The sequence below is a fragment of the Paenibacillus sp. P4_A7 genome (assembly GCF_056402455.1).
The window spans coordinates 1-57671 of the sequence record NZ_JBFUHJ010000011.1 but is presented as its reverse complement, the minus strand read 5'-3'; the positions used below and the strand labels follow the sequence as shown (position 1 = coordinate 57671).

Sequence of the window (57671 nt, the reverse complement as noted above, 5' to 3'; positions counted from 1 at the left end):
CGAGGATTTAATATTCCGTACGAAGGAATTGAATGATTTCTTGGACAATGCTGCAGAGGAATACGAATTTGACCGCAGTAATATCGTTGCAATCGGCTATTCCAACGGTGCAAATATCGCAGCGAGTCTCTTATTCCACTACAAGGATACTCTTCGTGGAGCGATTCTCCATCATCCGATGGTGCCTATCCGTGGGGTGGAGCTTCCTGATCTGACTGGCGTGCCTTGCTTTATTGGTGCCGGATCGAATGATCCGCTATGTACACCTCAAGAGACGGAGGATTTAAAGAAATTGTTAGAAGCAGTGGGTTCGCCCGTTACGGTACATTGGGAGAAATCGGGTCACCAGCTTACAAGCTCAGAGGTTGATGAGGCATCTGCTTGGTTCGCAGAAACTTTTTAAAATTATAAGTTCAACTATCGCAGCTTAAAATAGGCAGGTAACCCTTGATGTAGCTGGGCAAACAGGCGATCCATTGCTGGAGTTGTGTTTGAATGAGTATTGTGATCTTCTTATTAGCTGACTTCATCACAAAGTAAATGATTATCTCCGTTTGACTGTATTTTATCCAATCAAAACTTCATTCTAAGCGCTGGGTTGGAGTTAGACTGTATTTCATCCAGTCAAATCGACGGTTTGGTCCTGAAAAGGTGGCTAACGTCGTATTAGAGTGGATATTTTCCATTCAAACACAAAGGAAATGGATTAAAAGACGTTTAGACTGTACAAATTCCATTCAAACAGTCCGTTTTTTAATGATAAGAATGTTTAAGTTCACTCTTATAATAGACTTAACATTCAGCGCGAAACGAGCTTTGCCGTCAAGGACGGCGACAGCCGTTTACGCTTGAAATTAGGAAAGTATAAGTTTCACGCTTATACTCATGCCTATATTTTTACGAGAAACCGCTCGTCCTTAGACAAGGACAACGAAGTCGTTTCTTCTTAAAATATAGGAAAGTATAAGTTTCACACTTATACCAATGCCTATATTTCACCGCGAAACGAGCTATTACCGCCAGAGGACGGCCACAGCCGTTTACGCTTGTCGTAACATGAGTTGATGATCTGAAAGGGGCGAGTCCAGTGATAACGATTGATCCTACGAGCCAGACTGTGCAGGAGAACTATAAGCTGCTGATCGGCAGCATTATCCCTAGACCCATCGCATTTGTATCGACTTTGTCGAAGGATGACGTACTGAATGCGGCGCCTTTCAGCTTTTTCAATATCGTGACGGCTAATCCGCCGATGGTCTCGATCTCTGTGCAGCGTAAGCAAGGGGATTTGAAGGATACAGCGAGGAATGCCATCGAGCGAGGCGAGTTCGTCGTTCATATATCCGATGACACCTACATTGAGGCGATCAATCAGACAGCTGCGATGCTGCCTCCGGATGAGAGCGAGGTTGAGTTGGCTCAATTAACGCCAATTGCTAGCGATATCATAAGTGTGCCGGGAATAGCTGAAGCGAGAATTCGAATGGAATGTGTGCTGGAGCAAGCGCTGCAGCTTGGTGGTACAGATGGATCACCAGCATGTGATTTTCTTATTGGCAGAGTTGTACGTTTCCATCTGCATGAATCCTTGTACGAGAATGGACGTATCAATCCGAAGACGCTGGGCCCGGTTAGCCGCCTTGCGGGTAATGATTATGCTAAGCTTGGCGAAATGTTTACGATAGAGCGTCCTCTTTAGGGACGTATATATGAAAGAGGGCTTTCGCTTATAAATAAGTGAAAGCCCTCTTTGGTTTGAGCCTAGCATACAAGCTGGCATCTACTTTTATATTTGCACGAGCAGTAAAATGATGGACGATAAGCACAGACACGTACTCACTAAGCAAAGCACCATCACAACTTGCTTCGTGTTAAGTCCAGCCCGCAGTAAACGATAATGCGCTTGGCTAGCATCTGCTTGATAGATCGCCTGGCCCTTCATCATACGCTTAATTACGACAAAGATGTTATCGAAAATCGGTACGCCGAGCGCCAAAATCGGGATAAACAACGAAAGGACCGTTGCTTGCTTGAAAGCACCATCCAGAGCAATTACGGCTAAAATAAAGCCGAGAAACGTCGCTCCCGCATCACCCATAAATATTTTGGCTGGCGGCTTGTTATAACGCAAGTACGCGAGTGTGACACCAACCAAAATGATGGCCATGATAGCAGAGTTGGATTGTCCTTTGGCTATCGCTACAACACATAGCGTAACGGCGGAAATCGCGGAAAGCCCGCCTGCAAGTCCATCCATACCATCGGAAAAGTTAATAACAGTCGTAACGCCGAATATCCATAAAATCGTAAGAATAAATTGCAATACAGCAGGAAGAACCACATATTCATCAGAAAGCGGATTATAAAATCCAGTAAAGGAAATGCCTGATGCGTAAACGATAACAGCAGCGGATATTTGTACAACAAATTTCGGCAGGGAAGGGAAGTCCTTGCCCTTCGTCTTATACCAATCATCGACCGTTCCAATGATCAATAGAAGTACTCCGCCAACAAATATTGCTCCTGTCTGCATAGAGAAATCTCTTGTAACAGCTAAATAGGTAACAAAAAAACCAATAAAAATAACATAGCTCGCAGTAAGCGGAATAGGCTCTCGATGCAATTTTCGTTCAACATCTTTTCTAGGCTTGTCCACAAAATCAAGTTTGAATGCCAGCTTGGCAAACGGAGGTATTAATAAATAAACGATTGTAAAAGACAGAATTAAGGATAAAGCGAATAAAATAATAGTCACCACCGTTTTTATGATAATGAAACGAGTTCTACAAAATTATACAACTTAGAACGGGAATTTGTCGATTCAAGGATTAAAAGTGAATAAATATTAATTTACAGGAGCGATGAATATGTGGCTGGATTGTGCGATTATTGGTGGCGGGCCCGCTGGTTTGAATGCTGCGCTGGTGCTCGGGAGATCGAGGAGAGTCGTAATTTTGTTCGATCATAACAAGCCTAGAAATGCGGTTACACATGAGTCTCATGGGTTTATTACAAGAGATGGTATTCATCCGAATGAATTTCGCAGCTTGGCCCATCAGGATATTTCCAAATATCCATCTGTTACGATTAAGCCGGATARGGTGACTGAAATTAAGCCGAATGCGGTGGGTTTTCAAATTATGACGAGCAATGGCGTGCAGTTTCAGGCACGATCCATTATTTTAGCCGCAGGACTTAAGGAAATATTGCCTAGGCTGCCTAGCGTTCATGATTTTTATGGGAGAAGCTTGTTCAGCTGTCCGTACTGTGATGGCTGGGAGCTGCGCGATAAGCCGCTGGTCATTATTTCGGAGAACGCGAATGCGGATCATGTGGCCAAAATCGTCTATAATTGGAGCAAGGATATCCTTCTTTGCACGAATGGAGCGAATAGCTTGAGAGCTGAGCAAATCGGCCTTCTGAGCCGGATGGGAGTGCAGGTGAATCAGCAGCGAATAAAGAAGCTTGTTGGAGAGAATGGCGTATTGAACAGTATTGTGTTTGAAAACAATAGTCAGGTGCGGCGGGAAGGCGGCTTTGTATCCCCACAATGGGATCACGCGGCTCCTTTTGGCGAAGCCTTGGGCTGTGCAATGACTGATGCTGGCGGTATTGTCACTGACGATATGGGACGCACAAGCATTAGAGGAATATACGCAGCCGGCGATGCCTCCATTATTGCGCCTTCACAGGTTGTGATCGCTGCAGGTGAAGGCAGTAAAGCTGCTATTGGCGTGAATACAGATCTAACGAATCAGGATTTCGGAAGGTAGGATAGCTTTGAAAATCGATCGTTTACTGGCAATGACCATTCTGCTGTTAAATTGCGGGCGAATCARTGCGAAGGAATTAGCGGACCGGTTTGAAGTATCAACGAAAACCATTTACCGCGACATGGATACATTAAGCCAATCCGGTATTCCTATATTTGCTCAACAAGGTACTTCGGGCGGCTTCGAAATTATGGAGCATTACACCATTTCACGTCAGTATTTGACGTTTGCAGAAATATCGTCGATTATCGCCGCAGTAAAAGGTCTAAATACCGCTCTGGACGATAAAACGTTTGCGAGTCTGCACGATAAGGTTAATGCTTTATTAAATAAGTCGGATAAACAGCAAACGGCGCAGCAAGGGGAAGGGATTGTGTTTGATCTGAATCCTTGGGCACAGGGTCCCGCTGCGCGTCATAAAGTTCATAAAGTGAATCTCTTTAAGCAGGCTATTGAACAAACGCAAAAAGTGACGATGAGCTATATCAATATGAACGGCACGGAAACAGAGCGTGTGATCGAGCCATATCAGCTGATTTTAAAAGGAAATGTATGGTACATACAAGGGTATTGTACGCTAAGGGAAGAGTTTCGTATTTTTCGAATATCGCGTGTGCAGCAGCTTGTTTTACTTATGGATACTTTCGAGCGCCGCCAAACACCCTCATTAGAGGGATACTCTTGGGAGTCAGGATGGATTGGAAAAGCGGAGGCCGATGTTGTTATGATTTTCCGGCCACAGGTGCGTTACCGAGTTGGCGATTCGTTTCATCCGGACCAAGTAACCATTTTGGAGGGCGGATCTATGCGTGTGGAAGGGCCCTTTGCGCTAGACGATTGGTTCTATGGGATGCTTCTCAGCTATGGGGATAACGTAAAGGTGGAACAACCGGCAGAAGTCGTCCAACAGATTATGCTGCGTGCACAAAATATTATAAGAAGATACCAAGTGTAAATGGCAATGGTTGATGCCGCCTGAATTTTATATTTTCCTATTTATAAACTCAGACAGACAGATGTCCACTTTCCAATCGTACAATGAAGTAAACGATGGTGAAGGGGACGATAACATGAATACAAACGTAATGGTAAAGCCAGCAATTGAAATAGCAGGTGTAAGCGTACGGACAACAAATGAGCAGGAGACAGGCACGGATGGACAGCTGTCGATGCTATGGAATACATACTTTCAAAGCGGTATTGCAGAGCGCATACAAGCGAGTAATCCTCATCTGATCTATGCGTTGTATACCCATTATGAATCTGACGCTTCGGGCGCGTATACGGTTATTCTGGGGCATGAGATGGGTGATCAGCACAACCCGCAGGCTCTGGAAGGTCTAGAGCATACAATTATTCCTGAAGCAAAATATATGATATTTAGAACGAAGCGAGGCCCAGTATTTGAAGTGGTCGCGAATGAATGGAAGCAGATATGGTCTTTTTTTGAAGACTCGCCGATTGAGAGAACGTATTCTGGTGATTTTGAGCTTTATGATGCTCGCGAGTTTGACCCGAATGACGCAGAGATCGATATTTATATTGCGGTAAAATAAGGAAATGATATCAGATCGGGGTAGTTGCTAGTACTGAAAACGATGAACAACAAAAGGGCAGTCCCGGAGTCATTCGACAATGGGGCTGCCCTTCTTTTATTAGGAGAAAATTATTCTTCTCTATAATCCTGGACCAAAATTTCCAACTCGCCTGTTTCTGAGTCGATGACAAAGCCATGAACTGGAATATCTTTTGGGAAAAGGGGATGCTTACGAATCATTTTAACGCTATGCATGACGCCTTCTTCGGCGCTGCTGAAGCCGCGTAGAAACTTCTCCATACGAATGCCTGAGTTCTCAAGCGTCTGAATGGTTTGTGGATCGATGCCATGCTCGGCGAATTTGCCGACCATCGCTTCCGCATTCAGATTGGTCATACCGCAGCCGTGATGCCCGATGACGAGCACTTCTCGTGCTTCAAGCTCGTACACCGCAACTAAAATACTGCGCATCGCGCTTCCGAATGGCTGAGTCAGAATGGCTCCTGCATTTTTAATAAACTTAGCGTCACCATTTTTTAAATCTAGTGCTTTAGGGAGCATCTCAGAGAGTCTTGTATCCATGCATGTAAGAATGGCTATTTTCTTATCAGGGTATTTATCGGTTAAGTAGGCTTCATATTGCTTTTCTTCGACAAATTGTTTGTTAAACTCTATTATACGCGGAACGATGGACATATGAATTCCTCCAACTCACTGCAGACTATCTATCTATATATTTATATTATTCATAGATTTGAGGTCGGAGTCAATTAAAAGGTCGGCTGGAAATTGCTCACTTTTATGCAGGTTTTCCAGCTAACCTATTATTTTATTCTGAAGGCTCGGAAGCAGTTTTTGCTGATCCGCGGCTTTCACTTACAATCTCCGCTAGCAATTCATAAGAGTGCAGGCGAGCGTTGTGATCATATATTTGACCGGTTACGATCAGCTCATCGGCACCAGTTTGTTCAATAAGGAAATTGAGAGATCAAATAAAGAAAACCCCAGCACAAGGTAAGTGAAGGGGCAATACATGCTAATTATTACTGCGGATTTGTCGTCCAAATACCCGCTGATTTTAGAAAGACGCGATTAGGTAGTTTTAGTGTGGCTAGTACGAGATCAGCTACATCCTCGGCTTGCATCATCCGATCCTCGTCTCCAATTTTCAACCCAGCATTTTGAGCTAGCTCCGTGTTTACTGTACTTGGCATGAGTGATGTAACTCGAATGTTTGATTTACGCACTTCTTGCATGAGGGACTCCGTTAAGCCTTGAATAGCAAACTTAGAGGMGCAATAAGCCGATCCTGTTGCAAATCCCTTCTCGCCAGCAGTTGAAGAGATGTTGATGATATTGCCACCGCTTTGTGCAAGCATAGTTGGCAAGATGGCGCGCGTCACATAGTACGTACCCATTACATTGGTTTGAATAATGCTCTCCCATTGCTCAGGGTCCATTTCAAGAACAGTTCCGAAAGCAGCGATTCCCGCATTGTTAATTAGAATGTCGACTGTACCAAGGCTCTTGGAAAGTGCAGCTACTGCTTGATCGACTTCAGCTTTACTGGACACATCCGCCGTTGCGATACTTACATTGACTCCATACATAGTTGTAAGATCACCTTGAAGGGCTTCCAAATCTGCACTTGTTCTTGCGATTAATCCTAGGTTTACGCCTTCAGCTGCTAAGGCAGTGGCAACAGCTCTGCCGATCCCTTTACCCGCACCAGTGATGATAGCTGATTTGTTTTTTAAATCCATATGTTTCTCTCTCCTTTAAGTGTGTGATGTTACTGACATTTGTATGTAGACTTGATCCATGGGATCATGTAGAGCAAATGTAAGTGGTATAATTATTATTAGTCTATATAAAACGAAAAGCAAGTCGCGCTACGAAGTAATGTAGTAGATCATTATATACTTAAGGAGTTGTTCATCATGGGAAACCAGCATTTTAAAGAGACTGTAGAGTTAACGCTAAAGGTAATAGGTGGAAAATGGAAGCCGGTTATTTTATGCCATTTGACGGATGGAACCCATCGATTCGGGGAGCTGAAACGTGAAATGCCAGAAATAACGCAAAAAATGCTTACTCAGCAGCTTCGTGAATTAGAACAGGATGCGATCATTGATCGCAAGGTGTTTACGCAAGTGCCTCCAAAGGTAGAGTATTCCTTAACGGAGTACGGTTTATCCGTCAAAGGACTGCTTAATGTCATGTCGGAGTGGGGAGAAAAGCACCAGGAGCGTTGCAAGCAGGAGACATAAGAAAGTTAAACATTCACTCTTCATAGTTACCAAATGGGTACTACGTTACATGAAAGTGCGTACTATCTTTTTGTACTGCCAGTGTCTAATATTAGGCGTGTCAGTTAAACCCAAACTATAGGAGTGAACGTTATATTATGAAATTACAACTAGCGTTAGACCTTGTTAATATTCCAGAAGGTATACAATTAGTGAAAGAGATCGAATCGTTTATCGATGTCGTAGAAATTGGCACACCTATCGTAATTAACGAAGGCTTGCATGCAGTTAAAGCAATGAAAGAAGCATTCCCTAACCTTACCGTGCTTGCTGATCTTAAAATTATGGATGCAGGCGCCTATGAGGTGATGAAGGCCTCGGAAGCTGGTGCAGACATTATTACGATATTAGGTGTTGCAGAGGATATGTCCATTAAGGGCGCAGTCGAAGAAGCTAGAAAGCAAGGTAAGCAAGTGCTGGTCGATATGATCGCTGTCAAAAATTTAGCAGAACGCGCTGCTGAGCTCGATGCTCTAGGCGTTGATTATATTTGTGTCCATACGGGCTATGATCTTCAAGCTGTTGGACAAAATTCCTTTGAGGATTTGCGTACCATCAAAAGCGTTGTGAAAAACGCTAAAACGGCAGTAGCTGGCGGTATTAAGCTCAGCACACTTCCTGAGGTAATTAAAGCAAATCCTGATCTTGTTATTGTGGGCGGCGGCATTACTGGACAAGCCGATATAAAAGCGACAGCGGCGGAAATGCAGCAATTAATTCGTCAAGGATAGTGGCTGGTATGAAAACGAGATTTTATATAACCGCTATTATAAATGAGCTAAGTCAGATTCAAGATAATCTTAGTGATGAGCAGACGGAGAAACTAGTCGATAGCGTTGCGAGCGCGCGACGTATATTCGTTGCCGGAGCAGGGCGATCTGGGCTTATGATGCGAGCCTTCGCTATGCGGATGATGCACCTGGGGCTGGATGTCTATGTGGTGGGTGAGACGGTAACTCGAACGTTAGAGCAAGGTGATCTGCTTATTATTGGGTCAGGCTCAGGAGAAACCAAGTCGCTTATTTCTATGGCAGACAAAGCGAGAAGCCTAGGGGCAGACGTTGTCGCCTTGACGATTTTTCCGAAATCGACGATTGGACAATTAGCGAGCGCTATCGTGYAATTGCCTGGTACGCCGAAGGACAAGGCAGAGGATGATGAAAGATCCATCCAACCGATGGGATCACTATTCGAACAAACGCTGCTGCTTGTATGTGACGCAGTTATTTTACGGCTGATGGAGAAGCAGGACTTAACCGGAGCAAACATGTATGGCAACCATGCCAATCTCGAGTAATAAAAAGTAGAATGACTATTAAATAATAAAAGCAGACAATCCTCGTCGGGTTGTCTGCTTTCTTCATTTTAGCGCAGCAAGGACAGATCGAAGCTAGGTACGAGGCCTTCCTCAGCCGCTCTACTAAGCAGCGCGGTTACTGCGGCATAGCCGTCATCTCCAAGACTGGCAGTGAATTCATTAACATAGAGATCGATGTGTGACTGCGCGACATCCGGTGAGAGCTCTTGCGCATGGTCCATTACATACGATTGTGACTGCTCAGGATGTGCCCAGGCGTATTCGACGGACGAACGGATCCAGCTGGCAATGGCTTCACTATCCAGCGTGCGGCGAGCGATAATGGCGCCGAGCGGAATCGGCAGGCCGGTATCGGACTCCCACCAGCTGCCAAGGTCAACGAGCATGCTTAAGCCGTAAGTCGGATAAGTGAAACGAGCCTCATGAATGACTAAACCTGCATCTATTTTGCCATCTCGCACAGCAGGCATAATTTCATGGAACGGCATAATAACGATTTCACCTACGCCTCCCGGAATATGCTTGGCAGCCCATAGACGAAATAATAAATAAGCGGTTGACCGCTCGCTTGGAACGGCTATTCTTTGGCCTGTAAGTATAGAGGGATCACTCAGATCCTTAGAGCCGCCTTTGGTGAGAACCAAAGGACCACAGCCTCGGCCAAGAGCGCCGCCGCAGGGCAGCAGCTTATAATCATTTAAGACCCAAGGTAGAGCAGCGTATGAAATTTTCATTACTTCTGGGCCCTCTGCATTAGCGGCCCAATTATTCGTAATATCGATATCCGCATAGGTGACTTCAAGCTCGGGTGCTCCCGGCACAAGTCCATGCGTCCAAGCATGAAAGACAAAGGTATCATTAGGACATGGGGAAAAAGCTATTTTCATTGTAGAACCTCCCGTATGGCATGACTTGCTGCTTCTAATGCTTGCAATGCTTCACCGATCCGCCAAGCTGCGCGATCACGTGGTCCGACTGCATTGGAGATCGCTCGAATTTCTACCACAGCTAAACCCCGCTGCTGTGCAGCGACAGCAACGCCATGGCCTTCCATGCCTTCCGCGGCAGCGCCAGGCACGCGTTTGACAAGAGCTTCGGCTGTCTCGGCAGTGCCAGTGGCAGTCGAGACAGTCACAACGGAGCCGATATGTACCGTTAGTCCGGCAGAATGAATAGCGTCGTATATGCGATTGGAAAAAACAGAGCTCGCAGTAACTTGAGCTGAGCCGAAGCCCAGCTCGTCCAGACTAATGAAGCCTGCTTCAGGTGATTCTGCGCCGAGGTCTGCGGCTATAATCTTATCAGCAACGACGAGCGAACCGATATCCGCTCGACCGGCAAAGCCGCCCCCAATACCGGCGCTTATTACTAATCGGTAAGCAGCAGTTGATAATGCAGTTGCAGTACTTGCAGCAGCAGCTGCTGGACCTACACCAGCTGCTATGACATCAATATGCTCGGCGCCCTGTAATCCGCGAAGTACAGCATCTCGTTCCGCAGCGACAGCGGTCACAATGAGTATGCGTTCTTTGCTGTTTGATTGCTCGATGTTCGAGTCAACAGGGTTGTTAGAATTTATTTGTGATTTCATCGCTCGTAGATCTCCTTCGACTTGCCTAGAGTAATCATACTGTTGTTATCCAATTGTTATTTTTCCTTCAGGGAAACGGTACAGCTCTTTCTTTGAACGTGTGTTTAATGCAAACGCCAGCGTTACAGGTCCTAGTCGTCCAAGGAACATAAGCAAAATAAGAATGATTTTACCCACAGTTGATAAATGCGCAGTTAATCCCGAAGACATCCCAACCGTACAATAGGCGGATGTAGCCTCGAATAGAATGGCTAGGAACGAACCGGTTTCTGTGATGGTGAGAATCATAGTTGCCCCGCAAATAATAGAGAAGGCAATCATCGTAAACATGATGGCCTGATGAATTTGTTTTTTGGCAATACGGAACCGAAATAGTACGACATCTTCTCTCCCCCGTACCATTGCAATCATTGCACCAATGAGAATCGCAAAGGTTGTAACGCGGATACCGCCGCCCGTAGAGCCAGGTCCAGCTCCGATAAACATTAGAAGGATAAGGAAGAACTGTGTGACCTCGAGAAGCATACTTGGATCGACCGTGCTTAGACCAGCCGAACGCGCTGTGATCGACTGGAAAGTAGCACCCAGAATTTTGCCGGATGCAGATAGAGGCTGGAGCGTATTGGGGTTGGAAAACTCAAGCAATAGAATAACCAATGTTCCCACTACGATCAAAATGGCTGAAACGGATAAAACAACCTTACTATGTAGGCTGAACTTTCTATTTTTTGGATAAGTGACAAGCTCGGATATGACAATAAAGCCAATTCCTCCTAAGAAGATCAGCAGCATCGAGACGATGTTAACGAACGGATCCTCTACATAATGAATGAGGCTAGCTGCGCGATCCGGGAATTGTGAAAATAAATCAAAGCCTGCATTGTTAAAGAATGAAATACTATGGAAGATACCAAAGTAGATAGCTTGTCCAACTGGCATTTCTAGCATGAAGTAGCTGCTGAGCAAAATAGCGCCGGTCAATTCAATGGTCAGGGCATAGATGAGAATCTTCCGAATCATTCGTACAATGCCTTCTCCAGAGCCATGATTCATCGATTCTTGAAGCACAAGCCGTTCGCGGAATGAGATGCGTTTGCGGAAAAGCAGGGCGAATAACGTCGCCATCGTCATAAATCCTAATCCGCCAATTTGAGCAAGAATAATGATGACTACCTGTCCATATGTAGAAAAATGACTGCCTGTATCTAGTACGGTTAGCCCCGTCACGCAAACAGCTGAGGCCGACATGAATAAAGCATCGATGTATGAAATAGAGATATCGTTGGTGTAGGCGATAGGACGTGATAATAGCTGTGCCCCAACAAAGATAAGAAAAATGAAGCCAAACGTCATGACCTGCGGCGGACTCGGTCTGTAACGCAATTTTTTTCGAATTGAGGCAACGGAAAGCATAGTGTAAGCTCCACCTATCTGTTCATGTAGTATTTACATCTGAGAATTGCCCTCAGAGAGTCTGATGGCTATTGAGACATCGTACCATAGAAGCCCTATCAAAAAAACAGCAAGGAGGTTTTTAGCTGTAAACTTGAAAATTGAGCTTACAGCACGCAAACTAACCAAAAAATAAGCTGTAAGCTCCAAAATCAAGCTTACAGCATAAGTGTTCATTATTGAATGATTGGCAGTGAGATCTTGACACAGGTGCCTTCACCAAGCTTGCTGCTGAATAGGATTGTTCCTTTGTGGGCTTCTATGATTTGTTGGCTGACCATAATTCCAAGACCGTTGCCGCTCGGCTTCTTCGTGAAGAAAGGCTCTCCAAGACGGAGTAGGTCCTCTTTCGCAATACCGCAGCCTTGATCACAGAATTCCAACACCAGATTACGGTCCGGTGGATTGCAATTCAATTTAATTGTAAGCATGCCACCGCTAGGCATTGATTCCATTCCGTTCTTTATGACATTTACAAAAACCTGCTTTAATTGGTTAGCTTCGCCTATCACCTGAGGAATGTTGTTCTCTGACTTCAAGATAAGCTGGACGTTGCTCAATTTGGCTTCCAATTCTAGAAGCAGCATAACGTCACGGAAAGTATGCTGGATGTTTACTGGTTGGAACCGATTTGCTTGCGGCTTAGCAAATACGAGAAACTCACTCACAATCATATTAATTTGATCGAGTTCCTGAAGCATAATATCGAGATGGGTGGGTGACAAAGGACCGGACTGCTTCTGCAGCTGAACAAAACCGCGAAGTGTAGTTAATGGATTCCGAACCTCATGCGCAACGCCTGCCGCAATTTGTCCTACAACGGATAGCTTCTCTGAGCGGCGAATCATTTCTTCTGTCTGCTTCCTTGAGGTTATGTTCCGTGAAATGGAGGCAATGGCTACTATTGCACCAAGCTCATCATGAATGGAAGATATGGTAATGCTTAAATCAATGAGTTCACCTGATTTCGTATACCGTTGCGTTTCAAAGTCAGTAACAGAACCACCTAGCAGGACATTAGCTTCCTGCTCCTCATGAGCTGTTTTTTGATTATCGGGGATATGGCATAGCACTTGGCCGATTATCTCCTCCGTGCGCCAGCCATACATGACCTCAAAGGCTTTATTTACTTGAATTATTTTTCCTGTAAGGTCTGCGACATGAATGGCATCCGTCGTATGATTAACAAAAGATTCTAAATATTGCTTGGTGCTTTGCAGTTCCTCAGCCGCATCCTTTAGCTCCGTGGTGTATCTATTCAGATTATTGCCCATAGTATCCACGCGAGAGGCCAGCAAACCAAATTCATCGTTGCTCCGTATCGTAATCTTCTCATCAAAATTGCCTACTGCTATCGCATTTACTTTATTTAAAATTTGGTTAAAGGAGCGCATCATAAAGCCTGCGATAAAGTAGCTGGCGATCAACGTTACAAGCACTAAACCGATTGACACGAGTGCTTGAATTAGAATTTGACGGCTCAGCGGCCTCTGGATAGCCGGATAATCAAAGGTGATGCCGACAACATATGTTTTGTCGTTTGTAATCGGTATAAAGCTTTTGAGCACCTCTTTACCATTAAAGGTACTCCAAGCAGTCGATATTTTTCCGCTATGAAGCGCTTTTTGGATATTTTTCGTGTCAATAGCATTGTTTTTGTAGCGGTATTGACCAAATGCGATGGCTCGAACGTCCAGATTATAAACGGGAACACCCTGCTTAAATTTAATGATTTGTGGCTTATTAAAGAACTCAGGGTCGAAGCCGGTAATTTCTAAAATAGTGGGCTGGTCAGAAATGATTTTTTTTATGTTCGCATCCGTCCCAATAGTATCATCGAAATCCACAAGCACCTGTGCATTAACATAAGGATTAATCATATAGTTTGTTGTTCCGTCGTAATAATTGCCCCATTTTATAATTTTTTTAGGGTCGGAGGTTGCAAAGTTAAAGGGAGCGGACCAGAAATGCTCTAGCTTTTGTCCTTGCGGGACCGTTACTTTCTCGCCATTGAATAGCTGGTTGAATGCGGTATAGTGATAATCCMATGTTTTCGAGCTCATATTGATTTCATTAGGCTGAGAGGAACGGAGTACTATAATGTCATTTTCAAATTTTTTCCACAGTGTTATATGGTCGACACCAAGCTTCCGGCTTAGCGCAACTAATTGCTCATTTTTTATCTTATTAATATCGGGACCAAGCTCTTCCTTAGCTGCAATAGCAGCTATTCGCAGCTTCTCACCCATCGTATTTTCCATGAATTGTTTAGCTTTCTCGGATGATTCAATCGTCATGCTAATTTGCTTTGCGATATTGTCGACCTGCTCCTCGAGTCCTTTCTGTAACGCGGCTTTTGATGTGAAGTAATGGATGGACAGGCTTAGCAGCAAAATAATGGCGACGATGAGGGATATAGAGAAAGAAAGCTTCGCTTTTATGGACAACTGATATTCCTCCAAGTTTCTAAGTTGTTCTACTACAATTAGACGCTGTGCGCTCAAAATCCTGTTTTCATAATTAATAAAAATTTAACAATCTGAAATACGTTGTTTCCAAAATAGAAAAAGGAGAAACAGAATGCTGTTTCTCCTTCATACTTGCCTATATCCGCAGTAAAACAGTATAGGCTTCTATTCAGTTATGCGTGTGAATTCCTCTTCTTCCAAATACTCCAAAGCCTCTTCGTACGTCTCAAAAGCTGACTCTAAATTGAGGTCCGCATATAAGTACCATAGGTCCTCTTCGAAAAGCAGCGTAAGCTTCGCGTCGTCTGGCCCAATCCAGTACTGCTCATGAGGTTGTTTGTCACGTTTTGCAGCTTTGATCTGCTTAGCTGACAGCGGCTTCTCAGGCGGCGCGATTGCTAGAGAGCTTACAGACTTCTCGATTAATGAGCGAAGCTCATCGGCTTCGAAGTCACGAATGTTAACTAGACCCTTATCATCGGTCTCAACACCACGTACCAAACCTGCGAATACAAAGCCGTTACCGTTCGGATGCAGATGGTAAACGACTGTTTTTTTCTCATGGGCGCTTTCCTCGTAATGGAAATTAATACGCCTCAGAGAAACATCCTTCCGCTGCAATTCAGGAAAGGACTCCACTATAGAAAGCTTTTGTTCAAAAGATAGCATTGTTTCTTATTTCCTCCTAAAGGTTTTGCGAATGCAAAACCAACATCGTAAGCATGCTCTTAGGTTTTGCGAATGCAAAACCATCTACGTAAGCATAAGCTTAGGTTTTGTGCTTGTGATTATACCATAGAGTGAGGGGCTCATACCATGTATGTAAGGAGCGAGGACCTTCATGTTAAAGGTTGTTACATATCCTTCTTCTTCATTAGCAGCATTGCAGCTCCTGCTAGAACGAACATGATGGCAATGATAGGCTGACTGAGCACAAACTTGTTGTAGATGGAGCCAATCGAGAATACGGCGAAGAAAAGCAAGGAGAGTACAGTTAGAATGTTAATTGGGATAAGCAGCCACTTATTGCGGTTGCCAAACCAGTAGAACTCAAACAATCCGATCGCAACTGCTAAAATAAAGCCCGGCCACATGTAACCCCAGCTATTAAACAGCATAGCAATCTGGCAGACGACACCGGCTGTGAACAATATACCTCCGGGTATTAGCAGACCAACTCCTTTACGGCCGATCATACCAAAGTAAAGCCAGTGGAAGAACAGTCCGAGAGGGATAACAAATAGTGAAGGCCAGAAGTAACCAAATATTTGGCCAGGACCAAACGTTCCTCCTTGATTCAAAAATAGAAAAGCTCCAAGCAGCAGCAGGACGGCCCCGCTAATTGTTCTAATGTTCATGTTCATTGATAACTTGCACTCCTTACATCATTTAGTAGTTGCTCTCAGCATAGCATAGAACAAAAAAAGTTGTCGTCCTGCTGCAGGTAAAGAAATGAACTAGACTAAAGTCTAGTTTTATAGTTGAAGAAGCTAAGCTGGATGCGGATTTCGTCGAACCCGCTCGAACGTTACAAATAGCGGAAATAGTTCTTATGAAACGACATTTTACACCTCTTGTTAACTTCTATGAAAGCGCTACAATTAAGGTAATAAGAAGTAGGAGGTGAATTGTATGAGCCAAGAAGAAGTAGTTCAAGAAGGTGCGGAAGAAACCGCAGAGCTGATCTCAGAAGAAGCTCCAGCTGAAGAAGTAGTAGAGGCTGTCGAGGCTGAATTGGAAGAAGAAGCAGAGGTTGAGGAAGCTGCTGCATCTGTGGAAGAGGAAGAAGAAGCAGAAGAAGAAGCTGAGGAAGCGTCTGAAGAAGAAACGGAATAATGATATTAATCATTTTTTTATAAAAAAGATAAGAAGACTGTTCCGAGGTCGTACAGACGACACTGGCACAGTCTTTTTGGTTTGAAATGCTATTCTCCTAATATTTGTTTATTGTAAATAATCCCCTTTTACGTGCAATAACAGCCCTAATATGCTAGGATATCTTGTGCTTTATTTTTATAGAAGAAGGTGACATCTTGGGAGCGGCGCATACGGAACAAGGGCAAGGAGAGAAGAATAAAAAAGGATTTAATCYATTTTTCTTAACCTGGCCCATATTTTTAGAAATCTTTCTTTTCATGCTAATGGGGATTGCCGACACGCTTATGTTAAGCGCCATTTCGGATAATGCGGTCTCGGGTGTTGGGGCGGCGAATCAATATTTGCATATTGCTATTCTATTATTAGAAGTTATCGGCAATGGTGCTTCGATTGTCGTTGCGCAATATATCGGCTCTCGCAAATTTGTTGAAGCCGCAAAAATATCAGCATTAGCGATTACGTTAAATTTAGCGGTAGGACTGCTGATTAGTTTATCTTTTGTTTTATTTGGCGGACATTTGCTGCAGACACTTAACTTGCAAGGCGATATTTTGGAGCATGCGAAAAGCTATTTGGCCATTGTGGGTGGGATGATCTTCCTGCAGGCGATTATTAACTCGGTATCTGCTATTATTCGTGTTCATGGCTTCACTAAGGAAGCTATGCTTGTATCGTTAGGGATGAACGTTATTCATATTATAGGAAACTATGCGCTTATATTCGGTAATTTCGGTTTTTCAGAGATGGGTGTACAGGGGGCGGCGATCTCATCGGTCGTTAGCCGCGGACTTGCATTGAGCGTATTTTTCTGGATGCTTTACCGTGTCATGTCTGTTAAGTTAGAGCTTCGTTTCTATATCATGCTATCGAAAGAGTACATCAGCAAAATATTGAAGATCGGCATACCGTCAGCGCTTGAGCAGGTCATGTATCAGGCTTGCCAAATCGTCTTCTTATATTATGCGACGTTTCTTGGGGCAGCTTCACTAGCAGCGAAAAACTATGCAAATAATATATCGATGTTTACGTATTTGTTTGCATTCGCAATAGGTATGGGTACGGCAATCATAGTTGGAAGACTGGTTGGTGCTAATGAACAAACAGAGGCCTATCATCGTGTATGGAAAAGCGTACGCTGGGCTAGCGGAGTAACCTTGTTTGCTGTTCTACTCGTCATCGCGTTCCGTGAGCCCTTGATGGGAATCTTCACAGATGACGAGGAAATTATTCGTTTAGGAGTTAGTGTTCTCCTGCTCAGCATTGTGCTGGAGACCGGGCGGACGATTAACATTGTACTCATCAATTCGTTACGTGCTGCGGGGGATGCGAAGTATCCACTGTGGATCGGGATGGGCTCGATGGTTGCAATGAGCCTTCCGCTTGGCTATTTCTTTATTTTCACGTTAGATCTAGGTCTAGCTGGTATTTGGCTCGCGATTGCGGCGGATGAATGGCTTCGTGCGGTAATTATGTATTTTAGATGGAAGAGTCGAGCTTGGGAGAAGCATGCCTTAGTTAAGCACGACCATAAGAAGCAAGAGACAGCAGCCGTATAGTTAGCCTGTAAAAAGATCACCTGGACCATGCATAAATTGCATAGGGCTCGAGTGGTCTTTTTTTTTCTGAGTATAATCACCCATCTAAAATTTGTTAAAAATCTAATTGACAAAATTAAGGTCATACCATAAAATAGATACATACACTACTTAAGTTAGTACATTATAAATAGTTAGTAACTAATAAATCGAAAATAAACATTAATTTGGAGGAATTTAAAATGGCTAAATCACAATGGATGGTTGATACAGCACACAGCAGCCTAGACTTTACGGTTAAGCATATGATGATCGCAAAGGTAAAAGGTACGTTTGAGAAATTTGAGGCTAATATTATTGCTGATGCACATGATATGACCTCCGCTGAAATTGCTATCAGTATGGATCTAGACAGCGTAAACACTCGTAATAGTGACCGTGATGCGCATTTGCGCTCCGCAGACTTTTTTGACATTGAGAAGTTTCCTACTCTTGCTTTCAAAGCGACAGCAATAACTAAAACAGATGATGGTGAATATTCCATTGTCGGCGACGTGACCCTACATGGCGTAACACGCTCCGAGAAGTTTGCGGCAACGTTCGAAGGTTCGGGTAAAGATCCTTGGGGCAATGAAAAAATCGGATTTAGCGCAATTGGCAGCCTCAAACGCAGTGACTACGGCTTAACTTATAACGCAGCACTTGAAACAGGCGGCGTATTGGTAGGCGACGAAGTGAAAATTTCGATTGAAATCGAAGCGACGCAGCAAGCTTAATTGATAAATAGCAGGTTAAATAAACGGTTTACTGGGCAAACGCCTGGTGGACCGTTTTTTTTATTTTCGGGTTCTAACAAGTAGACGCTTCGTATGATAGCGCTTGCCGTAATAAGTAAATGAGAGGTAGGATTAAGGGACGAACAGCAAGCAGGGGAGAAGTGAAGCATGGTAATGAAGGAACCACTACATATACGGAATATTGGCATCTTTGCGCATGTCGATGCGGGAAAGACGACAACGACGGAGCAGATATTGTTTCACAGCGGCCGGATTCGCTCACTTGGCAGTGTGGATGCCGGAACAGCGCAGACGGACTGGTTAGAAGTGGAACGAGCACGCGGTATTTCGGTGCGGGCGGCAGCTACTAGGTTCACGTGGCAGGGGGTTACGGTTAATCTTGTGGATACACCTGGGCATGTCGATTTTCTATCGGAGGTTGAGCGTTCACTACGTGTGATGGATGGTGCAGTGTTGATTATATCCGCGGTTGAGGGTGTTCAGGCTCAGACGGAAGTTATCTGGCATGCACTGCGTGAGCGGAAGATTCCTACATTAATCTATGTGAACAAAATGGATCGAATAGGTGCGGACCCCGAGCAAACGTTGAAGCAAATTCAGCATTTACTATCACGGCAAGCAGCGCCGGTGCAGGTGCCAATTGGCATAGAGGACAGCTTCGGAGGAGCGCTAAGTTTGTTGGATGATAAAAACGGCACGCTTCAGTCACTCCATGGCGAAGCTCAGAATCTCGGAATGGAACGAGCAGGAGCTGCTTCAGCCGCTGCAGCGGGATATGTGCAGCAGCTTGAGGAGGTAGTTGCAGAGTTGGATGAGACATTAATGCTGCACTATCTAGACAATGGCACACTGCCAAAAGCGGAATTGAAGCGAATGCTGCCAGTGTTAACGAGAAGTGCAGATTTATTTCCCATATTGTTCGGGGCATCAAACAAAGGAATGGGCATCGAGCCTTTAATGGAGGCGATGATTGCACTTTTGCCAGCGCCGGCTGTGGTGCAAGTCGACCAAGTATCGGGGGTCGTCTTTCGTATTGAACGTGATCCGGCTATGGGACGAATCGCGTATGTGCGCTTGTACAGCGGGGTTATCCGCAATCGGGATTCGGTTTATAATGCAACGCAGCAGATCGATGAGAAAGTCACGCAAATTCGCAAGATCGATGGACAGAAGTCCGAAGATGTAGGCGTGCTGACAGCCGGCGATATCGCCGCCGTATGCGGTTGGAATCAGGCGCGTATAGGAGATATTGTTGGATGCGCTGATTTTGTACCCGGAGAGACGCGGATGGCCGTTCCGCTGCTGACGGTGCAGGTGCGCTGGAGCAACGAGGCAGAGTATCCGGCAGTCGTGGCGGCGCTTCATGAGCTGGCGGATGAAGACCCGCTGCTCGGCTTGCAGTGGCTCCAAGACCAGCGGGAGCTGCATGTGAAGGTGATGGGTCCTATTCAGATCGAAGTGCTGACACATGTACTGCTCAGCCGCTTTGGCTTGAAGGCCGTCTTCGGCTCTCCTTCTGTTATTTATAAGGAAACGCCGGCGCAAGCCGGGGAAGGCTTTATTGCTTACACCATGCCGAAGCCCTGCTGGGCCATATTACGGTTTAAGATTGAACCGGCTGAGCGTGGTAGTGGCATCAGCTATGAGTCACTGGTTCGTTCAGAACGGCTGCTCGACAGCTACCAGAATGAAGTGGCGAGACGCGTCCCAGAAGCACTACAGCAAGGCTTGCTAGGCTGGGAAGTGACGGATTTGAAGGTGACGCTTGTTGAAGGAGAACATCATGTGTGGCATACGCATCCGCTGGATTTCGCGGTGGCTACCCCGATGGGCATTATGGATGGGTTGTCGCGGATAGGCGTTCAGCTGCTTGAGCCGATGCTCACCTTCCGACTGTCGGTGCCTGAAGAGACCGGCGGTAAGCTGATGAATGAGCTTGTTATGATGCGAGGGGAGTTTGATACACCGATTGTTCGTAATGAGCGCATGGAAATCGAAGGGACGATGCCCGTAGCAACGTCGCTTGAATTCCCTGCTCGATTCGGTTCATTGACGAAAGGGCGAGGCGCATTAGCCACCTTCTTCGCCGGTTATCGTGAATGCCCGCCTGATGTGCAGGTGGAGAGAGTACGAACAGGGGTTAATCCGCTCGATCAATCCAAATATATTTTATCTGTACGCAAGGCACTTACAGGCTTGTAGCACTAGGTTTGCGTTGTGCGATCCATGAGATGATTGATATACCTATCTATTAAATAGGCACACAACACGCCCAAGCTATATCGAATTAAATCCACGTATAAAAAGCCATAGCCTAACACCAAGCCGCCTATTGCAGTATTTCGAATGGCGTTAATCCAATCTGCTTGATACAGCTGGCTGCATTCAATGGTAAAGCAGAATAGAAGGCTAAATCCAACTGACCAATATAGTTTTTTATGGGCGAGCAGCATGCGAGTGCCAAAATAAATCATACTCGCCCATAACGCATCCCCGAAGTTGTCGACAACAAAAACTGGCAACGCCTCAGTAAATATTCTTGTACTCATTCCTAATAGGATAACGACAATGACTGCGATCAGATAAATAAGTCTGGCTCTCAAATGAATCCTCCTTTAGGGCAACCTCTTACCTTCTAAAAATATAGGAAAGTATATCATTTTGCGATACTTTCTCTATATTTCTCCGGAATGAAACGCGCCGCCGCCATAAGGACGGTGACAGCCGTTTCACCTTGGTTCAACCTTTTCCGGAGTATTCCTGCGTTGTTTGGCTCGAGAGACCGAAATCTGCAATAACATGCAAGTCCATATGCCTTGCTAATCGAAGAAGCCTTCTCACGAGAGAGCTCCTGCATACATTTTTCCAGAACGAATACTTCGTCTGTCCGATTATGATTTGGGTCGTTTTATATTCATTGGCCTTCCTTATTAAGACTTCAGGAATCTGTTTCCTGCGGTCGGTTTTCAGTACTTCGAATGATCCGCCGAGACGGTCTGTCAATTTGCGAATGACTTCTAGGCGCTGTGTTGTTTCTTCTGTCTCCGTCGTACCGAGCTGTACGGATACTACATACCACGGAGCCTTTAGCCTATAGGCTGTTCGGAAACCTCTGCGAATCAATCTTTCCGCATGCTGCGAGCTGTCCACGCAAACATAAATGACTTCTTTTCTGCGCCATGGACCACGAAGCGAGTTTTTGTTCGCCCATGCTTCTAGCCTTTCATCTACATCGTCAGCGATTTCTCGTAACGCCAGTTCCCGAAGTGCAATCAAATTTCCCGTTTTAAAAAAGTTTCCTAGTGATTGATCGATTTTATCTGCGGCGTAAATTTTTCCCGAACGCATACGCTGCTGGAGTGATTGCGGGGTAACGTCGATCAATTGCACTTCGTCCGCTAACCGTAAAATATAATCAGGCACAGTCTCCCGAACCCGCACACCTGTAATTTGTTCGACCGCATCATTTAAGCTTTCCACATGCTGCACATTCATGGTGGAAATGACGGATATGCCCGCAGCCAAAATTTCTAGAACATCCTCGTACCGCTTTTTGTTTTTGCTCTCTGGAATGTTGGTATGCGCCAGCTCGTCGACAAGGACGACATCGGGACAAAGCCTTATAATTTCCTCGGTGTCCATTTCTTCTAAGCGCGTGCCGCGATAATCGATTACTTTTCTCGGAATAGTGTCCAGCGCTCCGACCTGAGCCAACGTCTCTAGTCGGCCATGCGTCTCAAGCAGGYCGATTGCGACGTTCATTCCTTTCTTCTGCAAATCGTTTCCATCACGCAGCATGGTATATGTTTTTCCAACGCCGGGAGCTGCACCGACATATATTTTGAATTGGCCGCGTTTGATTTGTTGGATTTTCCGCTCTAATTGCTGTGGACTTAAACGCCGGAATGGCTCAGTTTTGTCATCCGGCTTCGATAGTCTGGCAGGTAGAATGCGTTCCCCTTCATGATCAGCGCGGTCGGCAACGACGAAGATATCGATATTTCTCGTTTTGTTTAAAATGTCCTGCACAATAGAACCCTGCCAGAACTCTTGCCAACGTGTTTGTTTAGAATGCCCAATTACGATGCGCGTTACGTTATTTTCCAAGGCGAATTGCACAAGAACATCCGGAAGAGTTTTGCGAGACGGTAATGGAAGTTCTGTAAACTCGCCCCCAACCTTTTCAACCAGCTTAATAATCGAGTGCTTTAAGGTGGCTGCTTCCCGAGTTAATTCCGTTTTTGGATTAATAAAAGTGGTCACAAGCAAATCGCCGTTCAGACGTTTCGCCATTTGTTGTCCTCTTCGTACGTAGATGGAGCCGTTCCAATGATATTGGGCAGAGACTAGAATCCGCTCAGATGCGCCGGACGGTCCAATCAGTCCTAATTGCTCTCTGTATTTTGCTAACGAATCATTTACGCCCTCTGCAACCAAACGGAGTGAAAGCTCGCGGAGTACGGCGAGATTGCCTCGTTTGAAAAAATTACCGTCTCGCACATTTCCTTCAGCCGCCCGATTTAACAGCGTTTCAGGTGTAGCATCAATGAGAACGACCTCGTCAGCTCCTTCTAAAGTATCCGAAGGGACGGTATTCTCCGCCTCAATGCCCACTAGCTTTTTCACTAATTCCTTCGCGCCATCCAGCTCGTATACATTAACGGTTGTAATGATACTGATTCCGTAGCTGATCAGATGACGAATATCCTCCAGCCGCGTAGCGAACAGGGCACCTTCACGGTTGCAATGGGCTAGATCATCTACAAGCACAACTTCAGGATTCCGCGCAATGAGAGCATCCAAATTCAAATCTTTTTTTTCCTTGCCGTTCTTATACCAATGAATACTTGGAACCCGCTCTAGGCTGCCCACCTGTTCCAAAGTTTCAGGACGCTGCATCGTGGATACCGCACAGATCACGACATCGATTCCCTGCGTGTGAAGGATACAACCTTCCCGAAGCATGTGATAGGTTTTACCAGAGCCGCTAATTGCTCCGATATAGACCTTCAGCCGACCGCTGTGAAGCTTCGATATAGACAATAATATTTCTTCAGGTGACTTTCGTTTAAAGCTCTCCATTGAAGCTCCTCCTATCATGAGCGAAAGAAAAAGTCTGAAGAGGACACGCCTCTCCGGACTTTACGGCCTTACTTTATTTTGTCCATTCTTTCAAAGCCAAGTTCAGCAGTAACACATTCACACGCGGTTCGCCAAACACTCCGAGATCGCGGCCTTCCGTATATGTTTCGACCAGTTTATTCAACTCGCCTTCGGAAATGCCGATCAGCTTGCTAATGCGGGGCACCTGTACGTATGCCGATTCGGGAGTGATATGAGGATCAAGCCCCGAGCCCGAGTTGGTAATAAGAGCGATAGGAAGCTTGCTTACCGGAACATCTGGATTATTCGTCTTCCATTCTGCGATGGAATCCTGCGTACGCTTCAACATATCTGGATTAGAAGGTCCATAGTTATTCGTGCCGGAGGCTTCTGCTTTATAATCGATGCTGGAAACCCTGCCTTGGAAAAAGCTCGGATCTGTAAACTTCTGTCCGATCAGCTCAGATCCAACAATAAAACCATCGCTGTTCTTGATTAAACTGCCGTTTGCATTGGCAGGCATCAACACCTGGGCGACACCCGTACTAACGAGCGGATAAACAATGCCGCATAGGACGAAAAATACGAGACTGATTCGAATCACAACGCCAAAGGACAAGCGGGCCGTTTCCGACCCGTTATTAACTGCTTTACTCATTTTATTTCATCCCTCTCCTTATTTCTTACTAAATCCAAATTTGAACGATAAGGTCAATAAGCTTAATGCCAACGAACGGAACAACGACACCGCCAAGTCCATAAAGGAGCAGATTGCGCTGCAATAGCTTTGTGGAACTCATCGGCTTGTATTTAACGCCTCTCATCGCAAGCGGGATAAGAAGAGGAATAATAATTGCGTTAAAAATCAGCGCAGACAGGATAGCCGAATACGGTGAACCGAGCTTCATGATGTTGAGAGCTTCCATCTGCGGGATAGCTAGCATAAACATGGCCGGTATGATGGCAAAATACTTCGCCACGTCATTCGCGATACTGAATGTTGTCAAAGCGCCACGTGTCATGAGCAGCTGCTTGCCGATGGCTACAACTTCAATGATTTTTGATGGATCTGAGTCCAAATCAATCATGTTGGCAGCTTCCTTAGCCGCCACAGTACCGCTGTTCATTGCAATACCTACATCAGCTTGAGCGAGCGCTGGAGCGTCGTTTGTGCCGTCGCCAGTCATTGCTACTAGCTTGCCTTCGGCTTGTTCCCTGCGAATGACAGCAATTTTATCCTCTGGCGTGCTCTCTGCGATGAACTCATCGACTCCTGCTTCACGAGCGATCGTTGCTGCTGTTAGCGGATTATCGCCTGTACACATAATCGTTTTGATGCCCATTTTACGGAGCTGTTCAAAACGCTCTTTCATGCCTGGCTTTACGGTATCCTTCAAATAAATCAATCCAAATATTTGATTATCGACTGCAACTGCAAGCGGTGTACCGCCTACTGATGCGATGGCGTCACTTTTGGAGCTCAAATCCGCTGGAATGGTGCCGCCTTGCGAGACCACCCATTTTTTTACTGCATCAACAGCGCCTTTACGAACTTTACGACCATCCTTCAAATCGATGCCGCTCATGCGAGTTTCAGCTTTAAACTCGATGAATTGTCCGCCTTCAGCAAGCGGAAGGTTGAAATTTAACCCTTTCTTGCTCATAAGTTCCAGTACGGAGCGTCCTTCAGGCGTTTCATCTTTTAGGGAGCTGACTGCTGCCCATTCGCCTAACGTGCCAACATTCATCTCACTAACGGGTATGAATTCACTCGCCATCCGGTTACCGAATGTAATCGTACCTGTTTTATCCAAAATCATCGTATTAATATCGCCTGAAGCCTCGACCGCTTTACCCGACATAGCCAACACATTAAACTGCGTAACACGATCCATTCCGGCAATCCCGATGGCTGACAGCAGCCCGCCGATTGTTGTTGGAATGAGACAAACGAGCAAGGAAATCAATACGGGAATTTCCAATTCAATCTCTAAATAGCGGGCAGTGGGTGCAAGTGTTACGACAACAATGAGAAAAATCAGTGTAAGGCTCGTGAGCAGCGTGTTCAGCGCAAGCTCATTCGGCGTTTTCTGACGCTTCGCGCCTTCTACTAGGCTGATCATCCGATCGATAAACGACTCACCAGGATCACTTGTGATTTTAACCTTGATCTTATCACTTACAACACGGGTACCGCCCGTTACGGAGCTGAAATCGCCGCCTGATTCTTTGATAACTGGAGCGGATTCACCCGTAATGGCTGATTCATCAACGGATGCTAGACCTTCAATAACTTCTCCATCCCCTGGGATCATTTCGCCTTGTACAACGACAACGATGTCGCCTTTGCGCAGCTCGGTGGAAGGCATTTGCTTAACAACGCCGTTCACGATTTTGTTTGCCATAATTTCTTTTTTCGACCGCTTCAAGGAGTCAGCTTGCGCTTTTCCTCGGCCCTCTGCAAGTGCTTCTGCAAAGTTCGCAAACAGGAGGGTGAAGAGCAGAATGAGAAACACGGTTAAATTGAAGCCGATACTGTCCTCTGTTCCGAAATACCCGGGGAATAGTGTCATTAAAAGCACGACCAATGTTCCGATTTCGACTACAAACATGACTGGATTTTTCATCATCGTGACAGGGCTCAGCTTTACAAAGCTATCTTTAGCCGCATTTTTCATAATATCGGCAGTTAATATGTTTTTTCTATTCGAATTCATGAGTAAAGTTCCCCTTCCCTTAACGGATCGTCAAATATTCGGCAATTGGTCCGAGAACAATAGCCGGAAAGAATGTAAGGGACCCGATAATTAACACGGTTCCTACCAGAATGCCTGTAAACAAGTGGTTATCCGTACGGAACGTACCGATCGTCTCTGGAACCCATTGTTTGCGCTGAAGAGAAGCGGCAACAGCCAGCATGGCGATCATTGAAATGTAGCGTCCGAATAGCATGACGAGTCCGGTGGAAATGTTCCAAAACGGTGTATTATCACCGAGTCCTTCGAATCCCGATCCGTTGTTTGCCGCAGAAGAGGTATACTCATACAGCACTTGCGTTACGCCATGGTACGAAGGATTCGTAATGGCTACTGTTCCCAAATCGGTAGCTAATGCGAGCGCCGTTGGTGCTAGGATGATGAACGGATGGACCAAAATCACAATCGCGATCAATTTCATTTCGCGAGCTTCGATCTTCCGTCCGAGAAATTCTGGTGTCCTTCCGACCATCAAACCAGCAAGGAATACAGCCAGAACCGCGTACATCAGCATGTTAATCAAACCAACGCCCTTGCCGCCGAACACGTTGTTGAGCATCATTAGTGCTAGAGGTGTAATGCTGCCAAGCGGCGTCTGCGTGTCATGCATATTGTTGACACTGCCTGTTGTCGCTGCTGTGGTTACGGTTGTGAACAGACTGGATTGGGCTAAACCGAAACGAACCTCTTTTCCTTCCATGCTTCCTTGGGAGGCATCGATGCCGAGCTCGTTCATAACAGGGTTGCCCTTGGTCTCGGAGAAATAATTGAGAGACAAGAAAGCAAGAAACAAAATCATCATGGCCGAGAAAATAACCCAGCCCTGCTTGCGGTTTTTGGCAAATAATCCGAACGTATACGGCAATGCAGCCGCTAAGCACCACATCGATAAAATATTGATTACATTAGTAAGCGGGTTTGGATTTTCAAATGGATGTGCGGAGTTAACTCCGAAAAACCCTCCACCGTTTGTTCCTAAATGCTTAATCGATTCAAGTGAAGCGACCGGACCGATTGCTATTTGCTGCTCTGCACCTTCTAAAGTCGTTACCTTTAATGTAGAATCGAGCGTTTGCGGAACCTGCAGCGCCACAAGCGCTAACATGACGATGAACGCAAGCGGTAAAAATACACGAACATTCGCTTTTACAAAATCTTGAAAGAAGTTTCCGATCGTTCCGCCCTTGCTCGTAATGGCTCTTACGAATGCAATGGCTACACACAAGCCTGTAGCGGCGGAGGTGAACATCAGCATCGTAATAACAGCCATTTGCGAGAAGTAGGACAAGCCGGTTTCTCCGCTGTAATGCTGAAGATTTGTATTCGTCATAAAGCTAATAATGGTATTGAATGATAGCGTCTGTTCCATGTTGTCGATACCATTCGGGTTAAAGGGCAGAAACTTCTGCATCCGTAATATAAAATAACCGAAGGCGACGAGTGCAATGTTCGTAATAATGAAGCTAAGTGCATAAACTTTCCAAGTCATTCCCTTGCGATCTTTTAAACCGAGCAGCCAATAAATAGGGCGTTCTGCAAAAGAGAACCATTTATCCGTCCGGTTTTCTTCGTTTGAGAATACGTGAAACAAATAGGTGCCCAAAGGTTTAACGAGCAGCACCAATATGATAATAACGATAGCAATTTGAAAAATGCCCATGTTTTACATATCCTCCTCAGAGAGCTTTGTTGAAAAAAGTTAAAATTTCTCTGGGTTAATTAAGGCGTAACCCAAATATACAAAGATAAGCACCGTAAAAATGTAGACGATGATCATTTTCGTTCGCCTCCCGAATCCTGAATAACGCGTTCGCACCAAAATAAAAATGCGGAAAATAACCCAAAGGTCGCGGCTAGAATCAATACCATGTACACATCCAACATGTACGTTCACTCCCCGTATTTTCGATTATTGAATTCCATCATTCCATTAGCATTCTGCCAAGAAACGATACCTCGCTGCTCGTGGTATAGATGATATAATTGGCCCCCACAGCTTTATAAATCATACGAGGGTTATTCGTGTGTGTAATGACGTAAATCGGTTTAGACGTCCATTTCCTGCAGAGCTGAATATATCGGCAGCATAGGGTAAAGCTTCTTTCGAATAGGAACACTTTCCCTACAGAGAAATCGGGCACAGTCCAAGTGTTTATATCTTTCGTATCTACCATCAGAATCCGCTTCACTCCAAGCAATTCCATTCTTCGCTTTTCTTCGGAGTTGTTCACGATTGCGGCGACAGGAAATCCTTGAGCGATTAGGTGACGAATGAAGCCTTCGCCTGTATGGTTCGGTGCAGATACAAGGATGTATTCTGGTTCTATCATTTCGATTCTCCTCCTGGTTAGTTGAAGAGAAGACAACAAAAAAGAAGCCTGCTAGAAGAGGAACTCTTCTCGCGGCTTCTGAAGGCACAGGAAATAAATCCGTGACTTTCGCACGATAGTCGTTGCCTCTCTCGATACGCTTGCGAGGTTAGCTGTCGGATTCGGGCGTGAGAGTCGCCCTACCTATGTACAAGTAGCTTGCACATAAGATTCACCCCATGCGCCGGATACGTTGTCCCGCTCGGACTTCGATGATCACGGCTGCTGTTGGTTCCCCCGTTCCTTTGTTCAAGGATTCAGCGATAAAGATGCATGGTGAAACATATTTTCTATATTTTAAAAAACCACAGCCTTTACGCCCTGTGGTCGTAGCTTCCGATTACAAGCTTCATCATCCTCTCTCTCCAAAACAACACTTATCAAATGAATGAATCCTCATTTATAGATGCTGCCTATACCACGCTTACGAGGTTAGCTGACGGATTCGGGCGGTGAGAGTCGCCCTACCCAGTCCTCAGGAATGAACTGCATTCCTGTGACCGGGATTCACCCCAAGCATCACACCAGAACAGCTCTCACACCGTCCGTGCAACACTTTCATGTGGTTCCCCCGTTTTTCTTTATAGATAAGGATTTATAAGTATTCACTTATAAACGTACTTATCTATCACCGCGAAACGAAAGCTTTTGCCGTAGAAGACGGCGACAGCCGTTTACGCTTGTGAAAATTAAGCGTTCTAAGAAGGAAACGTTGTATGAATCCTGAGATGAATCATACGCCTGACAAAAATTTCTGTAAAGAATAACTATGATTCAAATTTTACAATAAACGGCACTTAGAGGGATCTTATAACCATCACACCCCCTATATACTCCGTGTAGCTAGTATTATCTCGGTATCTCTTGCTTATTGCAAAATAGTCAGCTTGAAGAAGCAATATGGCAGATAATAAAGGCATGATGTAGATTGATGCGCTTTCATCGACTAAATTGGTGGAATTATAACCAAGGAATGCTCAAATTGGGGTTTACATTTTTATACCGCCGGAGTAATATTCAGTTCAATACCATACTGATTCAAATAAGGATGGGCATCTGCTGCTTATCCAAAACGCATAAATCCCGAATAGGGATGCGGGGGATCCAAACGAAGGTATTCGTAAGCTAGAATCCCTCATGGGGTGAATCCTGTAAGGCATGCTGAAAGCATGTCGCAGGTAGGGCGCTCGCAAGCCCGAATCCGTCAGCTAACCTCGTAAGCGTATTGTGAGAGAACCGTTACCCGTACTTTCTTCGCATGATGATGCGAAAGAAGCCCGTGTRCAGATTTCTCTGCTCACGGGCTTTTTAGTGTGCTATCTTCTATTAAACTTATGAAGAAAGAAGAGTGGTAGTATTGAATATCACTAAACCTCTGCCGGTTGTACATAGCGACTACTTGAAGAACTGTAGGGTTGGCTTAATGGAGATTTATCGGTTTGATTGCAAGCTCCTTGAGAAGCAGATGCCCGAAATCACCAGTGGATGCAATTGCGGTATACTCAAAATCGCAAGCGGCAGCATTAATGGCTGGAGTGAATATATACTTCCATGTGAGAAGAGAAATGCGGATTTGGTCCAGTGGGCGTCCGTTTTCAACCATCTCAAAGGCCTCTCGGTACCCGACGCGCTTATGTTTGCTCAATCTCATGCAGAGGCGTGGGGGCAGGATAGAACGGATCTTGTCAAATCTGCTCTTTCAGACTTAGCGGACAAGCTGTACACGAGAACTCTATTTCAGGAACCGATTTCGGATGATGAGATGTTGGATCGTTCCTATTTGATTGATCTATCTCAATCCTATTATGCTTTTTAAGCAATAGAAAAGAAGGGCCGACACCAAGCAGGTTGTCTACTTGGTGTCGGCCCTTCTTGCGTCTTTATTCCTTTATAGCTGTTTCATAAGCTTTCTTATAGAACCTGCTCTAGAAATCGCTTTGCACGTTCGCTCTCCGGATTAGTGAAGAATTGCTCCGGCTTCGCGCGTTCGACGAGCTTGCCATCGTCGAGGAAGTAGATCGTGTCTGCTGCCTCTCTTGCGAACTTCATCTCATGGGTTACGATGAGCATGGTCATCCCGCTGTCCGCGAGACCGCGGATGACGTTCAGCACCTCTTTGACCATTTCCGGATCGAGCGCCGAGGTAGGCTCATCAAAGAGCATGATGTCTGGTTCCATCGCAAGGCTTCGGGCGATAGCGACACGCTGCTTTTGACCGCCTGACAATCGGGACGGAAAGCTGTCCGCTTTATCCGAGAGGCCGACTCTTTCGAGCAGCCCCTTCGCCTGCAGGCGTGCTTGCTCAAGCGACACGCCTTTAACCTTCATTGGAGCGAACGTAATATTATCGATTACGGTCATATGTGGGAACAGGTGAAAATGCTGAAATACCATGCCGATATGCTGACGTGCACCGGAAATATCGGCTTTTGGATCGGTCATAGAAGCACCTGCAATAGTAATAGAACCTGAAGTTGGCGTCTCAAGCCTATTTAAGCAGCGAAGAAAGGTTGATTTACCTGAACCGGATGGCCCGATCAACGCCACTACCTCACCGCGCTCAATCGACGTAGAAATTCCTTTTAAAACCTGATTTTTCCCGAATGTTATAGTTAGATCCTTTACATTAATCACTGCGGCGCAGCCTCCTTTCGAGCTTACGGGCAAACGAAGTTAAAATGAGAACGAGCACGTAATAAATCGCGCCGATAAACAAGAGCACCTCTAATGCGCGGAACTCAATGGACTGCACGACATTTGCGCGCCGTAATAAATCGGATACACCGATGACGGATACGAGTGATGATTCCTTCAGCRACGCAACGCATTCGTTTACGAGTGCAGGCAAAATATTACGCAGAGCCTGCGGGAAGATGATGCGGATCATCATCGTGCGATAAGGGATGCCGAGTGCGATAGCCGCCTCGCGCYGCCCTTTATCCACCGCCATAATACCGCCGCGGATTGTTTCGGACAAATATGCAGCAGAGTTTAGACCAAATGCGAGACCAGCTGCCATCAATGCAGGTATGTCATAATTGAAAAGCTGCGGAATCGCATAATAGATGATTGTGAGCTGCACTAACAACGGCGTTCCGCGGAATATGGACGTATAAGCGGTAGCGAACCACTCGAGCGGCTTAATGCCGGATATTTTGAAAAGTGATAGTATCGAACCCCAAATAAGGCCAAAGATCGCTGAGACGAGCGTAAAGAGCAGTGTTACATTTATACCTTTTAKAATATAAGGGATATAGCCCTGCAGTACGCTGAAGTCAATATTCAGATTAAGCAGCTTATCGGATGGTTTCTTCTCTGCTGAAAACCACTTTTGTATGATTTCCTCCAGCTTTCCGTTATCGGACATCTCGGAGAGTACGCCGTTAAAAGCAGCTGTTAGTGCTGAGTCTTTCGGAAAAGCTATGGCATAGCCATTCTCAGCCGAATCGGCTGGAAGGAAGTTCATGACCAAATCAGGGTTTGCATTAGTCATTTCGACAGCGACAGCATCCTCCACTATTGCGGCATCAATACGGTTTGACTTCAGCTCCAGAATAAGATCTGGAATTTTATTCAGCTTTTTGATCTGCGCCCCTTCAATTGTTTCCGCGAGGATATCCTGTACAGAGCCAAGCTGAACGCCAACCTGTTTCCCAGCCAGCGACTCAGCTGTTTCTATCGGAGCAGACTTTTTGGAAACAATTGTGTTGCGGGCCGCGTAATAAGTAGTGGAAAAATCAACGCTCGCCTTTCGTTCTTCCGTAGCGGACATACCGGACATAACGAAGTCGACGCGACCTGTTTGAAGTGCGGCAACTAGACCGTTGAAATCCATACTTGTGATTTCCAGTTCATAACCGAGCTTATCGGTGATATACTTGGCAATATCAATATCTAAGCCGATTATTTCACCATTATTTTTGGCATCCACGCTCTCATAAGGCGGATAGTCAGGCGAGGTACCCATCACAAGCTTCTTTTTCTGTCCAGATAAGGGCGAGTCAGTTGCACTTGCTGCACTGACGGAATGCGAGTCAGCAGTTCCTAGCTGAAACAATTGCCCAAAGACCAGAACCAGAACGACGAACGTGATGAGAGTGATGTAAAGGAATGATAACTTTTTTCGATTCATAGTGTCCTCTTTCTTCTAAGTTGTGTATGTGTGCAATCAAGTCGATGCAACCCTTTATGAGTAGGCAACTTAGAAATTATATGATTTACGGTATCCATTTGTAAATAACCTAGCAGCACGGTTTGTAACATCTTTATGAGTATTGCAGTCGTATTTGGTCGATATTTACTGTTATACTATCCAAAAAGCATAAAAACTATTTTTATTAAGGAAGGGAGGTGAATACATTGTTCGAGCTTGAGCTTCATGACGTCGCCCCGTATATATTTTCGATTAGTTTGCTTTGCTCACTGGCCTTTGCCTATGCCTCTCATTTGCATTCAGGGGCTTATGAATATTGGGAGCGAAGTCAGGCTATAAACGTATTGTTTATTGCACTGCCAAAGCAGCTGCTTATCCGCAACGTTCCTATTCATCACTGGTTAGCAAGAAAAGTGAAACGAAAGGAATCACCTGATGACGATATAGCAGACTGCTCAGCCTCGTTTTTTGCGCTATTTTCAAACAAACGAGGAGGATTTTTATGCAGAAGAACAATGTATTCCCTTCATTAAAATATGGACGTGTGTTAATAGCCGGCATCATGCTGGCAGGGTTGCTTTTAATAAGCGGCTGTGGATCGACTAGCGGTACGATTGACGGAGATACGCCGGGTGTGTTTAATCATTACATCATTTATCCCTTGTCAGCTGTGCTGCAATATCTTGCTGATCTGTTTCAAGGCAATTACGGCTTTGCGATTATCGGAATCACTCTCATCATTAGGCTCGCGCTGCTGCCGCTCATGATGCGTCAATATCGTTCGCAGCATCAGATGAAGCAGAAAATGTCCGTGCTTCAGCCTGAGCTTAAGCTGATAAAGGACAAGTATAAGGGGAAAACGGATGCCGCTTCCAAGCAGAAGCTGCAGCAGGAAACGATGCAGCTGTACCAGAAGCATCAGGTTAACCCGCTTGCGATCGGTTGTCTGCCTATGCTCATCCAAATGCCAATCTTGATGGGCTTATATTCAGCCATTAAGCTGACGCCAGAGATCGCGGATCATTCCTTCCTATGGTTTAAGCTGGGTTCACCGGACGTTGTATTGCCAATCATTGCGGCGGTTATCTATTTTATCCAGTTTAAAGTATCGCAGCCGGCTCAGACAGGAGCAGAGTCCGCACAGGCCAAGCAGATGGCTTTCATGGGATATTTATCCCCCATTATGATGGGGATATTCGCACTAACGGCACCTGCGGCAATTTCGTTGTATTGGATAACGGGCGGGATATTCATGATTGCACAGTCTTACTTGGCCAAAAAAGTGTACGTCACGCCGAAGGTGGAGACAGCGCTGAAAGGAAGCGTATAGAGGCACGAAAGAAATCTCATGCCAGCCAGTGAAGCTTCTTAATCATTTCAAGCCTCAAAAGTCGCGTCAGAGTATAAAGAATAGAAGCTTCAAAACAGTAGACTAGCGGAAATTCCGCCAAGGCTGCTGTTTTTTTTGTGTTCTAGTTGTATAGATACCTACGTGTAGTAAGTTAATCCGCGCAATTGCAGCTTCGGAAAAAACCAATTACTTTTTCGTTTTTACTAGTCAGCTGAATCCAATATAATTTGTAAGACATCTGGTAAATTATTTAATTTATGGATATATTCAAATGAGTATTAACGGATTGTAATATTAGTCATGATATCCAATATTATGAAACGATCTCGCTTAATTTCCGTATTATGATGAAGGTTCTTGAAAGCTTGCAGCTAGAGTTAGGAGCAGCGCTAATCATGATATTTTTGCTAGAAATGCAGTACAAATGTGTGTCACTAATTGGATAAGGGAGAGTTTCTATTCATGAAAAAAATCGCAGCACTATTTCTATCACTAGCTCTACTATTTACAATCGTTACTAGTGTTCATGCGGAATCGAAGCCAGTCTCAGTAGTAGTAGATGGAGAGCAGCTTCAACTCGGTAATCAGTCAGTAATTAATGAGAAAGGGACGACACTTGTTCCTGCGGATCAGATTTTAAAGAAATTAAACTTTGCAGTGAGCTTGGATGCTAAAGGTAATGTCCTTACTGCAACGAAGGAAAATTTGGTCTTATCTCTTCAGGTAGACAAGCAAACAGCAATTATTAATGATACGGAGATTCCTCTGCCGATTGCACCAAGGCTTATTGAAAAAACAGTCTATGTCCCATTGCGCTTTATTAGCGAGGTTGCTGGATATGAAGTAACGTGGAATGGTGAACAACGTTCCGTTTCCATCAAAATAAAGGTCCCTAGCCGCGGGTTCCTGTGGAAAGCCGAGAATGAAGGAAACACAGTATACTTGCTAGGTTCTATACATATAGCTGATAGCGCTATGTATCCGCTTCGTAAGGAAATTCAACAGGCATATGAAGCGTCTGACTTTTTAGTTGTTGAGGCCGATATTACTAAAGCAAATGAGCCCAAAGTACAGGAGCTGGTTCTGGAGCTTAGCTCATATCAAGACGGATCATCTCTGAAGGATCACCTATCTGCAGATACGTATAAGAAACTGAATACCATTTTAGTCGAAAACGGCTTGCAAGCAGGTGCATTTGATGCTTTCAAACCATGGAGTGTATCATCGACTTTAGACTACTTGAAAGCGGCAAAATCAGGCTATGATGCGGGCATCGGAATTGATATGTTCTTCTTGTCACAGGCGATTAAGCAAAAGCTGCCGATCTTGGAATTGGAGTCAATCGAGTTTCAACTGAATATGCTGGATAACTTCTCCGCTGAGCTGCAGGATGAAATGCTTGCCGGAGCTATAGAAAACTATTATGCAGAAGAATCAGGCATTGATGAATTGACAGAAATGTGGAAAACGGGCGATGAGAAGATGCTTCTGGATGTTACATTGGAAGCTAAGGATCAGGCTGAGCTGAATATAGCCATGCTGACAGATCGTAATCTCACGATGGTCGATAAAATTGATGGATATTTGAAGAAAAAGGACGGTTCGACTTACTTTGTAGTTGTAGGCGCGGCGCATATGCTTGGTGAAGAAGGCATTGTGGCGCTGCTTGAGAAGAAAGGCTATAAAGTAGATCGTCAATAGTAGATAAGAAACAGGCTGTCGTATTCTGGATACGGCAGCCTGTTTTTTATTTGCACACCATCAGTTGTCAGCTTAGGGGCTCTATGTAGTAAGTGCATAAAGTGAAACTAAAGAGGATCATCATAAGAATAGAGCCGAATTAGTTTCAGGAAATGCATTTAAATTGCAGAAAATAGCTCGCGGATAGAGTTAACCATCAATTAGGTTCATCCAATGACACTAAATAGTATAACACTTCTTTTTTGGGGTAATTAATTTCAATAGTTGAAACTAAACTATATGAGTCCGGCAATAAAGGGTTAGAGGATACGGAATACGGAATGGGCGCTTTCAAGCGCATAACCATCTGAAATGGCATTAAAATATAACAATAACAGAAGCAGTGCCCGCGCATGCGCTTCTGAACGGCCCATGCAATTGTGCATGGGCCTGCTCTGCTCCATTCAATTACTTATTGGTACTATGCTGTTTAGTGGACAGTACTTTGGCTGGCGTTCCATGACCGCCGCGTCTTTTGTTGCGTTCCGCTTTACGCTGCGTATCGTGTACCTTATCAATAAAATCCTTTGTGCTTTCCATACTATTCATCCTCCTTCGGTATAAGCTTGATCATCCATCCCATTATTAGAATAACCAAATAATTAGAAATCAGGCACTGAGCCGACAATTTATGAAAACAACTAATGTGACAAGATATACCTGCGAAGTGGAGAAAAGATAGCATATTACAATGATGGGCTGCAAAAGTCAAGAAATAGTTAAATGTTATTTGCCTTTGTTGTACGAAATATGGTAAGATAGAGGTAATTGCAACAATGAATCAAGATTTCACATATCACTGCTTTTCATAAATGATGACTGCCCCTTACCTATAAGTTTGAGGCAGTTTTTCCTTTTTAAGCGAGGGGGGGCTGACCATGTACAATCGTAAAAAACCGCTAGAAGAAATTCCGGAAGAAAAAACGAAGGTTTGGACATGTGTGACAGATGGCTGCAACAGTTGGATGCGAGATAACTTTGCTTTTGATCACGTTCCAACTTGTTTAATGTGTCATGCACCGATGGTTGTCGGCGAGAAAATGCTGCCTGCACTGAATAACTCTAATGGCGACCTAAAGGCGCTGAAGAAAGGTACACCTATTACGTAGGCTACCTTTCTTGAACAAGAAAAGCTGAAATCTAATGGAAGGGCGAAAGCCCACCATCAAGATTTCGGCTTTTTTTGTTTTAGCGCTGTTTTTTCGGTTGTATTTGCATTACATTGACATAAATCGAAGTGGAGTCTAGTAAGGATTATGATAAAGAATAGTGGTGACTTATACGTGAGAATAGGTGGGCGACTGGGATGGAGGGCTCTATGCAAATGCAGAGCATTGCAGATTTTATTTTGATGTGGAGCACGATTGCGATCATTGTTCTTCTTGCCATTGCTATCTTAGCGGATAAATACTCGGAGACCAAGGCATCGCCCCATGACTCATTAAAAGTTATTACCGGAGGGGCTCAGCATATTGGTGCGCGTGAGCAGCAGCAGGACGCCTATGCCTATTTTACGAAAGAGGATGCTGAGGTAATCGCTCGTCTTGGTGTATTTGCAGTACTCGCTGACGGTATGGGGGGCTTTGCGATGGGGCAAGAAGCAAGTCAGCTTGCTATCGAAACTTTTCAGAGCAGTTATAAGGGGAGAGCGGCAGACGAGTCTGTATCAAAAGCCTTGATGAGAGCGCTTCAATCGGCAAATAGCGAAGTCTTTGAATTGGCGAAGGAAAATGATTTGGAGTGGAATGTGGGAACGACGCTTATTGCGGCTGTTATTCAGGAGGGGCAGCTTAACTGGATATCAGTTGGAGATAGTCGCATATTTCTGTATCGCGGCGGAATGATCACTCAGCTTACGAGGGACCATATCTATGCAAATCAGCTAAATGAACAAGTGAATGCCGGTGAGCTAACCATTGAGGAGGCTCATTCGCATCCGGAGCGTAGATTGTTAACGAGCTATTTAGGGATCCCTCAGTTGAACGAAATCGATATAAATCGCGTTCCCTTCACTTTGCAAACAGGCGATTGGATATTGCTGTGCAGTGACGGTCTATATGAAGAATTATCAGTCGGGCTGTTAGTGGAGGCCTTTCTATTAACGCCAGAAGCAGCTGCAAAATATATCGTGAAGAGGATTATTAATGAGCAGAAGCCCTATCAAGATAATGCGACAATTGTTATTTTAGCGTATCAATAACTTGATAAAGCAATCAGAGTAAAGAAAGAAGAGTTAATGAAATCCTATCAAGAGTAGGGGAGTAGGGGACGTTGCTGCGTCCTCTCTTTTCGGTGCGCAATAGATCCCTTCTATGGTACAATAACGGAACAAATGTTCTTTTGAAATCGGAATACGGATACGCTTGGAAGCGAGTAAGGAGAAGTTATGCAGGACACTTACACGGTCGCCATATCGGTCAGGCATCTGGTCGAGTATGTATTTTTAAGCGGGAGCATCGATACGAGGCTAAATACAGTGGATGCGATGCACGAGGGAACGAAAGCGCATCAGCGCGTACAGCGGACATACGGAGAGCAGGACCATAAAGAGGTATATGTACGAGCAGACATTGCGATTGATGATCTGTTATTTGTTGTGGACGGGCGATGTGATGGTTTGCTCGCTACAGAACCGATACTTACTATTGATGAAATAAAATCAACGGGTGGTGATTTGGATCGCATTAGCGGGGACGGCTCACCTGTACACTGGGCGCAGGCGATGTTCTATGCTTACATGTACGCCATGGAGCATGGGGAGGCGCAGATGCGCGTGCAGCTAACTTATGTGCAGACCGAGACGGAGCAGGAACGACGTTTTGTAAGGGAAGCGAACATAGAGGAGCTGGAACGCTTTGTGCTCGAGGTTGTCGGACTATATGCGCCATACGCACAGCTGCGCCGCCGTCACGAGCAGACGAGGGATGAGAGCATTCAGAAGCTGGCTTTTCCTTTTGATTCGTACCGAGCGGGGCAGCGCAAGCTCGCAGGTGCTGTGTATAAGACAATCGATGAAGGCGTTCGATTGTTTGCAAAGGCTCCAACAGGTATTGGCAAGACGATTTCTACTACCTTTCCGACCATAAAAGCGATGGGTGCAGGCATGGTGCAGCGTTTTTATTACTTGACGGCGCGAACGACGACGAGAGCGGCGGCGGAGGACGCGATGCTGTTTATGCAGTCGAAGGGTCTGCATCTTCATACAGTCACGCTTACGGCGAAGAGTAAAATTTGCTTCCAAGAAGAGGTACGCTGTGAGAAGGAGTATTGTGCTTATGCCGAAGGTTATTACGACCGTGTAAATGGCGCGGTGCTTGATATTTTGGGGAACGAGACAGCGATGACACGGACAGTAATTGAGGAGTATGCCCGGAAACATCGAGTTTGTCCGTTTGAGTTTTCACTGGATGTTGCTTACGCCGCAGATGGTGTCATTTGCGATTACAATTATATTTTTGACCCGCGTATTTCATTCAAACGGCAGTATGCGGAGCAGAAAAAGAAGACAGTGCTGCTTGTGGACGAGGCACATAACTTGGTGGATCGTGCCCGGGAAATGTTTTCAGCGGAGCTGTCTAAGTCTTCATTTTTGGCGCTGCAGCGGGAGTTGAAGGGCGTGCATACGGAAGGCTATAAGGCAGCGAAAGCGGTCAATGATTACTTCATAGCTCTGCGTAAGAGGAGTGAAGAGGCGTCGTACAGGGTAGATAAACAGCTGCCAGAGGAGCTTGTCGGATTAATGGATGTGTTCGCTCTTGCGGCGGGACAAGCGCTCGCGGGTGTTGGACTGAGCGGCAGCGGAAACGCTAGCGCTAGCGGATTGCTGCTGGATACTTATTTTGAAGCACAAAACTTTATTCGTACGGCGAAGCTGTTTGATGAGCGATATATCGTCTATACGGAGCTGACGAAAAGTGATGTAAGGTTAAAGCTATTCTGCCTCGATCCATCCTTGCTTCTGGAGCAAATGGGCAAAGGTTATCGTTCACATATTTATTTCTCAGCAACATTGTCTCCCGTTTCTTATTATATGGACATGCTGGGAGCAGGCGAGAATGACTACACACTGTCGATACCGTCCCCTTTCTCCAAAGAGCAGTTGAATGTCATTATTGAGCCGCTATCGACAAGGTACAATGATCGAAATGATTCTAGGCTCCCCATAGTTAAGCTGCTGCAGCGTTTAATCAATGAGCGCCCAGGCAATTATTTTGTATTTTTTCCTTCGTATGCGTATATGAATGCGGTCTATGAGGCTTACATGGAATTGGTGGACTGGACGGAGCCTGTTGGTAATGATAACGATGTCGATGTGCTGCTGCAAAAGTCTGATATGTCGGAAGAGGAGCGGGACGAGTTTCTAGCTTCGTTTCAGGCGGGAAGCAAGCGGACACTGATTGGCTTTGCTGTTATGGGCGGTATTTTCTCAGAGGGAGTTGACCTCACAGGGGACCGTTTAATCGGCGTTATCGTCGTAGGTGTCGGGCTGCCGCAGCTTGGTGTGGAGCGGAATATGCTGAAGGATTATTTTAATGAGCATGGAAAAAACGGCTACGACTACGCTTATGTATTCCCCGGCATGAATAAGGTACTGCAGGCCGGAGGAAGGCTCATTCGTTCGGAGACGGATAGCGGTACGCTGGTCCTCATTGATGATCGTTATTTGCAGCCGCAATATCAACGACTGCTGCCGGATGAGTGGAAGAGCTAATGATGATTTTCCTAGCTGATATGCCAAAAAAAAAAGCTCAGCCTATAATCGGCCAAGCGCTTAAATGGAGTTGAGTGTCATGTTGATTCATAAAGGCGAAACGCTGTTTCACCAAGGAGAAACCGGTCCGTTGTATCATGTGAAAAGTGGTCTGCTCAAAATCGTTCGTGTTCACGAGGACGGCAATCCGTTTCTAGTGAATATTATTGTTCCAAAGGAGACGATTCCGCATCATTCATTAATTAGCCCGATGGCGTACCACGGCACGGCAGTCGCGCTAATGACCTGCGATATCGAGATCGTATCTCCGCAAGAGTGGTATGACGATATTAATCAGAACCCTGTAAAGAGCAGAGAAATTGCATTGCTTCTTCAAGACAAGCTCCGGATGATGCAGCAAAGAATTGACCAATTGACGCAAGTAACGCCTGCGGATAAGCTGATGAAATTACAGCAGTGGTTTCGAACCTATATCGCGCCGGCAACGCTGACCGATGTTCTAACCCAGGATGAGATTGGGCAGCTCATCGGTCTTCGCCGCGAGACAGTCAACAGGCTATTGCGCGCGCAATCGAAATAAGCAGGTTATTTCGATTGCCATGCTTGCTGTTCCGATCGTTTATTAAACGCTGACTGTCTGCACCAAACTGGCAGCAGGGCCGAAAAACTCAAAATGAATATCGGAGGCAGGAACGCCCCAAGCTTCTAATGAGCTGTTGATGGCCTGCATGAATGGCAGCGGTCCACAGAAATAAAATTGGGCATTGCGATCAGCGATAACCGTTTGAAGCCAAGGCAGGTCGATATAGCCTTCTTTATGGTGCGTTTGCTGCTCGAGGTCATTTTTTGTCGGATTATTATAGCAATAGTAAACGGACACCTGATGATTCTTGCTCGCTAGAGACGTAATATGCTCTTCCATGGCATGCATCCCGCTATTTTGAGCAGCATGAATAAAAGTAACAGGACGATTCGGGTATTTTTCTGTCAACGTATTCAGCATGCTCACCATCGGAGTTAGTCCAACGCCGCCGCTAAGAAGCACTACAGGACGTTCATCTTCCTGGTTCAGAACAAAATCTCCCGCTGGAGCTGAGAGCCACACAACATCTTCCGCTTGAACATGTTTATGCAAATAAGTAGATACCTTGCCTGCAGGGTGGCCTTGACTGCCATCCTCCCTTTTGACGGAAATACGGTAATATCCTTTTCCTGCACTATCGGATAAGCTGTATTGCCGTATTTGTGTATACTCCTCACCCGCGATAGCCATCTTGATGCTTATATATTGTCCAGGTTCAAAGTCAGCCAATGCTCCTCCGTCCTCGGGTACGAGGTAAAAGGAGGTGATTACATCGCTTTCCTTGACTCTTCGTTCCACTCGAAAAGCTCGGAATCCCTCCCAGCCTCCGGATTGATTTTTCGCTTGCTCATACATTTCTTCCTCTATGCCAATAAATGCGCCGGCGATCACGCCGTAAGCATCAGCCCATGCCTGTAAAATATCGTCTGTAGCTGCTGCTCCAAGCACTTCCTTAATAGCCTTCAACAGATGCTCGCCAACGATAGGATAGTGCTCTGCTTTTACGCCGAGACTACGGTGTTTATGTCCAATTTGCTTCACGACAGGAATGATAGCAGCGAGATTATCAATATGAACGGCTGCCGCATACACCGCATTAGCAAGGGCAGCTTGTTGCTTTCCTTGCTTTTGGTTGGCGTGATTAAATATATTCAACAGCTCTGGATGGGAGGTGAACATTAATTCATAAAAACGTTTCGTAATGGCGACACCGTGAAGCTCTAGTACGGGAACGGTTGATTTAATGATATCGATCGTTTTATTGTTTAACATAGGAAAATCCCTCCTGTATCTATTCGTTACGCAATTGTTTTTGATAAACCTAATTATAGAGGTCAAAAGTAAGTGACCGGTGTGATTTCAATCACTATAATCCGCAACGATTTGTGACAAACAACATGCAACGCCATTCGTTATTAGTTTTATATGTTTCTCCGAAGTTAGCCCTAATTATTCCCTGAACACAAAAAGCCGACCCGCGTAAGGTCGACCTTTTAGAAAATACTAGGTTACTTATAATAGCTTCCTATCGTTGGATAGGCTCAATGCGGAATAAACCTGCTTCAGCGTTAGAAGCGGGACGCTCCTCGTGAACTCCCCAGCCGAATGATAGGACAGACGTTAGCTCATCCTTCTCAGTGGAAGTCAACGATGCGTGAACCGCTTCGCCGCCTGTTTCTAACAGCAGTTCAGGATCTTTTTTGAAGCGGATTAGAATCCAACACCGAATTCCACGAACCGTGTTGTATTTGATCTGATATCCTTGCAGCACTGCTGCTTCAAAGACATCTGAATGTTCCGCTGCGAAGGCTGTAAGAGCGTGATAATCAAATTGGAATTCGCTTTCGTCTTTCGGAAGCTCTCCCGCTTTAACTTTGCGTATTAGCTCCTCATTAGAGTATCCATGAGCACGCAAGGATTCAAGCATCAATGCGTCCCATTGCGATAGCTTCACTTGGTTTGTTATCTCCATGTCTTGTCCACGCTCCCTAATTTTTTGCTCTTATTTCTTCTATTTCTAGAGCACAGTAAACGAAAAACAGCTAAATGGACGCTGCGTCCATTCCCCTATTTGCTATGCCCGTATAGTTTCAAATTTTGCAATTAAATGAGGCTGCGAAAAGGTGAGCTGCAATTTAGTGTCAGGGAATGAACTTAATTGCTGGGTTAGCTCGATCCGTGCCCTCTATCCAGTCAATTAGCTGCAAATACTGAAACTAAATCGTCTCTTTTTCCATCATTTATCTCATTAGTTTCACTATGTCAAACTAATTTAAAATGGTCTTCAAGCCACCAGAAGAATATACACTTTCACGGTGATATTCTATCGACAAATAGAGGGGATAACTCAATGCTCGGCAACAAAGTGTCCAGGACTAACCTCACGCAGTTGGTACTCACCTGAGCCTGTTCCATGGTTAGGAGCACTTTCCTTTAACGAGGTTCTTTTACTAATGATCCTAGGGTCCGGTATTGGAATAGCTGATAAAAGAGCCTTCGTATAAGGGTGAAGCGGATTCTCATATAATTCATCGCTATCTGCAACCTCTACAAGGCGGCCGCCATACATAACGCCGATTCGGTCGGAGATATGTCTAACCATGGATAGGTCATGCGCGATGAAGAGATACGTTAGTCCGAATTCAGCCTGCAAATCCTCAAGCATGTTCACAACCTGAGCCTGCACGGATACATCAAGCGCCGAGATTGGYTCATCGCATACGACAAACTCAGGCTTAACAGACAGCGCTCTAGCGATTGAGATACGCTGCCGTTGTCCGCCGCTGAATTCATGGGGATACCGATACAGATGATCACGTTTCAGGCCGACTCTATCAAGAAGTGCTGCAACCGCGTCTTTTCGTTCATCGCCCTTGTAAAGCCCGTGAATATCCATCGGCTCACCAATGAGCTCGAGCACATTCATACCTGGATTAAGCGAAGAGTACGGATCTTGGAAAATAGTTTGGATACGGCTCCTGAACGGCTTAAGCTGCTTCTCGTTCAGATTGGAAAGGTTATGGCCGTCGAAGTAGATTTCTCCTTCTGTGTAATCGTAGAGACGGATCAAACAGCGTCCTACTGTCGACTTACCGCTTCCTGATTCACCGACCAAACCGAACGTTTCTCCTTGACGGATCTGGAAGCTTACGCCATCAACAGCCTTCAATACTTGCGTGCTGCGTCCCCAAAGGTCTTTACCCTTGGTAAAATGCTTCTTCAGATTTCGGACATCTACGAGAATATCGCTCTTCTTGTTATTACTCATCCGCTTTGTCCTCCTTATCAAGCAGCCAACACATGGCCCGTTGATCGTTGCCGAGCTCAAATAATGGCGGCCGCTCCACGCACTTGCTGAAAGCATGAGGGCATCGCTCTATGAACGGACAGCCAGGAGGCGGGTTGAGTAAATCCGGAGGTGTTCCTTCGATAGGCACCAACCGCTCGCGGGCTCCGCCATCGCGCTTAGGAACCGAACGAAGAAGGCCTTGTGTATAAGGATGTCCCGGACGGAAGAAGATATCATCTACGAGTCCTTCTTCCATGACCATCCCGCCATACATAACGATTACGCGCGAGCATACTTGTGCAACTACGCCCAAATCATGCGTGATAAGGACGATGGACATTTGTGATTTATCTTTAAGCTCCTTAAGAAGATCAAGGATCTGGGCTTGTATCGTAACATCGAGTGCAGTTGTAGGCTCATCAGCGAGCAGAAGATCCGGTTTACAGGAGAGAGCCATAGCAATCATGACCCGCTGCCTCATACCACCACTGAATTCATGAGGATATTGATTGACTCTCTCTTCTGGCGCAGTAATACCAACCTCGCGCAGCATCTTAATTGCTTCCTTAAGCGCATCAGCTTTGTTTAAACCGCGATGTCTAGCGATGATCTCTGTCATTTGCGCTCCGATTTTCTTGACGGGATTGAGGGAGGTCATCGGATCTTGGAAAACCATAGCAATTTGATTGCCGCGAATGCCTCGCCATTCCTTCTCAGATAAGCCGGTCAAGCTCTCTCCGCGATAGTTGATCTCTCCTTCAAGCACTTTTCCTGGCGGAGGAATTAAGCCGAGAATAGCCTTCGCAGTTACGCTCTTGCCGCTGCCTGATTCCCCGACGATGCCTACGGTTTCTCCTTCATTAACATGAAAGCTCACACCGCGAACGGCTTGATTTTCTCCGTCTCTGGTATTAAAAGAAACCTTTAAGTCTTTAACGGTCAGCATCCGTTCTGTCATCTTTTCATTCACTCCTTTGCTAAGCTTCCGTTACCTAACGGCTTATCTCTTTATAAGCTTCGGCTCGAATCCTACGCGCAAAATATCACCGAGCACGTTAAAGCTAAGAACCGTCAGCAGAATGAATAGGCCTGGAAATAAAGCGAGATATGGTGCTTGCGCGATATATCCCTGCGCGTTATTCAGCATACTGCCCCAAGTTGCATTGGGAGCTTGCACTCCGAAACCTAGAAAGCTCAGGGAAGATTCCATCATAATCGCAGATGCGATGTTGTTAGTCGCTCCTACTATAATGACAGGCATCAAGTTAGGGAGAATATGCTTGCCAATAATTCCAAATGCGCCTTGACCAGATGCCTGCGCGTACAAGACATACTCTCGCTCTTTGATCGTCATCGTCTCAGCCCTTACGATTCTGGCAATGTTCATCCACATCAAGAGGGAAATAATAACAATAATATTGCCTACACTTGGTTTGAGAAACACGCTAAGCAATAGAAGAATAAGAAAGGACGGAATCGACATTACGATTTCGAGCAGTCTCATAAGTAAATTATCAATGAACCCGCCAAAATAGCCGCTGATTACTCCGACTATTACACCAATTCCGGTCGCGAGAATCATGGACGCGAAACCAACCATAAGTGATACACGGCCTCCATAAAGCGCCCTAGCAAAATAGTCCCTTCCAAAATCATCTGTCCCAAACCAATGCCCCGCACTAGGAGGCTGCAATCGTTCCATAACGTTCAACGCATTAGGATCGTGCGGTGAAAGGAAAGCAAGTGCGGCCGCTAGGGTGAACACGACCAGGATGACAATTCCCGCGATACCGAGTCCGTTCGAGAACAACTCATTGCGGACGTTTAGCCATTTGCTCCGATTCATACGATTACCTCCTCGTCTTAATTCGCGGATCCGCGAATCCGTATAGAATATCCGCAGCTAGATTGCCAAAGATCAGCATAACGGAGGAGAATAACGTAATTCCCATGATGACAGGGTAGTCCATTCCTCTTACAGCGGTCATGCCAAGGGATCCGATCCCCGGCCAAGAAAATACCGTCTCCGTGACTATCGCACCTGTCACTAAGTCTGCGAACGACATGCCTAGCAGCGTTATGACGGGCAACAGCACATGCTTCATAACATGACGGTACAAGATGGTCTTCTTCGTTGATCCAAAAGCATATTGAATTTGTACATAATCTTCCTTAAGCTGACCGATTGTACTCGACCTTATATATCTGACGTAGACCGCAAGAAAACCAAAAGCGAGTATAAAGCAAGGAAGAATACCATGTTTAATAACGTCTATGACGGAATTGACCCCGATTGTTCGCATCCCCATACTTGGCAGCCACTGAAGCTTAACTGAGAAGAAGTACATAAGCAGCATAGCAAGCCAGAACAAGGGAACGGAGATACCGATATACGAGAATAAGTTAATCAGCTTGTCAACAAAGCGATTTCGGTTTGCCCCCGCAACTAGGCCAAGAGGTATGGCTAGTATTACGGCGAGTGCGATGGATGTACCCATCAAGCCCGCCGTTGCCGGAAGACGATCCAAAATCTGATCGAGCACGGGCTGATGGTTGATCAGAGAGTAACCTAAATTTCCGGATAAAACCTCTTTGATCCAAATTAAGTATTGCATATAGGCTGGCTTATCCAAGCCTAAGTTATGCCGAATCCGTTCGATATCCTCCGCATGCATATTTGGCGTGACGAAGGATAGAACGGGATCTCCAGGCGCGAGTTTAACCAAAGTGAAGCAAACAATCGATACGAAGAACAGCATCGGTATAGTTTGCAGCAATCTTCTGGCGATGAGTTGTCCCATGCGTGCATTCTCCTAGTCAGATATGGACAAAAAAATAAGCTGAACGTTCCAGCTTATTTTCCTACGTCCAATTATAAGAATTTATATGTTATACACTTATAATAGGCTTATAATTCAACGCGAAACGAGCTTTTGCCACCAAGGACGGCRAYAGCCGTTTACGCTTGTTATTTCAGGTAGATTTTAGACAAATCTTCAAAAATAACGACCGGTTTAAGAACCGCTTCTTCCAGGCCGCCGAATTTCTTATCAACCGCTACAATTGATTTCGTGTAGGCAATCGGATAAACCGCTGCATCACCCGCTACGATTTCTTGAAGCTTTTTATAGATCTCTCCGCGCTTCGTCGGATCAGCTTCACCGGCACCCTGCTTGAAGAGCTCGTCGACTTCTTTGTTATTGTAATGCGTGTAGTTAGAACCTTCTGTTGATTTATACAAAATGCTGTAAGCGTCAGGGTCGAAGCCCATAATATATCCGCCTGCAATCAGTTCAAAGTCTGTTGAATTCGGATCTGTAAATTTCTCCATGTAAGCAGAAGCGTCCATCGACTTGATCTCTACATCAACTCCAACAGCTTTCAGCTTCTGTTGCACGTATAGTCCAATTGCTTCTTGTGCCTTGTTGCCGCTCGATAAGATGAAACGCAGCTTAAGCCCATCTACTCCTGCAGCTTTAAGCATCTCTTTCGCTTTTGCTGGATCATTATCGAAGGTAGTTAATTCATTTGTTTGGTACAGAGCGTCTGGTGCGAAAATAGATTTCGCTGGATCCGCATATTCATTAGAAGTATAAGCGACTTGGATAAGTTCGTCACGACTAAGCGCATAGGATAGAGCCTGTCTAACTTCTTTCTTGCCTAAAACGCCTGTATCACTATTGTGATTAAACAGAAGGTATGACAATCTTCCTTCGCTGTAAGGCAGAATTTCAAACTTGTTTGAAGTTTGAATAGTGCCTACATCTTGTGGATCAATATATTTAATGTTGATTTCGCCGCTTTGAAGAGCTAGGTTAGCTGCATTCGTATCTTTTGCAATTCGGTATGTGATCGAATCAAGGTGCGGTTTGCCGCCGAAGTAACCATCGAATCTCTCCAACGTTACATATTCACCTGTTTTGTACTCCTTGAACTTAAATGCTCCTGAACCAATTGGTGCATCATTTTTAGAACTTTTCTCAAGGTCAGCTTCATTCTCAAAAATATGCTTTGGAATAGGAGACACTTGAACTAATGTAGCTTCGAATGCCGGGCTAACTTGCGGCAGCTTAAATTCTACTGTCGTTTCGTCAACTTTAACGGCTTGGATTGGTTTGCCATTAACGATGAAGTTCCCTCTAAGGAAACTGTTTTGTTTCTCATCGAGAATTTTATCAATTGTGAATACGACATCATCTGCTGTCAGCTTCTCGCCATCGTGCCAAGTAAGACCGCTTTTCAGCTTCAATGTGTAAGTAAGATTGTCTGCGGATGCTTCTAAGCTGTCTGCTAGGTAGAACGTTTTCTTGCCTTTGTTAACTTGGAACAAAGGAGCGAACAATGCTTGGTCAATGGTTAAGCTTACACGGTCGCCTGCATAGTTCGGATTCAAAATAACTGGATCGGCACCAACAGCGATAATGGCGCTGCCGCCTTCTTTCGGTTTATCTCCACCAGTCTGGGATTCATTAGCTGGTGAATTGGATGAACCCTCTGATGGGTTTTGTTTCGTGTTATTTCCGGAGCAAGCACTGACCAACAAGGTCAATATTACCAATGTAATGACTCCGAATATGCTTTTACGATTACGCATAGTTCCATCCTCCATGTCTCTCATTTATGTGATTTGTTGAATATACCATATATTTGATCGGATTACTAGGAATTTAATTTGAAGGTGCATAAAAGATATCTTTTAYATGATAATTCATAATGACCCATTTGATCAACTCCTTAATGTGATTGGATAGGTATTGACAGTAATTTCTTCCAATGGTAAAGTGACAAATAGATTTTATTCGAGAGGAGGATTACGTTCCATGAGAAATTATAGTGATTTTATGTCGTCCGTAGCAATTAATCATCGTTTCAAAATGAATAACGTAATCCATCCGCGCGTCATTTCTCTTTGATTAAAGGGTAATCCCAAATCAAAGGCGCATGGTTACGTACCGTAATCATGCGCCTTTTCTATGCTTAAAGAGTGCGACTGCAGCCTATCACGGATGTGTCGTTTGTCTCTTGCAGGAAGAAGCGTGTCGTTACGGCGACTCGCTTTTTTGCGTTTTCTAGGAAAATGAAGCTTGGATGGATAGCGGAAGGTGTGATAAGAAGCATGTTTAGTGTACTCAAAAAGTTGAGTTGGTTCTTTAAGCTTTATTGGAAACGTTATACCGTAGCCATCTCTCTTCTAGTATTGACGGGTTTTCTAGATGTAATTCCGCCATGGCTAATTGGTTACACAATTGATGGCATTCATCAGGATCTGCTAGGTCAGACTGAGTTTGATCTCGTACTGTTCAGTTGGATTGGCATTACGGTCGTTGGATATTTCATTACGTATATATGGCACTATCAGCTTTTTGGCGGAGCATTCGTACTTGAGCGAATATTGCGTACGAATCTTATGAGTCATTTTCTGAAAATGACTCCAACCTTCTATGAACGCAACCGTACAGGTGATTTAATGGCGCGTTCGACGAATGATCTAGGTGCGGTAGCACAGACTGCTGGGTTCGGTATATTAACTCTAATTGATTCAACCTTGTTCATGATTACTATATTAATTGTAATGGCTGGACTCATAAGCGTGAAGCTGACGCTTGCAGCGCTGCTGCCGCTACCATTAATGGCTCTTGCGATGAAGCATTATGGTAAAAAAATTCACGAGCGTTTTATGGATGCACAGGATGCATTCGGCGATTTGAACGATCAGGTGCTGGAGTCCGTTTCTGGCGTACGTGTTATTCGCGCGTTCGTACAGGAGGATGCAAGCAAGGCTCGGTTCAGCGCCAAGACACAAGATGTGCTGAGTAAAAATATTGCAGTTGCCCGTATAGATGCGCTGTTCGAGCCAACTATGAAAATTCTTGTTGGAACGAGCTATTTAATTGGGCTCTGTTATGGCGGTTACTTAGTTTTTCATAATGAAATTACGCTTGGGGAATTAGTATCCTTTAACGTCTTCCTTGGTATGCTCATTTGGCCTATGTTCGCGATTGGAGAGCTTATCAATATTATGCAGCGTGGTAACGCATCACTTGATCGTGTTAATGAAACACTTGGTTATAAACCAGACGTACAGGATGCTGCTGTACCAGCGGAGGTGGCTGAGCCAGAAACGCTTCAGTTCCAGCATGTAACCTTCCGTTATCCATCTTCCAACGTGGATAACTTAGTGGATGTGTCGTTCAAGCTCCGTCAAGGTCAAACCCTGGGCATCGTTGGACGCACCGGCAGCGGTAAAACAACGCTTCTAAAGCAGCTGCTGCGTGAATATCCCGTTGGTAAAGGCAATATAACGATATCAGGAGCTCCAATTGGAAGCTTGAAAATTGATCATTTGCTCGGCTGGATAGGCTACGTGCCGCAGCAGCCGATTTTATTCTCCAGGACGATCCGCGAGAATATCTTCTTCGGTCTCAAGGATGGAACGGACGCAGATTTACAGCGAGCGTTGGAGCGTGCTTCCTTTGCTAAGGACATTGCCTTTTTGCCTGATGGGCTGGAGACGCTAGTTGGCGAGAAGGGTGTCGCGCTTTCCGGTGGGCAGAAGCAGCGAGTCAGTATAGCTCGTGCGCTTATTTCGAATCCTGATATATTGTTAATGGATGATGCCTTGTCTGCAGTTGATGGCAAGACGGAGTCTGAAATTATTGAAGGCATTCGCACAGAACGGGCGGGCAAAACAACACTTATCACGACGCATCGATTGTCCGCAGTCCAGCATGCCGATTGGATTATCGTGCTTGATGAAGGACGTATTGTACAAGAGGGTACTCATGAGCAATTGCTTGAGAGCGGCGGATGGTATCGGGAGCAGTATGATCGCCAGCAGTTGGAAGCTATTATTGAAACGTAATAAATGAAGGGCGTGAAGAGCAATGGGTAACACAGGAAAACGATTGTTTCAATACGCCATGCTTTATAAGAAAACGATCCTGCTCGCGCTGCTGCTGCTTGTGCTAGCTGTAAGCGCAGAGCTTGCAGGGCCGTTTATTGCCAAACGAATGATTGATCAAAACATTCTCGGTATCGAGAAAAAATGGCATGAGGTCGAGGCAGAACAATCCTATGCGGTTCATTATAAAGATAAATGGTATAAGCGTGAGGATCACTTTGCCGCTGGTGCTGCTACTGAGGACCAGAAAGGTAAAGAGGTACGAGTGCTTCAGGTTGGGCGTCAATTTTATTGGCTGGATGAGGCGCTTAAGTTTAAGGGAGGCAAGCGAGTAGTTGAGGGCGATGAAATGACCGTAACCAATAAGGATACAGGTGAGACGGCCTCCTACACAGTAACGAAGCTTTCCTCAAAAGAGCTCTATTCGTTCTATGAACCAGAGTTTCCGGCACTAATACGTATGGCTATTATGTATTTTGGCTTGCTGCTGCTTGTTGCCGTGTTTACGTACGGCCAGCGTCTCATGCTGCAAACATCAGCTAATCGGATCGTGCGTAAGATGCGGAATGATATTTTTGCACATACGCACCGCTTGCCGGTTCAATACTACGACAATTTGTCGGCGGGGCAAGTTGTCTCCCGAGTGACAAATGATACGGAAGCGATTCGTGAGCTTTACGTTGGGGTTTTAGCTAATTTTTTTACAGGCGTTATCTATATTGTTGCGATTTATGGTGCGTTATTCCTGCTGGATGCACGTCTAGCATTGATCTCGCTGCCAATCATTCCAATTCTGATCGTTTGGATTATCGTATATCGGCGGTTTGCAGCAAAGTATAATCGCATTATTCGGACGAAGCTTAGCGAGATTAATGGCATGATCAATGAATCGATTCAAGGGATGACAATCATTCAAGCTTTTCGTCATAAGAAGGAGACGACAAAGGAGTTTGAGGAGCTGAATGATCATTATTACACGTATCAAAACAAGCTTCTTAGTTTAAATTCCATTACCTCGCATAATTTGGTGAACGTCGTTCGAAACATTTTATTTTTAGTAGTGATTTGGATGTTCTGGGGCGGATCATTTGGTTCGGCTTTATCGGTCGGTGTGCTTTACGCCTTCGTAGATTATATGAATCGAATGTTCGCACCGATTGTTGGTATCGTAAATCAACTATCTAATTTGGAGACGGCAAGGGTATCAGCAGAGCGTGTATTTACTCTAATGGATGAAGTGGGTATCGACGTAGCGGCTGGTGGTATGGAACGTTATAAGGGTGAGGTTTCCTTTGATGATGTTTCGTTTGCCTATAAGAAGGATGAGTTAGTGCTTCGCAATATTACTTTTAAAGCGAATCAAGGTGAAACGGTTGCGCTCGTTGGTCACACCGGATCAGGCAAAAGCTCGATATTGAACTTATTGTTCCGTTTCTATGATACGAACGAAGGGCGTATTGTGGTGGATGGTACCGATGTTCGGGATATTCCGAAGCAGCATTTACGTCAGCATATGGGTATTGTACTGCAGGATCCGTTCCTGTTCACGGGAACGATTGCGTCTAATGTTAGCCTGGGTAATCCGGAGATTAGCAGGCAAAAGGTGGAGCAGGCACTTCGAGATGTTGGTGCCTATGATATGTTCAGTCAGTTTCCAGACGGCATTGATGCGCCAGTTATTGAGAAAGGCAGCACGCTGTCCGCGGGTCAGCGGCAGTTGATCTCATTCGCAAGAGCGCTGGCCTATGATCCAGCGATTCTTATTTTGGATGAGGCAACGGCGAGCATTGATACGGAGACAGAAGCGATTATTCAGGAGGCGCTTGATGTGCTCAAGAAAGGGCGCACGACGTTTGTTATCGCGCATAGGCTGTCGACCATTCGTGGAGCGGACCAAATTTTGGTGCTCGATCGCGGTGTTATTGTGGAGCACGGCAATCATGACCAGCTGATGGAGAAGCAAGGCAAGTACTTCGCCATGTATCAGCTGCAGTTCGGATCTGCTGTAACATCGGCATAGGCCAAAGGCTGGTATGGGGTTAGCAATTGATAGTTGAAGAAGCTGTAAGCATCGAAATGGTGCTTACAGCTTCTTTTTTTGGTTAGTTTCGGTTTGTAAGCTTGATTTTTCGGCTTAAAGCTCGATAATCTGCGCGAATAGGGGGTTTGGGGAGGCTGTAAGCATGATTTGAAGGCTTAAGGCTTCTTTTTTTGGTCAGTTTGAGTCTGTAAGCGTGATTATTGAGCTTAAGGGATATTCTTGTATCATTTTGACGAGGTCGGGTTGCAGCTATGCGTTATTTGGGGCTTATTCAGTTTGATTTAGGTTGATTATGGTGGGCGAAGGTAGTTGAAGGCAGTTGAGCTGGAAGATGTTCAGCTAACTTTCAGCTGGGATTAAAGGGGAATTAAGGAGCGATGGCTAGAATGAAGCCTGTAACAACAAAACAAACTTTTTTCGAGAGGTGGATGGTAACATGATGAAATCGAAAACGAAAGCTATTACGGCCGTCGCTATTGTATTGGCACTTACAATTGGAGGAGTTGGTCTCCGKACGAGCCAATTAGCTAATGCGGCGGAGGTAGATAGTGGAGGCAGTGCATTGAAGCAAAGTCAGACCGCGCAAACGAATGAAGGACAGGCTAGTAAGGGGCGCGGAGGCAAACGCAGTGGGTTTGATCATGTTAGAGGGCTAGGAATGACGCAAATTAAAGAGCAATTGCAGAAGTACTTAGAGCTTGACGAGGCAGCGCTTAAATCAAAGTTAGAGACGACAACGCTAGCAGAGCTGGCAGCAGAGCAAGGTAAAACGAGAGCGGAATTAAAAGCTAAGCTAGTGGAATGGCTCAATGCTGCGCAAGCGGAGGCTTCGAAAATAGCAACTACAGATGGAAGCAATCAAGGTGCTGAAGCAGACGCTCAGATCAAACCAGACAACGATGCTGCGGCTGAGAGACTTCTTGACTCCAAAGGTTTTGAGCTAGGCAAGCATGGCGGACTTAGAGGATTTGGCGGAGAAGGAAAGGGCTTCAATAGCGATGCGGTAGCCAAAGTTCTAGGAGTAACTAGCGATGAGCTAAAAACAGCAATGAAGGCAGGGAAGACACTTGCAGCACTTGCAGTTGAGAAGGGCGTTAAGACTCAGGCGGTTATTGATGTACTGGTAAGCGCGAGTAAAGAAAAGCTAGATGAGCAGCTTGCAGTGGGAAAAATAACGAAGGAGCAGCTTGATACGAAGCTTGCAGAAGCTGCTGATCGCGCTGCTAAGCAGGTAAGCGGCGAGTTGCCGACATTTGGCGGAGGTAAAGAAGGAAGAGGAGAACGGGGTGATTGCCCGGGTGGTACGGCTACTACTGATGATGAGGCTGCAGCTAAAGCGGAAGCTACCGCTCCGACTGCTTAATAATGAAGCAGGTTTTTATTACAGCGGAAAAGCGGCCATGTGGCCGCTTTTTTGGTTGTAAGTTTTATTTGGTTGCAGGCACTTTTGCATGTAACTGCCGTTGGCTAAAAGCATTTTCTAGTCCTTATGCAGATGCAGTTTTACTCCGAACTGAGTCCATAGCCTACTCTCTGCAAATCAGCAACTTTTCCTTGATTTCTTAGCATTTGCTCAAACTCCTCAGGAGGAAGCGGCTTGCTGAACAAATAGCCCTGAAGCTCATCGCATTGCAGATCGGTGCAAAGCTGTGATTCAGCGAGCGTCTCTACTCCCTCGGCAACGACCTTCATATTCATGCTGTGTACCAGCTCGATAATGGCTTTTACAATAGAAGACTTCTTCTCATCGTTAGCAATATCGGAGATGAAGGAGCGATCAAGTTTCACGTCAGAAATAGGCAATCGGCGCAGTTGGTTCAATGAGGAATAGCCCGTACCGAAATCATCTATGGAAATATAAATGCCAAGCTTACGCAAATGTATGATTCGCTCGATCACCTGCTCCATATTTTGCATAAAGACGCTTTCTGTTAATTCGAGGCTTACGTACTGAGCTTCTAATCCGGTTTCTTCCAATACATTTACGATCATTTCAATTAAATGACCTTGGTCGAAATGTCTTCCTGAAATGTTGACTGAAACGCATATTTTCTGTAATCCAGCATCCTGCCAAGCCTTGTTCTGTCTGCAGGCTTCACGGAATACCCAGCTATCGATTTCAAAAATAAATCCGGATTGCTCAGCAAGCGGAATGAAGCGATCTGGCGGAATCATGCCAAGTTCAGGATGCTTCCAGCGAATCAGTGCTTCGATGCCGCAGAGCTCTCCGGTTAATGCGTTTATTTTCGGCTGATAGTTTAATGAAAATTGATTTTCTAGCAGGGCATGATGCAAACCGTTTTCTAATTGCATTTTTTCTGTTAATGCTGTCTTCAAGTTGGGCTTGAAAAACCGATAGCATCCATCTCCTTGCTCCTTAGCACTGTACATGGCGATATCAGCATTTCTAACAATCGTATCCAGGTCGCCTCCATCCTGAGGGAATATACTAATTCCTACACTAACGGTTAGGAAAAGAGCCGTTCCGTCAATGTTTACAGGGGCATCAAACGAACGACAGATCGACTGCGCGGTGTTGTGCATAGCGGCCTCGTCATCAAACTGTCCTACAAACACAAATTCGTCTCCGCCTAGTCTGAACACGGTGCAATAATCTTGTGTAGCCGCTTCGAAACGTTCAGCCGCTTTCTGCAGAAGAATATCTCCGACCGAGTGTCCGAGTGTATCATTAATTTGCTTGAATCGATTTATATCCGCGAACATGACAGCAATCGACTGTTCTGTACCTGAATACAATAGGATCATATCTTGAAAGTGCTTGTTAAACTGCAGCCTGTTCGGCAATCCGGTCAGCATATCATAATAGGCAAGCTGGTGCAGACGTTCCTCCGATTGCTGCAGCAAGTAAGTTTGCGTCTCCAGTCGCTCTCGATTGGTTTGCGATTCATGAAACAGATGAAGAAGATTGGCGGACATATGTTTGAAGTTAGAAATGAGTAAATGAATCTCCATAATACTGCTGTCAGGCCATTCGACGGTCTCCATTTGTTTCAGCTTATGCGGTAAATCTGTAGTTGAGGCAGTCAATCTAGTCAGGCTTTGTACAAGCTTGCGGTTTATCAAGTAAGAAAGAAGAGCTGAGAACAAAGCTAGACCTACTAAATAAGCAAAGTGAGTAAAGTATTTGGAAAATAAATAATTTTGAAAGTCTGTGATTGGAACATGAACAAAGACGTTCCATTTGCCACCAGCTAGGGCGTCAGAATATACGAAATAACCGTCATGCCAAGTATAAAAGTACTTTGTATTAGATTTCGGATTAGGAATATTTAAATACATGTTCGCATTTATAGGTGTTCGTTTATTGCGCTCTGCCAAGTTTAATGTTTGCCCTATTTCAATCTGATTGCTTGAAGCGATTATTTGGCGTTGATGATTGGTTATTGTAATGGCGAGCTTTGGAGTGCCCGAATTGATATATTCTTGGATAAATTTCTCTTGATCTTCTGATGTTGGACGACCAGTCTGCATGGACCATTCATTCAAAGTGTAGGATAGACGGCCTACTTCATTAATAGACAGCCGCTTTGCGCTCATGCTTACCTCTTTGAAAGAGCTCTGGCTGTTCATATAGATATTTAGTAGAAAGGATACAAATATAATGCCGAATGAAAAATGAAACAGCAGCTTGCTGAAAGCATGAGGACGTCGGTCATAAGTAGAGAATCCGCTCCATTTGCGCAAAGGGATATACGAATGTATGACTTCGGCGAACAATGCGTTAAACATGCCGCTTACGGCGATGATACTTGCTATGAGCAACAAATCGTAAGAACCAGAGGGGTACTGTTTATAGCAGGTGATATAAATCAAAGGTATTCCGATTATAAACCAAAAAACCACATCACAGCGAAACAGACGATCCCGGTATTTTTTTATAAGTAGACCTACCGTTGCCGATTCGAGGAAGCCGATACCATGGATTAAGGGCTGATCATGAAGCCAAATGCCTAAGGAATAGACGACTGCAGCTGCCAATAGTCCAAGTCCATAGC

51 protein-coding genes and 3 riboswitches (1 of these 54 running past the window's edge) are annotated in these 57671 nt (G+C 45.1%); of the genes, 23 read left to right on the top strand and 28 right to left on the bottom strand.

Features of this window, described 5'->3' with window-relative positions:
- Window positions 1-403 carry the 3' portion of an alpha/beta hydrolase gene (locus tag AC1DWN_RS03400; protein WP_477557533.1) on the top strand. Its footprint begins 203 nt before the window's first position, so only the last 403 of its 606 coding nucleotides appear in the window; the start codon falls outside the window, past its left edge; it ends in the stop codon at window positions 401-403.
- A 684-nt stretch (window positions 404-1087) separates the two neighbouring features.
- Entirely contained in the window at window positions 1088-1699 is a 612-nt protein-coding gene (locus AC1DWN_RS03395) for a flavin reductase family protein (RefSeq protein WP_477557532.1), read from the top strand.
- 87 nt (window positions 1700-1786) lie between these two features.
- On the opposite strand, the gene AC1DWN_RS03390 is transcribed toward AC1DWN_RS03395, so the two are convergent.
- Complete coding sequence (locus AC1DWN_RS03390) at window positions 1787-2755, bottom strand: MraY family glycosyltransferase (RefSeq protein ID WP_477557531.1); 969 nt, start codon at window positions 2753-2755, stop codon at window positions 1787-1789.
- Window positions 2756-2867: 112 nt separating this feature from the next.
- Here AC1DWN_RS03390 and AC1DWN_RS03385 point away from each other — a divergent pair, with 112 nt between their 5' ends.
- The 3 genes from AC1DWN_RS03385 (at window position 2868) to AC1DWN_RS03375 (ending at window position 5329) form a co-directional block, all read left to right on the top strand.
- Window positions 2868-3773 (top strand): NAD(P)/FAD-dependent oxidoreductase, encoded by a 906-nt coding sequence (locus tag AC1DWN_RS03385; protein WP_477557530.1) that lies wholly within the window; start codon window positions 2868-2870, stop codon window positions 3771-3773.
- 7 nt (window positions 3774-3780) lie between these two features.
- The gene (locus AC1DWN_RS03380) at window positions 3781-4728 is read left to right on the top strand and encodes a helix-turn-helix transcriptional regulator (RefSeq protein WP_477557529.1); all 948 of its coding nucleotides are present in this window, start codon (window positions 3781-3783) and stop codon (window positions 4726-4728) included.
- 115 nt (window positions 4729-4843) lie between these two features.
- Entirely contained in the window at window positions 4844-5329 is a 486-nt protein-coding gene (locus tag AC1DWN_RS03375; protein WP_477557528.1) for a GyrI-like domain-containing protein, read from the top strand.
- A 110-nt stretch (window positions 5330-5439) separates the two neighbouring features.
- Here the strand turns inward: AC1DWN_RS03375 and AC1DWN_RS03370 are convergent, their stop codons facing one another.
- The gene (locus tag AC1DWN_RS03370; protein ID WP_477557527.1) at window positions 5440-6006 is read right to left on the bottom strand and encodes a beta-class carbonic anhydrase; all 567 of its coding nucleotides are present in this window, start codon (window positions 6004-6006) and stop codon (window positions 5440-5442) included.
- Window positions 6007-6353: 347 nt separating this feature from the next.
- The gene (locus AC1DWN_RS03365; protein WP_477557526.1) at window positions 6354-7073 is read right to left on the bottom strand and encodes a 3-ketoacyl-ACP reductase; all 720 of its coding nucleotides are present in this window, start codon (window positions 7071-7073) and stop codon (window positions 6354-6356) included.
- Between the two features lie 177 nt (window positions 7074-7250).
- On the opposite strand from AC1DWN_RS03365, the gene AC1DWN_RS03360 reads away from it, so the two are divergent.
- From AC1DWN_RS03360 to hxlB, 3 genes are all read left to right on the top strand, one after another.
- Window positions 7251-7580, top strand: a complete 330-nt coding sequence (locus AC1DWN_RS03360) for a winged helix-turn-helix transcriptional regulator (RefSeq protein WP_477557525.1) — start codon at window positions 7251-7253, stop codon at window positions 7578-7580.
- Between the two features lie 137 nt (window positions 7581-7717).
- Window positions 7718-8350: a 3-hexulose-6-phosphate synthase gene (hxlA, locus tag AC1DWN_RS03355; protein WP_477557524.1), complete on the top strand. Its 633-nt coding sequence runs from the start codon at window positions 7718-7720 to the stop codon at window positions 8348-8350.
- A gap of 8 nt (window positions 8351-8358) precedes the next feature.
- Window positions 8359-8916 (top strand): 6-phospho-3-hexuloisomerase, encoded by a 558-nt coding sequence (gene hxlB, locus AC1DWN_RS03350; RefSeq protein ID WP_477557523.1) that lies wholly within the window; start codon window positions 8359-8361, stop codon window positions 8914-8916.
- Between the two features lie 68 nt (window positions 8917-8984).
- Here the strand turns inward: hxlB and AC1DWN_RS03345 are convergent, their stop codons facing one another.
- From AC1DWN_RS03345 to AC1DWN_RS03320, 6 genes are all read right to left on the bottom strand, one after another.
- Window positions 8985-9824, bottom strand: coding sequence for a 1,4-dihydroxy-6-naphthoate synthase (locus tag AC1DWN_RS03345; RefSeq protein WP_477557522.1), 840 nt, complete (start codon window positions 9822-9824; stop codon window positions 8985-8987).
- Window positions 9821-10528, bottom strand: a complete 708-nt coding sequence (locus AC1DWN_RS03340) for a futalosine hydrolase (protein ID WP_477557521.1) — start codon at window positions 10526-10528, stop codon at window positions 9821-9823. The genes AC1DWN_RS03345 and AC1DWN_RS03340 overlap by 4 nt, the downstream gene beginning before the upstream one ends.
- Before the next feature lie 45 nt (window positions 10529-10573).
- Window positions 10574-11941, bottom strand: a complete 1368-nt coding sequence (locus tag AC1DWN_RS03335) for a TrkH family potassium uptake protein (RefSeq protein ID WP_477557520.1) — start codon at window positions 11939-11941, stop codon at window positions 10574-10576.
- Window positions 11942-12156: 215 nt separating this feature from the next.
- Window positions 12157-14427 carry an ATP-binding protein gene (locus tag AC1DWN_RS03330; protein WP_477557519.1) on the bottom strand — a complete coding sequence of 757 codons (2271 nt, stop codon included), beginning with the start codon at window positions 14425-14427 and terminating at the stop codon, window positions 12157-12159.
- A gap of 186 nt (window positions 14428-14613) precedes the next feature.
- Window positions 14614-15117, bottom strand: coding sequence for a hypothetical protein (locus AC1DWN_RS03325; RefSeq protein ID WP_477557518.1), 504 nt, complete (start codon window positions 15115-15117; stop codon window positions 14614-14616).
- 185 nt (window positions 15118-15302) lie between these two features.
- Entirely contained in the window at window positions 15303-15806 is a 504-nt protein-coding gene (locus tag AC1DWN_RS03320; RefSeq protein WP_477557536.1) for a hypothetical protein, read from the bottom strand.
- A 274-nt stretch (window positions 15807-16080) separates the two neighbouring features.
- Here AC1DWN_RS03320 and AC1DWN_RS03315 point away from each other — a divergent pair, with 274 nt between their 5' ends.
- The 4 genes from AC1DWN_RS03315 (at window position 16081) to AC1DWN_RS03300 (ending at window position 20860) form a co-directional block, all read left to right on the top strand.
- On the top strand, window positions 16081-16284 hold the full coding sequence (locus AC1DWN_RS03315; protein ID WP_477557517.1) for a hypothetical protein: 204 nt from the start codon (window positions 16081-16083) through the stop codon (window positions 16282-16284).
- Window positions 16285-16481: 197 nt separating this feature from the next.
- Window positions 16482-17882 (top strand): MATE family efflux transporter, encoded by a 1401-nt coding sequence (locus tag AC1DWN_RS03310; protein WP_477557516.1) that lies wholly within the window; start codon window positions 16482-16484, stop codon window positions 17880-17882.
- Between the two features lie 221 nt (window positions 17883-18103).
- Complete coding sequence (locus AC1DWN_RS03305) at window positions 18104-18637, top strand: YceI family protein (protein ID WP_477557515.1); 534 nt, start codon at window positions 18104-18106, stop codon at window positions 18635-18637.
- Window positions 18638-18805: 168 nt separating this feature from the next.
- Complete coding sequence (locus tag AC1DWN_RS03300) at window positions 18806-20860, top strand: GTP-binding protein (protein ID WP_477557514.1); 2055 nt, start codon at window positions 18806-18808, stop codon at window positions 20858-20860.
- Between the two features lie 2 nt (window positions 20861-20862).
- On the opposite strand, the gene AC1DWN_RS03295 is transcribed toward AC1DWN_RS03300, so the two are convergent.
- From AC1DWN_RS03295 to AC1DWN_RS03265, 7 genes are all read right to left on the bottom strand, one after another.
- On the bottom strand, window positions 20863-21261 hold the full coding sequence (locus tag AC1DWN_RS03295) for a ribosomal maturation YjgA family protein (protein ID WP_477557513.1): 399 nt from the start codon (window positions 21259-21261) through the stop codon (window positions 20863-20865).
- Window positions 21262-21397: 136 nt separating this feature from the next.
- Window positions 21398-23740 carry a histidine kinase gene (locus tag AC1DWN_RS03290; protein WP_477557512.1) on the bottom strand — a complete coding sequence of 781 codons (2343 nt, stop codon included), beginning with the start codon at window positions 23738-23740 and terminating at the stop codon, window positions 21398-21400.
- A 73-nt stretch (window positions 23741-23813) separates the two neighbouring features.
- The gene (kdpC, locus tag AC1DWN_RS03285) at window positions 23814-24419 is read right to left on the bottom strand and encodes a potassium-transporting ATPase subunit KdpC (protein ID WP_477557511.1); all 606 of its coding nucleotides are present in this window, start codon (window positions 24417-24419) and stop codon (window positions 23814-23816) included.
- A 28-nt stretch (window positions 24420-24447) separates the two neighbouring features.
- Complete coding sequence (gene kdpB, locus AC1DWN_RS03280) at window positions 24448-26478, bottom strand: potassium-transporting ATPase subunit KdpB (protein ID WP_477557510.1); 2031 nt, start codon at window positions 26476-26478, stop codon at window positions 24448-24450.
- A gap of 19 nt (window positions 26479-26497) precedes the next feature.
- Window positions 26498-28177, bottom strand: a complete 1680-nt coding sequence (gene kdpA, locus AC1DWN_RS03275) for a potassium-transporting ATPase subunit KdpA (RefSeq protein WP_477557509.1) — start codon at window positions 28175-28177, stop codon at window positions 26498-26500.
- A 39-nt stretch (window positions 28178-28216) separates the two neighbouring features.
- Window positions 28217-28294: a potassium-transporting ATPase subunit F gene (locus AC1DWN_RS03270; protein WP_477557535.1), complete on the bottom strand. Its 78-nt coding sequence runs from the start codon at window positions 28292-28294 to the stop codon at window positions 28217-28219.
- 145 nt (window positions 28295-28439) lie between these two features.
- On the bottom strand, window positions 28440-28847 hold the full coding sequence (locus AC1DWN_RS03265) for a hypothetical protein (RefSeq protein WP_477557508.1): 408 nt from the start codon (window positions 28845-28847) through the stop codon (window positions 28440-28442).
- A 121-nt stretch (window positions 28848-28968) separates the two neighbouring features.
- Window positions 28969-29159, bottom strand: a riboswitch (cyclic di-AMP (ydaO/yuaA leader).
- A 133-nt stretch (window positions 29160-29292) separates the two neighbouring features.
- A riboswitch (cyclic di-AMP (ydaO/yuaA leader) is annotated at window positions 29293-29490 on the bottom strand.
- A gap of 459 nt (window positions 29491-29949) precedes the next feature.
- Window positions 29950-30125: riboswitch (cyclic di-AMP (ydaO/yuaA leader) on the top strand.
- Window positions 30126-30243: 118 nt separating this feature from the next.
- Between AC1DWN_RS03265 and AC1DWN_RS03260 the strand changes: the two genes are divergently transcribed.
- Window positions 30244-30702, top strand: a complete 459-nt coding sequence (locus AC1DWN_RS03260; protein WP_477557507.1) for a hypothetical protein — start codon at window positions 30244-30246, stop codon at window positions 30700-30702.
- Between the two features lie 95 nt (window positions 30703-30797).
- Here AC1DWN_RS03260 and AC1DWN_RS03255 read toward each other — a convergent pair whose 3' ends face one another.
- Window positions 30798-31520, bottom strand: a complete 723-nt coding sequence (locus tag AC1DWN_RS03255; protein ID WP_477557506.1) for an amino acid ABC transporter ATP-binding protein — start codon at window positions 31518-31520, stop codon at window positions 30798-30800.
- Window positions 31513-33018, bottom strand: coding sequence for an ABC transporter substrate-binding protein/permease (locus AC1DWN_RS03250; RefSeq protein ID WP_477557505.1), 1506 nt, complete (start codon window positions 33016-33018; stop codon window positions 31513-31515). The genes AC1DWN_RS03255 and AC1DWN_RS03250 overlap by 8 nt, the downstream gene beginning before the upstream one ends.
- Before the next feature lie 227 nt (window positions 33019-33245).
- Between AC1DWN_RS03250 and AC1DWN_RS03245 the strand changes: the two genes are divergently transcribed.
- The 3 genes from AC1DWN_RS03245 (at window position 33246) to AC1DWN_RS03235 (ending at window position 36091) form a co-directional block, all read left to right on the top strand.
- Entirely contained in the window at window positions 33246-33572 is a 327-nt protein-coding gene (locus AC1DWN_RS03245) for a hypothetical protein (RefSeq protein ID WP_477557504.1), read from the top strand.
- Window positions 33542-34369, top strand: coding sequence for a membrane protein insertase YidC (gene yidC / locus AC1DWN_RS03240; RefSeq protein ID WP_477557503.1), 828 nt, complete (start codon window positions 33542-33544; stop codon window positions 34367-34369). Before AC1DWN_RS03245 ends, yidC begins: the two co-directional genes overlap by 31 nt.
- Window positions 34370-34852: 483 nt before the next feature.
- Window positions 34853-36091, top strand: coding sequence for a TraB/GumN family protein (locus AC1DWN_RS03235; RefSeq protein WP_477557502.1), 1239 nt, complete (start codon window positions 34853-34855; stop codon window positions 36089-36091).
- Between the two features lie 299 nt (window positions 36092-36390).
- On the opposite strand, the gene AC1DWN_RS03230 is transcribed toward AC1DWN_RS03235, so the two are convergent.
- Window positions 36391-36516, bottom strand: coding sequence for a hypothetical protein (locus AC1DWN_RS03230; protein ID WP_477557501.1), 126 nt, complete (start codon window positions 36514-36516; stop codon window positions 36391-36393).
- 22 nt (window positions 36517-36538) lie between these two features.
- Window positions 36539-36670 carry a DUF4023 family protein gene (locus AC1DWN_RS03225; protein ID WP_475810088.1) on the bottom strand — a complete coding sequence of 44 codons (132 nt, stop codon included), beginning with the start codon at window positions 36668-36670 and terminating at the stop codon, window positions 36539-36541.
- Between the two features lie 338 nt (window positions 36671-37008).
- Here AC1DWN_RS03225 and AC1DWN_RS03220 point away from each other — a divergent pair, with 338 nt between their 5' ends.
- The 4 genes from AC1DWN_RS03220 (at window position 37009) to AC1DWN_RS03205 (ending at window position 41421) form a co-directional block, all read left to right on the top strand.
- A complete protein-coding gene (locus AC1DWN_RS03220; RefSeq protein WP_477557500.1) occupies window positions 37009-37239 on the top strand; it encodes a cold-shock protein in 231 nt (76 codons plus the stop codon).
- 215 nt (window positions 37240-37454) lie between these two features.
- Window positions 37455-38330 carry a PP2C family protein-serine/threonine phosphatase gene (locus tag AC1DWN_RS03215; protein ID WP_477557499.1) on the top strand — a complete coding sequence of 292 codons (876 nt, stop codon included), beginning with the start codon at window positions 37455-37457 and terminating at the stop codon, window positions 38328-38330.
- Window positions 38331-38516: 186 nt separating this feature from the next.
- A complete protein-coding gene (locus AC1DWN_RS03210) occupies window positions 38517-40841 on the top strand; it encodes an ATP-dependent DNA helicase (protein ID WP_477557498.1) in 2325 nt (774 codons plus the stop codon).
- Between the two features lie 79 nt (window positions 40842-40920).
- Entirely contained in the window at window positions 40921-41421 is a 501-nt protein-coding gene (locus AC1DWN_RS03205; RefSeq protein ID WP_477557497.1) for a Crp/Fnr family transcriptional regulator, read from the top strand.
- A gap of 42 nt (window positions 41422-41463) precedes the next feature.
- On the opposite strand, the gene hmpA is transcribed toward AC1DWN_RS03205, so the two are convergent.
- From hmpA to AC1DWN_RS03170, 7 genes are all read right to left on the bottom strand, one after another.
- Window positions 41464-42696, bottom strand: a complete 1233-nt coding sequence (gene hmpA, locus AC1DWN_RS03200; protein ID WP_477557496.1) for an NO-inducible flavohemoprotein — start codon at window positions 42694-42696, stop codon at window positions 41464-41466.
- A 253-nt stretch (window positions 42697-42949) separates the two neighbouring features.
- Window positions 42950-43396 carry a hypothetical protein gene (locus AC1DWN_RS03195; RefSeq protein WP_477557495.1) on the bottom strand — a complete coding sequence of 149 codons (447 nt, stop codon included), beginning with the start codon at window positions 43394-43396 and terminating at the stop codon, window positions 42950-42952.
- Window positions 43397-43771: 375 nt separating this feature from the next.
- Window positions 43772-44692: an ABC transporter ATP-binding protein gene (locus AC1DWN_RS03190; RefSeq protein ID WP_477557494.1), complete on the bottom strand. Its 921-nt coding sequence runs from the start codon at window positions 44690-44692 to the stop codon at window positions 43772-43774.
- Window positions 44685-45671: an ABC transporter ATP-binding protein gene (locus tag AC1DWN_RS03185; RefSeq protein ID WP_477557493.1), complete on the bottom strand. Its 987-nt coding sequence runs from the start codon at window positions 45669-45671 to the stop codon at window positions 44685-44687. Before AC1DWN_RS03185 ends, AC1DWN_RS03190 begins: the two co-directional genes overlap by 8 nt.
- A gap of 42 nt (window positions 45672-45713) precedes the next feature.
- A complete protein-coding gene (locus AC1DWN_RS03180) occupies window positions 45714-46559 on the bottom strand; it encodes an ABC transporter permease (RefSeq protein ID WP_477557492.1) in 846 nt (281 codons plus the stop codon).
- A 4-nt stretch (window positions 46560-46563) separates the two neighbouring features.
- Window positions 46564-47514 carry an ABC transporter permease gene (locus tag AC1DWN_RS03175; protein ID WP_477557491.1) on the bottom strand — a complete coding sequence of 317 codons (951 nt, stop codon included), beginning with the start codon at window positions 47512-47514 and terminating at the stop codon, window positions 46564-46566.
- Between the two features lie 167 nt (window positions 47515-47681).
- Window positions 47682-49307: an ABC transporter substrate-binding protein gene (locus AC1DWN_RS03170; RefSeq protein WP_477557490.1), complete on the bottom strand. Its 1626-nt coding sequence runs from the start codon at window positions 49305-49307 to the stop codon at window positions 47682-47684.
- 522 nt (window positions 49308-49829) lie between these two features.
- Between AC1DWN_RS03170 and AC1DWN_RS03165 the strand changes: the two genes are divergently transcribed.
- The 3 genes from AC1DWN_RS03165 (at window position 49830) to AC1DWN_RS03155 (ending at window position 55018) form a co-directional block, all read left to right on the top strand.
- The gene (locus AC1DWN_RS03165) at window positions 49830-51575 is read left to right on the top strand and encodes an ABC transporter ATP-binding protein (RefSeq protein WP_477557489.1); all 1746 of its coding nucleotides are present in this window, start codon (window positions 49830-49832) and stop codon (window positions 51573-51575) included.
- A gap of 22 nt (window positions 51576-51597) precedes the next feature.
- Window positions 51598-53634, top strand: a complete 2037-nt coding sequence (locus tag AC1DWN_RS03160; protein WP_477557488.1) for an ABC transporter ATP-binding protein — start codon at window positions 51598-51600, stop codon at window positions 53632-53634.
- Window positions 53635-54091: 457 nt separating this feature from the next.
- On the top strand, window positions 54092-55018 hold the full coding sequence (locus tag AC1DWN_RS03155; protein ID WP_477557487.1) for a hypothetical protein: 927 nt from the start codon (window positions 54092-54094) through the stop codon (window positions 55016-55018).
- A gap of 140 nt (window positions 55019-55158) precedes the next feature.
- On the opposite strand, the gene AC1DWN_RS03150 is transcribed toward AC1DWN_RS03155, so the two are convergent.
- On the bottom strand, window positions 55159-57671 hold a 2513-nt coding region (locus AC1DWN_RS03150; RefSeq protein ID WP_477557486.1), incomplete at its 5' end, for a putative bifunctional diguanylate cyclase/phosphodiesterase.

Bases quoted from the DNA above. Each gene is read 5' to 3' on its own strand.
- AC1DWN_RS03320 (WP_477557536.1), bottom strand. From the start codon at position 15,806: ATGAACATTAGAACAATTAGCGGGGCCGTCCTGCTGCTGCTTGGAGCT.
- AC1DWN_RS03175 (WP_477557491.1), bottom strand. From the start codon at position 47,514: ATGGGACAACTCATCGCCAGAAGATTGCTGCAAACTATACCGATGCTG.
- AC1DWN_RS03335 (WP_477557520.1), bottom strand. From the start codon at position 11,941: ATGCTTTCCGTTGCCTCAATTCGAAAAAAATTGCGTTACAGACCGAGT.
- AC1DWN_RS03360 (WP_477557525.1), top strand. From the start codon at position 7,251: ATGGGAAACCAGCATTTTAAAGAGACTGTAGAGTTAACGCTAAAGGTA.
- AC1DWN_RS03230 (WP_477557501.1), bottom strand. From the start codon at position 36,516: ATGCACAATTGCATGGGCCGTTCAGAAGCGCATGCGCGGGCACTGCTT.
- hxlA (WP_477557524.1), top strand. From the start codon at position 7,718: ATGAAATTACAACTAGCGTTAGACCTTGTTAATATTCCAGAAGGTATA.
- AC1DWN_RS03305 (WP_477557515.1), top strand. From the start codon at position 18,104: ATGGCTAAATCACAATGGATGGTTGATACAGCACACAGCAGCCTAGAC.
- yidC (WP_477557503.1), top strand. From the start codon at position 33,542: ATGCAGAAGAACAATGTATTCCCTTCATTAAAATATGGACGTGTGTTA.
- AC1DWN_RS03195 (WP_477557495.1), bottom strand. From the start codon at position 43,396: ATGGAGATAACAAACCAAGTGAAGCTATCGCAATGGGACGCATTGATG.
- AC1DWN_RS03160 (WP_477557488.1), top strand. From the start codon at position 51,598: ATGGGTAACACAGGAAAACGATTGTTTCAATACGCCATGCTTTATAAG.
- AC1DWN_RS03210 (WP_477557498.1), top strand. From the start codon at position 38,517: ATGCAGGACACTTACACGGTCGCCATATCGGTCAGGCATCTGGTCGAG.
- AC1DWN_RS03370 (WP_477557527.1), bottom strand. From the start codon at position 6,006: ATGTCCATCGTTCCGCGTATAATAGAGTTTAACAAACAATTTGTCGAA.
- AC1DWN_RS03325 (WP_477557518.1), bottom strand. From the start codon at position 15,117: ATGCTATCTTTTGAACAAAAGCTTTCTATAGTGGAGTCCTTTCCTGAA.
- AC1DWN_RS03180 (WP_477557492.1), bottom strand. From the start codon at position 46,559: ATGAATCGGAGCAAATGGCTAAACGTCCGCAATGAGTTGTTCTCGAAC.
- AC1DWN_RS03375 (WP_477557528.1), top strand. From the start codon at position 4,844: ATGAATACAAACGTAATGGTAAAGCCAGCAATTGAAATAGCAGGTGTA.
- AC1DWN_RS03300 (WP_477557514.1), top strand. From the start codon at position 18,806: ATGGTAATGAAGGAACCACTACATATACGGAATATTGGCATCTTTGCG.
- AC1DWN_RS03340 (WP_477557521.1), bottom strand. From the start codon at position 10,528: ATGAAATCACAAATAAATTCTAACAACCCTGTTGACTCGAACATCGAG.
- kdpA (WP_477557509.1), bottom strand. From the start codon at position 28,177: ATGGGCATTTTTCAAATTGCTATCGTTATTATCATATTGGTGCTGCTC.
- AC1DWN_RS03165 (WP_477557489.1), top strand. From the start codon at position 49,830: ATGTTTAGTGTACTCAAAAAGTTGAGTTGGTTCTTTAAGCTTTATTGG.
- AC1DWN_RS03345 (WP_477557522.1), bottom strand. From the start codon at position 9,824: ATGAAAATAGCTTTTTCCCCATGTCCTAATGATACCTTTGTCTTTCAT.
- kdpB (WP_477557510.1), bottom strand. From the start codon at position 26,478: ATGAATTCGAATAGAAAAAACATATTAACTGCCGATATTATGAAAAAT.
- kdpC (WP_477557511.1), bottom strand. From the start codon at position 24,419: ATGAGTAAAGCAGTTAATAACGGGTCGGAAACGGCCCGCTTGTCCTTT.
- AC1DWN_RS03270 (WP_477557535.1), bottom strand. From the start codon at position 28,294: ATGATCATCGTCTACATTTTTACGGTGCTTATCTTTGTATATTTGGGT.
- AC1DWN_RS03235 (WP_477557502.1), top strand. From the start codon at position 34,853: ATGAAAAAAATCGCAGCACTATTTCTATCACTAGCTCTACTATTTACA.
- AC1DWN_RS03215 (WP_477557499.1), top strand. From the start codon at position 37,455: ATGCAGAGCATTGCAGATTTTATTTTGATGTGGAGCACGATTGCGATC.
- AC1DWN_RS03220 (WP_477557500.1), top strand. From the start codon at position 37,009: ATGTACAATCGTAAAAAACCGCTAGAAGAAATTCCGGAAGAAAAAACG.
- AC1DWN_RS03315 (WP_477557517.1), top strand. From the start codon at position 16,081: ATGAGCCAAGAAGAAGTAGTTCAAGAAGGTGCGGAAGAAACCGCAGAG.
- AC1DWN_RS03225 (WP_475810088.1), bottom strand. From the start codon at position 36,670: ATGGAAAGCACAAAGGATTTTATTGATAAGGTACACGATACGCAGCGT.
- AC1DWN_RS03205 (WP_477557497.1), top strand. From the start codon at position 40,921: ATGTTGATTCATAAAGGCGAAACGCTGTTTCACCAAGGAGAAACCGGT.
- AC1DWN_RS03185 (WP_477557493.1), bottom strand. From the start codon at position 45,671: ATGACAGAACGGATGCTGACCGTTAAAGACTTAAAGGTTTCTTTTAAT.
- AC1DWN_RS03265 (WP_477557508.1), bottom strand. From the start codon at position 28,847: ATGATAGAACCAGAATACATCCTTGTATCTGCACCGAACCATACAGGC.
- hmpA (WP_477557496.1), bottom strand. From the start codon at position 42,696: ATGTTAAACAATAAAACGATCGATATCATTAAATCAACCGTTCCCGTA.
- AC1DWN_RS03170 (WP_477557490.1), bottom strand. From the start codon at position 49,307: ATGCGTAATCGTAAAAGCATATTCGGAGTCATTACATTGGTAATATTG.